Annotated in this window: 46 protein-coding genes (2 of these 46 cut by a window edge); 36 read left to right on the top strand and 10 right to left on the bottom strand. The window is 45.8% G+C overall.

The genetic code is table 11. From position 1 onward, the window contains the following. Positions 1-655 carry the 5' portion of a response regulator transcription factor gene (locus QNO02_RS18625; RefSeq protein ID WP_133385314.1) on the bottom strand. It extends 20 nt beyond the left edge of the window, so the window shows 655 of its 675 coding nt (coding positions 1-655); the start codon lies at positions 653-655; the stop codon falls past the left edge of the window. A gap of 276 nt (positions 656-931) precedes the next feature. Between QNO02_RS18625 and QNO02_RS18620 the strand changes: the two genes are divergently transcribed. The 23 genes from QNO02_RS18620 to QNO02_RS18510 all read left to right on the top strand — a co-directional run bounded on the left by QNO02_RS18620 (position 932) and on the right by QNO02_RS18510 (position 34,217). Continuing rightward, positions 932-2,338, top strand: a complete 1,407-nt coding sequence (locus QNO02_RS18620; RefSeq protein WP_289389637.1) for an N-acetylmuramoyl-L-alanine amidase family protein — start codon at positions 932-934, stop codon at positions 2,336-2,338. A 258-nt stretch (positions 2,339-2,596) separates the two neighbouring features. Further along, positions 2,597-4,006, top strand: a complete 1,410-nt coding sequence (locus tag QNO02_RS18615) for an N-acetylmuramoyl-L-alanine amidase family protein (RefSeq protein ID WP_036607564.1) — start codon at positions 2,597-2,599, stop codon at positions 4,004-4,006. A 35-nt stretch (positions 4,007-4,041) separates the two neighbouring features. After that, on the top strand, positions 4,042-4,722 hold the full coding sequence (locus QNO02_RS18610; protein ID WP_036671957.1) for a GerMN domain-containing protein: 681 nt from the start codon (positions 4,042-4,044) through the stop codon (positions 4,720-4,722). A 72-nt stretch (positions 4,723-4,794) separates the two neighbouring features. Then, a complete protein-coding gene (locus QNO02_RS18605; RefSeq protein ID WP_289389636.1) occupies positions 4,795-7,536 on the top strand; it encodes an S-layer homology domain-containing protein in 2,742 nt (913 codons plus the stop codon). 163 nt (positions 7,537-7,699) lie between these two features. Further along, a complete protein-coding gene (gene nth / locus QNO02_RS18600) occupies positions 7,700-8,395 on the top strand; it encodes an endonuclease III (protein WP_036607558.1) in 696 nt (231 codons plus the stop codon). 23 nt (positions 8,396-8,418) lie between these two features. Beyond that, entirely contained in the window at positions 8,419-8,691 is a 273-nt protein-coding gene (locus QNO02_RS18595) for a hypothetical protein (RefSeq protein WP_017687779.1), read from the top strand. 307 nt (positions 8,692-8,998) lie between these two features. Further along, positions 8,999-12,685, top strand: coding sequence for a dynamin family protein (locus QNO02_RS18590; RefSeq protein WP_289389635.1), 3,687 nt, complete (start codon positions 8,999-9,001; stop codon positions 12,683-12,685). 324 nt (positions 12,686-13,009) lie between these two features. Continuing rightward, a complete protein-coding gene (locus tag QNO02_RS18585; RefSeq protein WP_289389634.1) occupies positions 13,010-14,782 on the top strand; it encodes an ABC transporter ATP-binding protein in 1,773 nt (590 codons plus the stop codon). Continuing rightward, on the top strand, positions 14,779-16,629 hold the full coding sequence (locus QNO02_RS18580; RefSeq protein ID WP_289389633.1) for an ABC transporter ATP-binding protein: 1,851 nt from the start codon (positions 14,779-14,781) through the stop codon (positions 16,627-16,629). Before QNO02_RS18585 ends, QNO02_RS18580 begins: the two co-directional genes overlap by 4 nt. 230 nt (positions 16,630-16,859) lie before the next feature. After that, on the top strand, positions 16,860-18,500 hold the full coding sequence (locus QNO02_RS18575; protein WP_176872594.1) for an AraC family transcriptional regulator: 1,641 nt from the start codon (positions 16,860-16,862) through the stop codon (positions 18,498-18,500). Between the two features lie 131 nt (positions 18,501-18,631). Continuing rightward, entirely contained in the window at positions 18,632-19,621 is a 990-nt protein-coding gene (locus QNO02_RS18570; protein ID WP_289389632.1) for an ABC transporter substrate-binding protein, read from the top strand. Between the two features lie 62 nt (positions 19,622-19,683). Beyond that, complete coding sequence (locus tag QNO02_RS18565) at positions 19,684-20,706, top strand: NAD(P)/FAD-dependent oxidoreductase (RefSeq protein ID WP_091029006.1); 1,023 nt, start codon at positions 19,684-19,686, stop codon at positions 20,704-20,706. Positions 20,707-20,958: 252 nt separating this feature from the next. After that, a complete protein-coding gene (purT, locus tag QNO02_RS18560) occupies positions 20,959-22,146 on the top strand; it encodes a formate-dependent phosphoribosylglycinamide formyltransferase (RefSeq protein ID WP_289389631.1) in 1,188 nt (395 codons plus the stop codon). Next, complete coding sequence (locus QNO02_RS18555; RefSeq protein WP_017687788.1) at positions 22,136-22,594, top strand: GNAT family N-acetyltransferase; 459 nt, start codon at positions 22,136-22,138, stop codon at positions 22,592-22,594. Before purT ends, QNO02_RS18555 begins: the two co-directional genes overlap by 11 nt. Before the next feature lie 315 nt (positions 22,595-22,909). After that, on the top strand, positions 22,910-23,674 hold the full coding sequence (locus tag QNO02_RS18550; RefSeq protein ID WP_289389630.1) for a CAP domain-containing protein: 765 nt from the start codon (positions 22,910-22,912) through the stop codon (positions 23,672-23,674). Between the two features lie 277 nt (positions 23,675-23,951). Then, positions 23,952-24,839 carry a GDSL-type esterase/lipase family protein gene (locus tag QNO02_RS18545; RefSeq protein ID WP_289389629.1) on the top strand — a complete coding sequence of 296 codons (888 nt, stop codon included), beginning with the start codon at positions 23,952-23,954 and terminating at the stop codon, positions 24,837-24,839. Beyond that, positions 24,840-25,805 (top strand): ABC transporter ATP-binding protein, encoded by a 966-nt coding sequence (locus QNO02_RS18540; protein ID WP_091029011.1) that lies wholly within the window; start codon positions 24,840-24,842, stop codon positions 25,803-25,805. Then, positions 25,798-26,787, top strand: a complete 990-nt coding sequence (locus QNO02_RS18535; protein WP_211084733.1) for an ABC transporter permease — start codon at positions 25,798-25,800, stop codon at positions 26,785-26,787. Before QNO02_RS18540 ends, QNO02_RS18535 begins: the two co-directional genes overlap by 8 nt. 76 nt (positions 26,788-26,863) lie before the next feature. Continuing rightward, a complete protein-coding gene (gene parE / locus QNO02_RS18530) occupies positions 26,864-28,843 on the top strand; it encodes a DNA topoisomerase IV subunit B (RefSeq protein WP_249912270.1) in 1,980 nt (659 codons plus the stop codon). 12 nt (positions 28,844-28,855) lie between these two features. Continuing rightward, positions 28,856-31,318, top strand: coding sequence for a DNA gyrase subunit A (gene gyrA, locus QNO02_RS18525; RefSeq protein WP_289389627.1), 2,463 nt, complete (start codon positions 28,856-28,858; stop codon positions 31,316-31,318). Positions 31,319-31,546: 228 nt separating this feature from the next. Further along, a complete protein-coding gene (locus QNO02_RS18520) occupies positions 31,547-31,987 on the top strand; it encodes a MarR family winged helix-turn-helix transcriptional regulator (RefSeq protein WP_036613306.1) in 441 nt (146 codons plus the stop codon). 275 nt (positions 31,988-32,262) lie between these two features. Continuing rightward, the gene (locus QNO02_RS18515; protein ID WP_036613308.1) at positions 32,263-32,709 is read left to right on the top strand and encodes a MarR family winged helix-turn-helix transcriptional regulator; all 447 of its coding nucleotides are present in this window, start codon (positions 32,263-32,265) and stop codon (positions 32,707-32,709) included. Beyond that, complete coding sequence (locus QNO02_RS18510) at positions 32,706-34,217, top strand: DHA2 family efflux MFS transporter permease subunit (RefSeq protein ID WP_091029016.1); 1,512 nt, start codon at positions 32,706-32,708, stop codon at positions 34,215-34,217. The genes QNO02_RS18515 and QNO02_RS18510 overlap by 4 nt, the downstream gene beginning before the upstream one ends. Before the next feature lie 110 nt (positions 34,218-34,327). Here the strand turns inward: QNO02_RS18510 and QNO02_RS18505 are convergent, their stop codons facing one another. The 3 genes from QNO02_RS18505 to QNO02_RS18495 all read right to left on the bottom strand — a co-directional run bounded on the left by QNO02_RS18505 (position 34,328) and on the right by QNO02_RS18495 (position 36,463). Continuing rightward, on the bottom strand, positions 34,328-34,672 hold the full coding sequence (locus tag QNO02_RS18505; RefSeq protein WP_289392820.1) for an MGMT family protein: 345 nt from the start codon (positions 34,670-34,672) through the stop codon (positions 34,328-34,330). Positions 34,673-34,865: 193 nt separating this feature from the next. Further along, a complete protein-coding gene (locus QNO02_RS18500) occupies positions 34,866-35,597 on the bottom strand; it encodes an RluA family pseudouridine synthase (RefSeq protein WP_249912272.1) in 732 nt (243 codons plus the stop codon). 2 nt (positions 35,598-35,599) lie between these two features. Continuing rightward, positions 35,600-36,463 carry a class I SAM-dependent methyltransferase gene (locus QNO02_RS18495; protein ID WP_017687801.1) on the bottom strand — a complete coding sequence of 288 codons (864 nt, stop codon included), beginning with the start codon at positions 36,461-36,463 and terminating at the stop codon, positions 35,600-35,602. A gap of 293 nt (positions 36,464-36,756) precedes the next feature. Here QNO02_RS18495 and QNO02_RS18490 point away from each other — a divergent pair, with 293 nt between their 5' ends. From QNO02_RS18490 to QNO02_RS18480, 3 genes are read left to right on the top strand one after another with little or no spacing between them, the layout of a single operon-like run. Next, the gene (locus QNO02_RS18490) at positions 36,757-37,209 is read left to right on the top strand and encodes a flavodoxin (protein ID WP_017687802.1); all 453 of its coding nucleotides are present in this window, start codon (positions 36,757-36,759) and stop codon (positions 37,207-37,209) included. Between the two features lie 5 nt (positions 37,210-37,214). Then, positions 37,215-38,021, top strand: coding sequence for a hypothetical protein (locus QNO02_RS18485; protein WP_249912273.1), 807 nt, complete (start codon positions 37,215-37,217; stop codon positions 38,019-38,021). 52 nt (positions 38,022-38,073) lie between these two features. Next, the gene (locus tag QNO02_RS18480; protein ID WP_249912274.1) at positions 38,074-38,640 is read left to right on the top strand and encodes a nitroreductase family protein; all 567 of its coding nucleotides are present in this window, start codon (positions 38,074-38,076) and stop codon (positions 38,638-38,640) included. A gap of 20 nt (positions 38,641-38,660) precedes the next feature. Here QNO02_RS18480 and QNO02_RS18475 read toward each other — a convergent pair whose 3' ends face one another. Then, a complete protein-coding gene (locus QNO02_RS18475) occupies positions 38,661-40,118 on the bottom strand; it encodes a 4-hydroxyphenylacetate 3-hydroxylase family protein (RefSeq protein WP_289389626.1) in 1,458 nt (485 codons plus the stop codon). Positions 40,119-40,320: 202 nt separating this feature from the next. Then, entirely contained in the window at positions 40,321-40,473 is a 153-nt protein-coding gene (locus QNO02_RS18470) for a DUF1540 domain-containing protein (protein WP_074095586.1), read from the bottom strand. 432 nt (positions 40,474-40,905) lie between these two features. Here QNO02_RS18470 and QNO02_RS18465 point away from each other — a divergent pair, with 432 nt between their 5' ends. Continuing rightward, on the top strand, positions 40,906-41,718 hold the full coding sequence (locus QNO02_RS18465) for an AAA family ATPase (RefSeq protein WP_289389625.1): 813 nt from the start codon (positions 40,906-40,908) through the stop codon (positions 41,716-41,718). A 105-nt stretch (positions 41,719-41,823) separates the two neighbouring features. Here QNO02_RS18465 and QNO02_RS18460 read toward each other — a convergent pair whose 3' ends face one another. After that, on the bottom strand, positions 41,824-43,290 hold the full coding sequence (locus tag QNO02_RS18460; RefSeq protein ID WP_289389624.1) for a HAMP domain-containing sensor histidine kinase: 1,467 nt from the start codon (positions 43,288-43,290) through the stop codon (positions 41,824-41,826). Continuing rightward, positions 43,275-43,961: a response regulator transcription factor gene (locus QNO02_RS18455; protein ID WP_289389623.1), complete on the bottom strand. Its 687-nt coding sequence runs from the start codon at positions 43,959-43,961 to the stop codon at positions 43,275-43,277. The genes QNO02_RS18460 and QNO02_RS18455 overlap by 16 nt, the downstream gene beginning before the upstream one ends. Positions 43,962-44,153: 192 nt before the next feature. Here QNO02_RS18455 and QNO02_RS18450 point away from each other — a divergent pair, with 192 nt between their 5' ends. From QNO02_RS18450 to QNO02_RS18410, 9 genes are all read left to right on the top strand, one after another. Continuing rightward, the gene (locus tag QNO02_RS18450; protein WP_289389622.1) at positions 44,154-44,870 is read left to right on the top strand and encodes a YceI family protein; all 717 of its coding nucleotides are present in this window, start codon (positions 44,154-44,156) and stop codon (positions 44,868-44,870) included. 257 nt (positions 44,871-45,127) lie between these two features. Next, positions 45,128-49,513: a glycosyl hydrolase 53 family protein gene (locus tag QNO02_RS18445; RefSeq protein ID WP_289389621.1), complete on the top strand. Its 4,386-nt coding sequence runs from the start codon at positions 45,128-45,130 to the stop codon at positions 49,511-49,513. Between the two features lie 268 nt (positions 49,514-49,781). Then, the gene (locus QNO02_RS18440; RefSeq protein WP_289389620.1) at positions 49,782-50,825 is read left to right on the top strand and encodes an SPFH domain-containing protein; all 1,044 of its coding nucleotides are present in this window, start codon (positions 49,782-49,784) and stop codon (positions 50,823-50,825) included. Between the two features lie 71 nt (positions 50,826-50,896). Next, a complete protein-coding gene (locus QNO02_RS18435; protein WP_289392818.1) occupies positions 50,897-51,871 on the top strand; it encodes a diacylglycerol kinase catalytic domain-containing protein in 975 nt (324 codons plus the stop codon). Between the two features lie 83 nt (positions 51,872-51,954). Beyond that, on the top strand, positions 51,955-52,668 hold the full coding sequence (locus tag QNO02_RS18430) for a response regulator transcription factor (protein ID WP_289389619.1): 714 nt from the start codon (positions 51,955-51,957) through the stop codon (positions 52,666-52,668). Continuing rightward, the gene (locus QNO02_RS18425; protein WP_289389618.1) at positions 52,665-53,663 is read left to right on the top strand and encodes a sensor histidine kinase; all 999 of its coding nucleotides are present in this window, start codon (positions 52,665-52,667) and stop codon (positions 53,661-53,663) included. The genes QNO02_RS18430 and QNO02_RS18425 overlap by 4 nt, the downstream gene beginning before the upstream one ends. 189 nt (positions 53,664-53,852) lie before the next feature. Beyond that, positions 53,853-54,623 carry an ABC transporter ATP-binding protein gene (locus tag QNO02_RS18420; RefSeq protein WP_289389617.1) on the top strand — a complete coding sequence of 257 codons (771 nt, stop codon included), beginning with the start codon at positions 53,853-53,855 and terminating at the stop codon, positions 54,621-54,623. Further along, a complete protein-coding gene (locus QNO02_RS18415; protein ID WP_289389616.1) occupies positions 54,598-56,559 on the top strand; it encodes an ABC transporter permease in 1,962 nt (653 codons plus the stop codon). Before QNO02_RS18420 ends, QNO02_RS18415 begins: the two co-directional genes overlap by 26 nt. 142 nt (positions 56,560-56,701) lie before the next feature. Continuing rightward, a complete protein-coding gene (locus QNO02_RS18410) occupies positions 56,702-57,043 on the top strand; it encodes a cupin domain-containing protein (protein WP_133385290.1) in 342 nt (113 codons plus the stop codon). Between the two features lie 270 nt (positions 57,044-57,313). On the opposite strand, the gene QNO02_RS18405 is transcribed toward QNO02_RS18410, so the two are convergent. Continuing rightward, positions 57,314-57,613, bottom strand: coding sequence for a metal-sulfur cluster assembly factor (locus QNO02_RS18405; protein WP_133385996.1), 300 nt, complete (start codon positions 57,611-57,613; stop codon positions 57,314-57,316). Positions 57,614-57,644: 31 nt separating this feature from the next. After that, positions 57,645-57,671, bottom strand: the final stretch of a protein-coding gene (locus QNO02_RS18400) for a hypothetical protein (protein ID WP_289389615.1). 1,206 nt of this gene lie beyond the right edge of the window; 27 of the gene's 1,233 nt are visible here — the last part of the coding sequence; its start codon lies beyond the right edge, outside the window; it ends in the stop codon at positions 57,645-57,647.

The raw sequence follows: 57,671 nt of genomic DNA, 5'->3' as shown, positions 1-57,671 counted from the left end.
AGCCTACTCCCCAAACGGTCTCGATTTGATTATCACAGCCGTATTCCTTTAATTTGTAGCGAATTCGCCGGATATGCTCTGCGATGACGTTACTGTCGCCTTGCTCGTCCATGCCCCAAATCTTTTCGTATATGCGTTCCTTTCCAAACACCATATCAGGATGCGTGGACAGCAATTCGACAATATCAAACTCTTTTTTGGGCAGTGAAATTCGCTTATCCAGGTAGTAGAGCTCCCTGGCCGTATAATCAATGACCAATTCATTGTTAAACCTTACCGAAGATTTAGTTAGGATTCGTTGTTCCCTGCGTATATGTGCTTCGACCCTGGCGCCCAACTCGCGGATGCTGAAGGGTTTCAGGATATAGTCATCACCTCCGGCACGAAAACCTGCTATTTTATCAGCATCTTCGATTCGGGCCGTTAAGAATAAGATGGGGCAAGAGACGTAGTCCCGAATTTTCTCACATAATTGAAGGCCGTTCTGTTCAGGCATGTTGATATCTAACAAAACGAGATCGGGTTGTTGTTCCACTTTCCGCAGCGCTTCCCGGCTATCCTTGGCCGTCATCACGGAATATCCGTTAATTTCAAAATAATCAGTCAGTAGCTTTCGAAGATCTGCTTCATCATCCACGATCAGTATTTTAGGCATCAAGTCTCAATCTCCTGTTTTCAAATATTTGAACTCAGCATAGCAAAAATGGATGAGGAATGTAATTTCCATATGATTTCGGGAACAGGACGAATGGAGAAAGTAACCTTTTTGCCACTCTGTTTCCGACTAAATATGACAACGTTGTAACCGGATAATCAGACAATATCTGATAAACTGATTAGTAGATTATGGAAGGTTACATATTGTCATTGATGTTACGCTGCAGAGAATCAGGTCGGATGTTCAAAAGACAAAAAGAATGGTGGATGAGGTATGAAAAAATGGTCGGCAGCAGTCGTTTTTCTTCTGTTCCTATGTTTATTCCCAGTCATGGCCCATGCGAACACCACTCCCTCGATTGTACTCGACGGTGTAACCATTAACCAGCAGACGGGTGCACCTGCAGAGAATATCGGGAAAACGGTCATGGTTCCAATTCGAATTGTATCCGAGAACCTGGGTTATAAGGTGAAGTGGGAGAAGGAAACTCAGTCAGTCCAGGTTCAAAAAGGAAACAGCATGATCCAAATGACGGCTGGCAAAGATGCAGCTACAGTGAATGGAAACGTGGTGAACTTGGATTCTCCCCCACTGATCAAACAGGGAACTACGCTTGTTCCGTTACGCTTTGTTGGGGAAGGCATGGGTCTGCGTGTTGGCTGGGACAATGGAACCAAGACAGTAAGCCTATTTAGTATTCCTCCCGTAGTTGAAACGGAAAGTGACAGTGACCCCGTCGAGGCACCAGTCCCGGATGGTTTGACAGAACTTCAAGGCATCAGCTTCAGCGGAGATCGCTTGATTGTAGCAACAAACGGTAGTATTAGCCCCAAAGTATCCAGTATTGGTGGGCCAGACCGAATTATTGTTGATCTGCCTTCAGCGACATTCTCTCAGGAATTCATTCAGGGACAAGCCTCTAATCCGGATGGCAGTGGACAGATTCTCGTTACGGATTCATCAATAGTTTCCAAAGTCCGTTATGCCATGTTCAGTGAATCGCCTTCTACCGTGCGTGTCGTTCTGGATCTGAGTCAGACGGCTACAGCCAAATGGTCTGTTGGAGATAACAATGTCTTGCTCGTTGACCTGACAGCCACGAGTGGAGAACCGACAAGCCAACCGGCAGTACCTACGAATGATGGTAAAACGATTGTGGTCATTGATCCGGGACATGGTGGTCGTCAATCGGGTGCAGTGAGTTTGTCAGGAGCTTATGAGAAGGATTTCAATCTGGCTGTAGGGCTGAAGGTACAGGCAATCCTTCAACAATACAAAAATATTCAAACGGTAATTACACGCCAGGATGATACAGAACTTTCGCTCAAACAGCGTGTGGATATTGCTGAATTGAATCAGGCAGATGTTTTTGTATCCATTCATGGAAACAAATTCACTACACCGGTACCAAACGGCATTGAAACGCTCTACAGTCGTAAAGAAAGCAAGACTTTGGCTGACACTCTTCACAAATATGTGTTGCCGGTGACAGGGCTCAAGGATCGTGGGGTTAAAACGGCTAGTCTGCATGTGACGCGTGAAACAACCATGCCTGCTGTGTTACTTGAACTTGGTTTTTTAAGTAACCCTACAGATGAAGCGGTCATGCTCACGGAAGAGTACCAGGACAAATGTGCACAGGCGATTGTGGACGGAATTGTTGAATTTTTGGGACTGTAAATTGAATTGTGCGCAAATATGAAGGTTAGGGTAGTACGTTGTTTAGAGATGTATATTTGATAAATAAGGAAAAAAGAAGACATTAAAATGTAAAAAAAGCTTGATCTGACAACGTTTTTTTTCTGTTATGTTGGAATATATTCGCAACTTTTGAGAGCGAGGGGCGTCTAATAGGTGTCTGGTAATGCCCAAGCGGTCAGTCGGAGTTGGAAAATGACAACATGCGGCAAAAAAATATGAGAATGGTAGGGGTGAAGGATGAAGAAGTTCGGTTTTTTGGTACTGTTATTTGTCTTTGGGCTCGTATTCCCGGGCTATAGTCACGCAGCAACAGACACGAAAATTATCCTAGACGGAAAAGAAATCGTACAGCCATCGGACACAAAAGCGGAAATTATCAACAGCAAGGTGATGGTTCCGATCCGGGTTGTGTCTGAAAATCTTGGATATAGCGTGGAGTGGAAGCAGCAAACGCAAACGGTGACTATTAGCAAAGACAACACTGCCATGCAGATGATTGTTGGACAGAAGACGGCAACGGTGAACGGCAGTAACGTAAACCTGGATGCCCCGCCACTCGTGAAAAATGGTACTACGCTCGTACCTCTTCGATTTATTGGTGAGGAAATGGGTCTTAAGGTGGGTTGGAACAATACCACGAAGACGGTAACATTAGTTACCCAGAATTCAGGTTCCGGAAACGGGACAACCACACCTCCGAACTCTGGCAATGAAGGCGGAGGATCGGATCAAGAAGGTCTTGTACTGGTGAACGGCATCAGCTTCAGCGACAACCGCTTCATGATTGCAACAAGCGGAAGTACGAAGCCGAACGTCTTCACGATGACAGGACCAGATCGAATCGTTATAGACTTGCCGAATACCGCATTTGCTGATTCGTTCAGTGAAGGACAGGCTCTAGACAGCAACCAGAATGGACAACTCGTCGTTAGCGGCTATCCGGATGTGTCGAAGATTCGTTACTCGTTATACAGCAACAGTCCATCTACAATTCGTTTTGTAATAGATCTGTCCAGTTCAAAAGGGTACAGTGTGCAAAATGATTCCGGACTGGTTATGATTAACCTCGACAATCAAAGTGGTACACCTGCTCCTCCGGTTGGTAATAATGGCAAAAAAGTTGTCGTTATCGATGCAGGTCACGGAGATCATGATCCTGGGGCAATCGGTGTAACTGGTAAACGTGAAAAAGACTTCAATCTGGCAATGGCTCTGAAAGTGGAAGCCTTGTTGAAAAAAGAATCCAAAATTGACGTTGTGTTAACGCGCAGCGATGATACATTTTTGGCATTGAAAGAACGTGTGAAGATTGCACAAGACATAAAAGCGGATATCTTCATCTCCATTCATGCTAACAGTGGCCCTGCTGCTGCGAACGGTGTAGAGACATTCTATACACGCTCCAACAGCAAAGCACTTGCTACAGTGATGCACAAGTATCTTTTACAGTCTTCCGGACTGAAAGATCGTGGAGTGAAAACGGCAAGTCTCCATGTGACCCGTGAAACGACAATGCCAGCAGTTCTGCTGGAAGGTGGATTCCTTAGCAATAAGAGCGACGAAGCAGCCCTGTTCACTGAGAGTTTCCAGAACAGTGTTGCCAAAGGGATTGTTGCAGGAATCAAGGAGTATCTGGGAATTAAATAAGGGACAAGCCCTTATGTTGAGGAGGCGGAGTTAGAATGAACAAGAAAATATGGATTGCAGCCTTGCTGGTAACGGTTATGGCAGTTGCTGCTGGATGTGGAAGCAAGCCAACAGCTGCTCCGAATCAGACGCAAGGCGCAGGAACTGAAAACAATGTAACCGAGGTTGAAGGTGAAACAATTACCGAACCGGTAACTGCTGAGCCTGAAGAGAATACAACACCTACAGAATCCACGGAGGAAGGCAGCTCAGAGGAAGCGACTACAACTACTCCGCCAAGCGAAACGTCTACGGAGAAGCCGGCAACTTCCGAAAGTAATGAAAAGAAAACGATCACTGTATTCTATACGGATGAAGAAGAACTGGAGTTGCACAAAGCTTCGGCAGAGATTTCATACGCATCGGATGATGCCAAATATAAAGCTGCCTTTGAATCACTGCAACAGAGCAAAGACGCTAAACTGGTTCCGCTGTGGTCTAAAGAAATTGAATTGAAGTCTGTTCAGTTCAAGGATGGAGCTCTTACGCTGGATATTCATATGCCAGATACGGCGCGTCTTGGAGCAGGTGGAGAATCTTATGCGCTGGATGCTCTAAAACAAACGTTCTTCCAGTTTGATGAAGTAAAATCACTTGATTTACTGGTGGATGGTCAGCAGACTGAGAGTCTGATGGGCCATGTGGATCTTGAACATCCAATGACAAGATCCGAATAGGCTGTACAGCATGCTGTTGTACCGTGAATCCACGGAATATGGGTCGTTTTACATGAGAGAGGGGAATCATAGGTGACTTTTAAATATAACAATCCATCACACTCTAAAAAAGTAGTATCAGCCGTGCTTGCAGGCATGATGGCCCTTAGCGCCGGCGGAGCTGCCATGGCAGCAGAATCAACAGAAACGGGGCAGGGTCAGACTGCTGCAATAACAAATACGGCTGCACCAACTGGTTTGTTCAGTGACATCAAGGTCGGATACTGGGCTGAGAAACATGTGTACAAACTGGCATATCAAGGTATTCTTCTCGGTAACAACGGCCTGTTCCGTCCAGGAGACGCGGTAACACAGCAAGAAGCTGTAACGATGGCAATCCGTTTTATGAATCAAGAGGGCCAGTTGAATACCAACACGGCTGCGGCATTACCGACAAACATGGAAGTGGGAAATTATTTCAAGCCATATGTCGCGCTGGCACTTCAACTGGGGCTAATTGACAAAACGGAAGAATCATCCGTGGATGTATCCAAGACCTCATGGGGTCAAAAGCCGGCTTCACGGGAATGGATTACGAAATTGTTAATCCGTTCATTGGACAAGGATGCTGAAGCGAAGGCACAAAATAATCAATCTACCGGATTTGCTGATAATGCAAGTATTTCCGAAAGTGGTAAAGGTTATGTCAATCTGGCTGTTAGCCTGGATCTGGCCAAAGGTGTGGAAGGCAACAAATTCAATCCAACCGGTTCCGTAACCCGTGCTCAACTGGCTACCTTCTTCAGTCGTGGTGAATCGTTAACGGATACAACGTACCCGAACACATCCACGGGTTATGTGACAGGATTGAAAGATGGGCAGATCACGCTGGTTGTGGACGGTAAAGCCGTTAACTTCGCAGTGAACAGCAGTACGCCTTACTTTACGAAAGACAGTGAAACTCGTGCTTCCGCCACAGATGTGAAGCTATATACGAAAGTTATGGTTGTAGGTTCGGCAGGTGGGGCTTCCTATGTGGAAGTTGTTGATGCTACACCGCAGGTGGAAAGTGTTGAAGGTACATTTGCACGTTCATTGTCTGGTAATAAAATTGGTATCTTTGTGGGCGAGAATTACGAAACGTACAGTTATGATGAGGCAACTGCATTCATCGATCAGAATGGTAATGCAATCAAACTGTCCGATATTACGGCAGATAGCATCATCGAAGTACAGCGTGAGACGTTCTCGGCTGACAAAAAAACAGTCGCTATTCGTGTGAAATCCGGCATTGTTAACAAGAGTGACAATGGCGTAATTGCTGAAGTATCCGCTTCTGGCAAAACGATTAAACTTGTCAATACAGCGGGTGCTACAGAACAGTTTGCGTACAATGACAATCTGCTTATCACATATCAAAACCGTATCATGTCAGTGGCTGATCTCAAAGCCGGCAGTGCCGTGAAATACACCGTAAAGGACAGTGTTTTGCAAACTATCACATTGTCTCAAGGTGTGGAGCAATCTGTGCGCGGAACATTGGTTGAGATCGGTGGCAACCAGTCCACGTTAACGTTCAAACGTGAAGGGGGTTCCCTTGAGGCGAAATTGCTGATTGAAAAGCCGGAAGTCATCATTAATGGCATTCAGGATGCAACGTTGAATGATCTCATCACAGATGCAACGAACGGGGATCAGGTTGAGTTGTCATTAAACGCTGACGATCAGGTTACGCGTATTCAGGTGATTGGACGTCAAATGGAACCTATGAACGGGGTAACGGTTGTATCTTACAACAGCAAAACAAAGGTACTTACCGTACTGGACAACAACAAAAAACCGTTTGTATTTACATTGGACGAAAAAACCAAACTGGACTACAATACGACCAAACCTACACTCGCTGGTCTGGAGTCGATTTTAAATGATGGTCGCAAATTGGATCTGACCTATGTGGGAACACGTGCGTTGTCCGTTAAAGTGATTTACAAGTACGAAGGTACGATCAGCAACATTGACACATCGGGCAGAAAAATCAGTTTGTTGTCTGGTAATCAGACGATTACAGTGCCTTATACTACCTTACCTACGGTTGAGATCTATAACAAATCGGGCGCAAGTCTGGGAGATTTGAAGATTGGTGACAAAGTGACCGTAACGCTTGGAGCAAATCAGGATGTCGTGCAGAAGGTTGCACTGAACACTGTGGCTCAATTCGAAGTGGTTGCCTTGGAAGCAAATAGTCGTATTCGAGTAAAATCCGATCTGCTGACAAGTCAGTTCTACGTGGATCAAGCGGTACTGACAGGAGAGAGTGGTCAGACGATCACGCCTTCACAACTAACAGCAGGCAACCTGATTAATGTAACGTTTGAAGGAGCTACGCCAAAAGCGGTTCAAGTCGTGAAGCGTACGCTGGCTGAAGTTACAGCGGTGGATGCTTCATCTGTAACGCTCAAGCAGTTTAATAACGGCCAGACTGAAACCGTACCTGTTAGCGGTTCTGTTAAAGTCGTAAAATCTGGCTCCACATTAACTTCATTGACTAGTCTTACGGTCGGAGATCGTGTGGAAATGACAAAAGATACGGATAATTCCACACGCTTCAGAGTATTAACTGTCATGAGCAAACAATTCTGGTCTTATGATGGCGTTGGTAACCAGATTTTGGTTAAACGGGAAACGACAGCAGACACGAACTATCGTTTTGCACTCGGATCAAGTGTATTTGTTCACCAGGGTGACAATACTTTAAGCGTGCAATCTCTCAGAGATAATGATAATATTGTATTGTATCTCCTGAACAATGTTATTCTGGAGATTCAAAAACAGTAATCGTTTCTTTTCGAGGATCAAAAGAATGACCGTCTTGATACGGGATCTTTCCCGCATCAAGACGTTTTTTTTGCAAGCTTTTTGAGGTCCCCGCAAAGTACTCGGATGAAGCTTCGAAGTAAGGCTCCGCAGCGTGGAGTCATTTTGTGGGAGGTAGCTCTTCATGAATGCAGCGACAGTTAGACATATACTCGAAACTATGGAAGCAATGTTTCCTGATGCACATTGCGAATTAAATCACAGCAATGCATTTGAATTGACGGTAGCTGTCCTTTTGTCTGCCCAGTGCACCGATGAAACGGTGAACAAGGTAACCGCAGATTTGTTCCAGAAGTACAGAAGCCCAGCAGATTATCTGGCGGTTCCTCTCGAAGAGTTGGAACAGGATATTCGGCGAATCGGTTTGTACCGGAACAAGGCCAAGCATATTCAGAACATGTGCCGAATTTTAATAGAGCAGTATGGCGGTGATGTACCGCAGGAACATGATCAGCTTGTGACGCTACCAGGTGTCGGGCGGAAAACCGCGAATGTAGTTGTTTCCAATGCGTTTGGAGTACCGGCAATTGCGGTAGATACTCATGTTGAACGTGTATCCAAGCGGCTGGCGCTTGCAGGTTGGGATGACTCCGTACTTGAAGTCGAAAAGAAACTAATGAAGCGCGTACCCCGGGACGAGTGGACTTTAACTCACCACCGGTTTATATTTTTTGGACGCTACCATTGCAAGGCACAGAACCCTGCGTGTCATATCTGTCCATTGCTGGACATATGCAGGGAAGGGAAAAAACGTATGAAAACGTCCCAAATCAGGAAAGATAAGGAACGTGTCACCACCCGAAAACGAAAAATAAATTAATGAGCAGAAAAGGATGAATAATCATGAAATGCATTTCCGTGTACACTGACAATTTTGAGGCCTTCTCCGATATCTTTGAACAAATCGTTGAACAGGAAATGGCTGAAAATGAAGAAAAAGAAGTAGAAGGCATCACAGTAAGCCACTCTGGCGACGTGCCTGAACATTATCTGGAGCGTATGTCCGTTAAACCAGAAGTTGTTGTTATGAGAGACAAAGGCAGAGACATTACAATTCTGCAACATGGACAAGTATTTGAAATCTTGCTGCCTTCCATGGAGAACGCAGTTTCATAAGAAGTGATTACACTATGGGTTCTGTTGTATTAATGTCATGAGGATCGTTGTGGTTAAGATGATCGCATCGCATTCATGCAACAGACACTTGGCGTAAGCATTTGCTAAATACCGAGTATAAAACGTATTACAGATAAAACCGACTTGTTCGGTTTTATTTTTTTTAGATTATAGATTTATACGTTCATTTATGTATATTCAATTCCAACCGTTCAAATTCAAACTTGATAATGTTAAAATAAATGTTGTAAAAGAGATAGACGTCGAAACGGATGTCAAATTAGAGGAGCCAGGGGGAAGGCCAGTCATGTCCAGAACAGATTACCCAAAAGAAATGGCCAAACCTCTGCTTCCGCTGCGTGAAGCGATGGAGCAGACAGGGGACCATACGGCTGTACAGGCTTTAACGGATTTAATCAGCAAGGCGGAAATGAAACATCTGACGATTGCGTTCTGTGGTCATTTCTCTGCAGGCAAATCGAGTCTCATCAACAGTTTATGCGGTAAGCGGGTGTTGCCTTCAAGTCCCGTGCCAACAAGTGCAAATGTGGTATCCATACGTAATGGTAAGCCAAGAGCGCTTATTTATACTACTCCAAACGTAAGCGCTGACAATGGAGCAGGAACACTTGAAGTTTCTCCAGAGGAACTGGAGGCGTATTGCAAAAATGGTGGAGCGTACAGCTCGATTGAGGTGTGGGATGATATTCCTTTGCTGAAAGATGATGCTGTCCTGCTGGATACACCAGGTGTGGATTCAACAGATCGCGGACATAGTCTCGCAACCCATTCCGCGCTTCATCTGGCCGATGTGGTCTTCTATGTCATGGACTATAATCATGTTCAGTCCGAGACAAACCTTTCATTTGCCAAGAGTCTGTCGGATTGGGGCAAACCGTTGTTTTTGATCGTGAACCAGATCGACAAGCATCGGGAGCGTGAGCTCTCTTTTGACCAATATACCGAAGGTGTCGAAGCTATATTTGCGGCCTGGGAAGTCAGATATGACGGACTGTTGTTTACTTCCCTCCGCGACAAGCAGCATCGCTACAACCAGTGGGATGTGCTTCCGAAACTTATTGAACACATGATGCAAGAGAAGGAAGCGTTAATTACGCACAGTTTGGCAAGTTCGGCCAGTCATGTAACTGAGCAACACCTGACGAGAGAAGCGGAGAAACGTGAAGACGAAGAGAATTCCCTGCTGGATGAGATTGGTGGCAAGGAAGGAATTGAACGCTTGGAACGAGAGCTGGAGCTTCTTGATCAACAAGCAGCAGACATTCGTACCGGGCCTTCGCGAGTGCGTGAGAAATTCCGGGCAGAGCTGGAACCTCTTCTGGCGAATGCAAATCTTACACCTGCGGATATTCGTACGTCTGCTGCTGCCTATTTGGAGAGCCGCAAACCGGGCTTCAGGGTAGGTTTATTGTTCTCAGGTGGCAAAACCGAGCAGGAGAAACAACGCCGTGTTTCTGAGCTGGTAAGACTGTTACAGGATCAGGCTTCCGGACAAGTTGAGGTACATATTCGTACGATGCTTAGACAGCTGGGTGAATCCCATCAGCTATGGGGAGCGGAGTGGGAGCAAGCGCTTAATACGGAGCTGCCTGCTGTAGATGAAGCACTATTGGAGATGAAACGCAGTGCCAGTGCAGAGGTATCTCCAGAGTATGTGATTCAGTTCAGTAAAGATGTGCGGGGCGAGATTGAGGCCCGCTATCGCAAGTCGGCCATGATGCTGGCCGACCGCATGCTGGAGGCGCTGGGCGCGCGAGGCGAATCCGCGCTCCAGGCGCTGGACGCCAGCCGCGCAGCGCTGCTGGCGCAATCCGCGGCGGCGGCGCGTTACACGGCGCTCCAGCGCAGCGCCGCCGCAGAGGCAGCAGGGCTGCGCAGCCTGCTGCCCGATGCGGGCCCCCTCCCCTCCGGGCTATTGCCGGAGGTGAAGGGCCCGCACGTGCCCGCGGTGCCTGGACCGGGCGAAGCACCCGGTCCGCATGCGGGCACGTCAACGTCTGTGGCTGCGCAGCCACAGACGTCAGAGGCACCGCCAGCGCAGCGCGCAGCCGCAGCGGCAGTGCCTGGGCCATCGGCGGCGGCTGGTGCTGAACGCCGCCGACGCCTGGACGCAGCAGCGGCACGGCTCGAAGCCGCTGCTGCGCTGGTGGAGCCGTACCCCGCCATGGGGTCGGCGGTACGGGATCTGCGTGCACGCGCGGCTTCGCTTGCGGGCGGCACGTTCACTCTGGCGCTGTTCGGAGCATTCAGCGCCGGCAAATCCTCCTTCGCCAACGCGTTGCTGGGCGAAGCTGTACTACCCGTCTCGCCGCATCCAACAACAGCGGCGATTAACCGGATTATGGCTCCTGCCGGGGGCGCGGAGCATGGAACAGCCCGGGTCCGCATGAAGACCCTGGACGCCTTCCAGGAAGACCTCGGCTATTCCTTCCGATTGCTCGGACTGGGTGAGCCTGGAGCAGAGTGGCAGAAGCGAGTACGCTCCCTCTCACCACAGGATGTGCATCCGGCGGGGCGCCCGCATTACAGCTTTTTGCAGGCAGCGGCAGCCGGCTGGGAAGAAACAGCGGACCAGCTAGGGCAGGATGTGCTGGTGGATCTGGACGGTTATCGTAACTTTGTCGCAAACGAGAAAAAGTCCTGTTTTGTAGACAGTATCGATCTCTACTACAGTTGCGATGTAACTGAACAAGGCATTGTATTGGTAGACACACCAGGAGCGGACTCCGTGAATGCTCGTCATACGGGTGTAACCTTCAATTATATGAAGAATGCGGATGCCCTCATTTTTGTAACGTATTACAACCATGCTTTCTCACAAGGTGATCGCCAGTTCCTGAACCAGTTGGGACGTGTCAAAGATAGTTCTGCCATGGATCAGATGTTCTTTGTTGTCAATGCCAGTGACCTGTCTTCCTCTGAGGAAGAGCTGGAGCAGGTTCTCGATCATGTGAGCACCCAACTGCGCAGTAATGGAATTCGGGCACCACGACTCTTCCCGGTATCCAGTATACTGGCGATGGAAGGCAAGATGGCAGGTGATTCGAAGCTGCTGGAGCAATCCGGTTTTATCCGTTTTGAGGAAGAGTTCAACCAATTTGCGGGCAGAGAATTAGCCGATCTTGCCGTAGGTGGCGCTTCCGAAGAGATGGCACGTGTCATTCAGCGGCTGAAGAAGCGTGCGGAGGATGCGGCTCAAGGGGAGGAAGCTTTGCAGCAGCGGCGGGATGAACTGGAGACCATTCAGGGACAGTCACGCCAGCGCATACAGCTACTTGCAGAGCGATCCATGAAGGAAGAATTGTCACAGGAAACAGCAGAATTACTCTTCCATGTGCGGCAGCGACTTGCCTATCGCCTTGGTTTATTCATGGCAGAAGCATTCCATCCATCCGTACTTCGGGAGGATCGGGGCAATCTGAAGACGGCTTTTGCAGCCTGTGGACGTGAACTGTTACGTATGATTGCCATTGAACTGGAGCAGGAACTCCTTGCTACCACCCTCAGACTTGAACAGGCAGGTCAGACCTGGCTGATGAAGCAAGTTACGGATTGTATAGATGAGGTGAGACAGTTATCAGGGGGCGTGGATGTGTCACTGCCACTGAACGAACGCTGGAGTACACCTGTGCTTGAAGAAGTTCGTCTGGAAGAACCGTCAGGATGGAAAAGCTATTTGAATTATTTCCGCAATCCGAAACAGTTCTTCGAAGGAGATGGACGTCAGCGATTACAAGAGGCACTTGATCCTGTCCTCAAACAGATGATCATTGAAGTTCTTCCTGCTGCACAAGACAAGCTGATTCAGTTTTATGACAACCAGCTTTGTCAATCATTGCAACACCAATCGCGTCAGTTGGAAGAACGTTTGGATGAGGCGGTGAGTGGAATTCAAGATACGTTGGAGAGCGGAATTCCGGCCGAGCAATGGACCAGCTTGTCTAACCAACTGGAACAGATTGAACGCAGTTAAAATCGCGGAATAACACGTATTCTCTGGAAGTCTTTGTAAAACAAAATGAATGATACAGCAACACATTGAAAATGTTGCGAAAATCAACCCAAAAAGGCCCCTGCCGAAAAGGCATATAGGGAGCCTTTTTTTGGTACGAACAACCTGAAATAAAGAGAATATTCAAACATTTGATTGAAAGGTGGGTATTTACCTTCGTTAATGCGTCAATAAGCTGAAAGCAGGCAGAATATGGTCTGTTATTCGCTTTGCCGCGAATGGGGTACGGTGATAAACTTCATAAATGTTCATAGTATTTTTGAACGACATAAGAGGAGGAGAAACATGGATGTTCTTAGGCAACTGCAAATCTTTTTTTGGGAAAAGCGAACGTATTTATTTGTATCAATCTTGTTCCTCGCCTTAGCGACCGCACTTGGGTTGGTGTATCCGTACATGCTGAGGATACTGATTGATGACATCATTGTTCCGCGAACTTTTGAAGACGTTCCCATAATTGCCTTGACAGTGTTAGGTGTAGTTATTTTGAAAGCGGGAATGCAGTTTTTACATGGCTTTTTTGGAGGACGCTTGGGTAACTTCCTGGCGTACAGACTTCGTAACGCATGTTATGAAAAGCTTCAATTTTTATCCTTCCGTTATTATGATACGGCCAAGACAGGTGATCTGATGTCCCGCCTCACGGGAGATTTGGAAGCCATCCGTAACTTTATCGGATTTGGTTTCGCCCAGATTCTCAACATGGTTTTGATGGTCGTATTCGGCGCGATCATGATGATGACCATGAGTTGGCAGCTTACACTGTTCACACTCATATGCATCCCATTACTTGCCTTCATTGCGCTGAGATTCGAATCCAAAATTCACCCTGCGTTTCAGGAGATGCGGCTGGCGCTCAGTTCACTGACAACAGCGGTACAGGAGAATATCACTGGCGTACGTACGGTAAAATCCTTTGCACGTGAGCCTTATGAAGTGGAGAAATTCTCTACACGTAATGAACGTTACAAGACAAATCAGATTCATGCTGCAACATTGTGGAGTCGTTATTTTCCGATCATGGAGATTCTTGCTTCGGTGAGTATCGTGCTGTTGCTGGTGATTGGTGGAAGAATGGTTATACAGAAGACGCTGACACTCGGTGAACTCGTTGCCTTTTTCAGTTTGATCTGGTACATAATCGGTCCAATGTGGAACCTTGGGTTCCATATCAACAACTATACGCAATCCAAAGCTTCAGGTGAACGGGTGCTAGAACTGCTCAATACGCCAGTGGACGTGGAAGAAACGCAAGATCCGGTCATTGTGGAGGCAGACCAGGTGAACGGCCATGTGACATTTGAATCCGTTACCTTTGCCTACGGCAACAAAATGCCAGCGGTAACCGATATTAATTTTGATGCTGCACCCGGTTCTGTAATCGGTTTCCTCGGGGGGACAGGGTCAGGTAAATCAACCATCATTCAGCTTCTGATGCGTGCATATAACGTCAACTCGGGTACGATCAAGCTGGATGGCAAAAACATCAAAGATATAGGCATTCGCAGTTTGCGGAGTCAGATCGCTTCTGTTTTCCAGGAAACATTCCTGTTCTCATCCAGTATTCGCAATAATATTTCCTACGGACTTAAGAATGTTACCATGGATGAGATTATCCGTGCAGCCAAGCTGGCCAAGGCTCATGATTTCATTATGGAGTTCCCGGACGGATATGACACGGTGGTTGGTGAACGCGGCATGGGATTATCGGGTGGACAGAAACAGCGGATTGCGATCGCAAGGGCATTGCTGAAAAATCCGAAAATCCTGGTACTTGATGACGCAACAAGCGCCGTGGACATGGAGACAGAACACGAGATTCAATCCGGTTTCCAGGAAGTTATGCGCGGCAGAACGACATTTATTATTGCACACCGTATTTCTTCACTACGACATGCAGATGAGATTCTGGTGCTCGATGAAGGTCGCGTGGTACAACGTGGCAAACATACCGAACTCATTGAAGTGCCTGGACCATATCAGGATGTTTATAAAATTCAATATGCAGATTATATTGCCCGCGGTAAGCGGGAGGCTGGGGAGCAGGTGAATTCATGAGTGCCGAAACGATAGCAGACAGGCGCGAGGCCAAAGGGGCCTCTGAGAAGAAACTGAATGAACGATTTGTGTATCAGGATGATGAAATTATTGAAAAACCGTTTAACTGGAAAGAGTTCGGACGTTTATTTGCATACATGAAACCTTATGCGAAACAACTGTTACCACTTGTTATTCTAATGATGATCTTGGGTACCATTACGAAATTGTCCGTACCGTTTCTGATCAGTCTGGCAATTGACCGGGCCATCGCACCGGCAACAGGGTTGCCAAGTATGACTATGCTGTATCTTATCGCAGGCTCCATATTTATGTTGTATCTCATTCAATGGGCTGCCAATACGTACCGGATCAAACTGACGAACATTATCGGACAGCGCGTTATTTATGATCTTCGCTCGGATCTGTTCAAGCATATCCAGAAGCTGTCCTTTAACTTTTTTGACAAAAGGCCGGCCGGTTCCGTACTGGTACGTGTTACGAATGATATTAACTCCCTTCAGGATCTATTCACGAACGGTGCAGTTAACGTCATGATCGACTGCGTACAGCTGCTCGGGATCATTGTGATCTTGCTGTTGATCAACTGGAAACTGGGCCTTGCCGTAATCATTACGGTGCCAATCATGTTTATCATCTCGACCAAACTGCGGGTGCTGATCCGTCGTGCTTGGCAGGATGTGCGCATGAAGAACTCTCGGATTAACTCCCACTTGAATGAATCCATTCAAGGAATTCGAGTGACTCAGGCCTATACCCAGGAAAAAGAGAACATGAAATACTTTGACAACATGAACCTGTCCAGCAAAAAGTCATGGGATAGAGCATCAGCGATGAACCAGGGCTTTGGACCGCTGATTGAGATTACCGGCGGATTCGGTACATTAATCCTTTTCTGGTTTGGTGCTTATCTGATTCAGGAAGGTCAATTGACTGTGGGATTACTTGTTGCTTTTGCCAACTATGTCGGCAACTTCTGGGACCCAATCAACCGTCTGGGACAGATGTACAATCAGTTGCTGGTTGCGATGGCATCATCGGAGCGTATCTTCGAATTCATGGATGAAAAACCAAGTATTGCAGATAAACCAGGTGCCAAGCCACTTCCTTCTATTAAAGGAGATATCGCATTCGAAAATGTTGTGTTCGAATACGAGAAGGGCAGACAGGCGCTGAAAGGAATCAGCTTCTCGGCGGCTGCGGGACAATCGATTGCACTTGTTGGTCATACGGGCTCAGGTAAAAGTACGATCATCAATCTGATCAGTCGTTTCTATGATATATCTGGCGGACGTCTCACCATTGACGGACAGGATGTGCGGGATGTAACGGTAGAGAGTTTACGCAGCCAGATCAGCATTGTATTACAGGATACCTTCATCTTCTCGGGTACGATTCGTGACAATATCCGATTTGGACGACTGGATGCAACGAATGAAGAGGTGGAGGACGCAGCCAAAGCAGTCAATGCACATGAGTTCATCATGAAGCTGCCTGGCGGATATGATACCGAAGTAGAGGAACGCGGGAACGTATTATCCATGGGACAGCGACAATTGTTATCCTTTGCCCGTGCGCTGCTTGCTGATCCACGCATACTGATTCTGGATGAAGCTACAGCCAGCATTGATACGGAGACAGAACTTAAAATCCAGGAAGCGTTGAAGGTGCTGTTGCAGGGAAGAACGTCCTTTATGGTCGCTCACCGTCTCTCAACCATCCGGAATGCAGATAACATTATCGTCCTGGATCATGGTGAAATTAAAGAAGAGGGTAACCATGAGCAACTTATCCAAAAACAAGGCGTGTATAATGGATTAATAGAAGCTCAATACAGATTTTTGTGATGAAACCTTCGGACGCCTGTGAAGCGTCTGAACACATCTGAACACATCTGAACACATCTGAACTTATAACACTCTGGCGTTCTTTAGCCTGATCTTTCAATAATAAGTGTATCTTATTCATTGAAGACAGGTTAGAGGATAGCCGGAGTGTTTTTTTTATTCATTAGTGTGGTATGTTATATTTTTGAAGAATGAAATCAATACAATCGTTCATGGCTGGAGGGAGATCAATGCAGATGGACAACAACGAAATAAATTCAAAGCATTTGGATCACCTGGATCATATGAATTTTAGGCTCCTTCACGTGAACTATACGAGTGACCCTGCGACGGAGTGGCTTCTGAGGAAACACTTCATTGAAACATACATGTTATTATTTGTAGCCAGTGGACAAGGGTGGTTAAAGATCGATGGCAGTTTCATCGAATTGAAGGCGGGCGGACTGTATGTAGGCTTCCCGGGGCAACTGGTTGAGGCAAATGTGCATTCGTTGGATGAACGAGGCGTGTATCACATGAGTTTTGATGTCATGTACGCACTGGAGCAGGAGGGTGGAACAGCCCTTGATATGATGAAGCAACTTTTACGTAATGAAGTGAATGGCGGGGTCAGCTCATCTTCGCCCGTTGCTGTTGGCGTGATCTGTCAGATGATTTACCACCACACGTTGAAGAAGGATGGTTTGCAAAGGTACTATGGTCAGATTCGTTTTCAGGAACTTTTGTATACCATGTTTTATGACGTGGCCTGTGCCGAAAAGACGGATCTGGCTTCACCAATTGAACATGTCAAAGGCTACATGGAGCAGAATTATTCAAAGAGATTAACCATTGAGGAATTAGCAAATGTGGCACGAATGAGCCCTCGACACTTCATGCGTTTATTCAAGAAAAGGTATGGTTACAGTCCAGTGGACTATTTAACGCTATATCGAATCAAACAAGCCCAGATCTTAATGAGAAATGATCACAGTTATCGACTCAAGGATGTGGCATCGTACGTGGGTTATCAGGATGAGACGTATTTCCGGCGTAAATTCAAACAAATCTCTGGCATTCCACCAGCAGCGTTTATACGTAATAGCAAACAAAAAATTGCTGCACTTCATTCTTTGAGCATTGGTATACTGCTTGCTTTGCAGATCATTCCATGTGCCGCGCCGGCAAGTCATCCGTGGACATACTATTATAGACGTAAATATGAAACGGACAAAGTTATGCCACTAGCAGAGAGTGAGACCACCTGGCTGGAACAGCTTCGATTAGTTAAACCTGATTATATTATTACGATTGGGACGGAGTCTGAGTCTCTGCAAAGTCAGCTACAATCCATTGCTCCAGTGTGTGACCTCCCGTGGGGAAAAGGCGATTGGAGAGAACATTTGAGATATGTTGCAAGCTTTTTGGACAGGTCGGATATTGCAGAGGTATGGCTTCAAAGATATGAAGAGAAGGTAAAGATCATTAAGGATCAGCTTGCAGATTTCATACGAAAAGACAAACTGGTTGTACTCAAAGTTCATGGTGAAGCGTTGCAGATGTTAGGCCCAAGGAGCATTGCTTCCGTTTTTTACGTTGATATGCAAATGGAGGGTCCTGAAGGAGTTGAGACTTATTGGGAACGGGGAACAGCGACCATTAAGGAACTATCTGTTCTCAACGTTGAAAGAATATTACTGATTGTGGGTGATGATGAGACATCCAGGCAGACATGGTCTGCTGTGCGTAAGTCTGAAGAATGGCTTGAGTTGTTAGCAGTACAGGATGGCAGAATGGATATCCTGTTGTCGAGCGTCCTGCTGGACTACACTGCGTTTACCCATGAGCTTATGTTGGATGAAATATTAAAGTTATGGCAAGATCGTCCATAGCAAAAAGTCCGAATAGTCAATATCATGCCTGAACATATTTTATTATACTACTCCTATATCGTAGTGATAATGATAATTATTATTGATTAGACATTGTCATATATTAATGACCTATAGGGGGTACATACAGAATGAGATTCAGATGGTTAACCGTAATATGCACAATGATGTTGATGCTCGTTATTTCGGCTTGTGGTGCAGCAGGCAAAGAAGCATCCTCGAGCAAGGGACAAGAAGCGGGTTCCGCCAATTCTTCAACAACAGAAGCCAGTCAGGTGAAAAAAGTGAACACGGAAATGGGAGAAGTTGAAATTCCGGTGAACCCACAAAAAATAGTTGGTTTGTCCGTTGTATATCCAGAATTTTTATATTCACTTGGCACCGTACCCATTGCTGTACAGAACTACCATGAGGATTTTCCTTCTTACTTGCAAGAGCCATTTGCAAACACGATGAAAATGGGAATAGGAAGAACGCCTAACTTTGAAGCCCTCATGGAGGCAGCTCCGGATTTAATTATCGCTCCTGACTGGTGGTCCAAAAAGGACTATGATCAGCTTACTCTGATAGCACCTACCGTACTTTTGCCACAGCGTGATGATTGGCGCGATGAACTGCGGGATATGGCCAAAGTTTTGGACAAAGAAGAACAGGCAGAAAAGGTGATCCAGGATTTGGTGGATAAGGAGAAGGTAGCTGCTGCCAAATTGGATAAGCTGATTGGTGAGGAGACTGTTCTCTACATTAGAGTGATGGAAAAAGAAATCGTACTTCATGGGGAGAACCTTGACCGAGGAAACTTTGTCCACAAACGATTGGGAATGAATCCACTTCCTAATTTCCCGAAAGATCAAACGGCCATGTCCGTATCCTTGGAAGTACTGCCTGAATACGACGCAGATCATCTGATCGTACAGCTGGATGATGAGACTAATCCGGAAATTAAAAAGAAATTTGAAGAAATGTTATCTTCATCGTTATGGAAAAATCTGAAAGCAGTCAAGCAGGACCACGTCTACATGGTGGGTGGCAAGGAATGGTTCAATCTGGGAATGTCTCCACTTGCCGATGAATATGTCATTGATGATATTGTTGCTGCTTTTGAAGCAAAAAACAAATAAAGCAAACTGGGAATGTTACTTGTATCTCGAATTCATAACTAAATAAACAAGGTGTGTTTAAAATGAATGAAGAAGATATCTATGATGTAACCATCATTGGAGGCGGCCCTGCTGGCATGTATGCGGCTTTTTATGCAGGGATGCGTGATATGAAAGTCAAAATCATTGAAGGGAAGGACCAACTTGGTGGTTTTCTGCATACCTATGCGGAAAAAACAATTTGGGATGTTGGTGGCCTGCCACCTATGAAATGTTCGAAGTTGATCGAATGGCTTGTTCAGCAAGCAAATACGTTTAATCCAACGGTTGTATTGAATTGCCAGGTAGAAAGGTTTTCCCGACTGGATAACGGAATATGGAGTATGTATACCGCTGAAGGGGAGATACACCATACGCGCACGATCATTGTTGCAGTAGGCCGCGGTATCGCAGAGATTCAGAAGCTGGAGCTTCAGGAGCCGATTGAATATGAGCAAGAGAACCTTCATTACACCGTGCAAAATCCAGAACATTTCGCTGGGAAGCGTGTACTCATTTCGGGTGGAGGCAACAGTGCTGTAGACTGGGCAATTGAACTTGCTCAACTTGCTCGCAGTGTAGTTGTAATCCACCGGAATAATGAGTTCCGCGCGATGGAACGAAATGTCAGTGAGATGAACAATATAACGGATGTGAGAACACCATACAGCATCACGCAGCTTCATAATAATGGAAATCGAATCCAGCAGGTTGTGATCACGCATATGAAAAGTCAGGACAATGTAGTGTTGGAGGTGGATGAAGTCGTCATTAGTCATGGATATAAAAGCAATTTAAGTGATCTTGCCAGTTGTGGCTTAGAAATGGACGATGGAATGGTTCTAATGAGCCACCATGCACAGACGAGTCTTCCGGGTGTTTTTGCAGCAGGGGACTGTGCGACCCACGAGAGCAAAGTTAGACTCATTGCAGGTGCCTTCAATGATGCGATCGTGGCAGTTAATAGTGCGAAACAATATATGACGCCAGACGCACCCCAGATGGCTTATGTTTCTTCCCATAATGAAATCTTCAGAGAAAAAAATCGACAAATTCCAAGTCTTTAAACTTGGGATTTGTTTGCGTATTTCGATTCGTTGGAGTATTAAAGTCTGATCTTTTAACATTTCCTTAATTTTGGGAGGAATGGAAGGAGTATCGAATCTGTAAGCGGTAATTGTAAAATTTGATCGAAAAAACACAAAAAATCTTGTAAAATTCACAAGAAAAATAGGGAGTACTCTTGCAATCTTTAACCAAAACCCCGAAAATAGAGAGACAGATATAGAAGATTTCTCTTTGGGAGGATTGGAAAGAACATGTGGGGTGCTCCTTTTACGGCTCAAGCCAAAAAAATGCTGCTACTAGGCAGTGGAGAATTGGGAAAAGAGGTCGTTATTGAGGCCCAACGACTGGGCGTAGAGACGATCGCTGTTGATCGTTATGAGAACGCACCTGCAATGCAGGTCGCGCACCGGTCTTACTGCATCGACATGCTGGATGCCGAAGCTTTGAAACAATTGATCCGTAAAGAAAAACCTCATTACATCGTACCTGAGATTGAAGCTATTGCAACAGAAGCTTTACTGGAGCTTGAGGAAGAGGGATTTTGTGTAGTACCTAATGCCCGAGCTGCACGTTTAACGATGGATCGCGAAGGCATCCGTCGGCTTGCAGCCGAACAATTGAAACTTCCGACAGCTGACTACCTTTTTGCGGACAACCTGGAACAACTTCAGGAAGCCGTACGTGAGCTTGGCACACCTTGTGTCATTAAACCATTGATGAGTTCTTCCGGCAAAGGGCAGAGTGTATGCCGTACACCGGGCGACGTGGAGGATTGCTGGAACATTGCTCTTTCGGGAGCACGTGGCAAATCTGTTCGTGTTATCGTGGAGAGCTTTGTGCAATTTGACAGTGAGATTACATTACTTACCGTTAGGTCTGTATCTGGCACCGTATTCTGTCCTCCGATCGGCCACATTCAGAAGGATGGGGATTATGTCGAATCCTGGCAACCTCATGCAATGACTCCTGAACAATGGGAGCAGGCTTGTCATATTGCCAAATCCGTCACGGATGAACTTGGCGGTTATGGACTGTTTGGAGTGGAATTGTTCCTGACTCCGGATGGTGTTGTGTTCAGCGAGGTATCGCCTCGTCCACATGACACAGGAATGGTTACAATGGTGACGCAAGACAGTTCCGAGTTTGCGCTGCATGTACGTGCAATTCTTGGTTTTCCGGTCACAGGTGTACATCTGTTGACACCGGGAGCTTCAGCAACGCTGAAGGCTAATGATGAAACATCTGACTTTACTGTAGGCGGGATAGAAGAAGCACTGGCTATTCCTCGTACTCAGATTCGTGTATTTGGCAAACCTGAGACCAAAGTAGGACGCCGAATGGCTGTAGCCTTAAGTGCTGGCCAAGATGTGGAAGAAGCTCGTAAAACAGCGGTGAAAGCCGCTAATATGCTGAAAGTGGAGGTAAATCATGTCCAATAATGTTGAGGCCCCTGTACTGATGATCCGAGAGTGTGAGCTGCGAGATGCTGAAGCGGTAACGGGACTGATGCGAGAGGTCAGCTATCCGACAACAACCAATGTCATGAAAGAACGCATTGAATGTTTGGAAACCAATCCAAACGCATGCATGCTTGTTGCCGAAGTGGATGAACAAATTATTGGTGTGATTGGCTTGCAATGTGTGCAAAGTCATGCCTATCCAGAACCTGCCGCACAAATTACTTCCCTGATTGTAGGTCAAGAACATCGTGGTGGTGGGATTGGCCGTCGTCTGATGGCTCGTGCCGAAGATTGGGGCAGACAGCAAGGTGGTAAACAACTGTTTGTCACGGGTGCTAACCGTGAAGTGACTTCAACAACGTACTCTTTTTATGAGCACATTGGTTTTCAGAAGAGAGGCTATCGGTTCAGTAAAGTTCTTCTATAGTATAAAAAAGTTTCTTCTATTGCATGGAAATTCTCATGATATCCTGATCTGCACATTCTGGTGTGGTGAATGATAAATAGATGGTGAAGCGACATTCGACTAGCATTTTTAGTCCGAATGTCTTTTTTTTGTGCTTTTGTCAACGGGGATAGAGCCTTACAGGATAAGCCCTCAGACAAATCTGTAACATTCTAAAAAATGACAAAAAAGTTACTTTTCCATATTTTATAGGTTCACAATCTCCTGTTGAATTGATATACTGCTAGAGTATTAATTACAAAGTTGTAATAACTAATCTTAAGGAGATGAATGAATTTGAAAAAGAAATGGATGAAAACTGTCGTAACGAGTAGTCTGACAGCCGTACTGGCCGTAGGGGTAATGCTTCCTGCATCCGCGTCTGCTGCAGATTCAACATATAAGACTATCACAACGTACAAAATTACAAGTACAGACAGCTTGAAAGCTTATATTGAGAAATGGCTCAAACAAAATGGATACACCGTATCCGAGGGGCATATTGTAGAGAAACCTGCTACGCAGCCTGATCAAACAACGAAACCTGCTGAGCCTACAACTAAGCCTGAGCAACCGACTAAACCAACACAACCAGCTCAAGAAGAAAAACCGGAAACTACACCGGCTAAAGATCCTTCAAACACAGGTAATACAGGTAACAATACAAGTAATAATGGTAGCGAAAGCACACAATCCGACTTTGCTACTCAAGTTGTAAAACTTGTGAACGCTGAGCGTGCTAAAGCAGGTCTGAACGCTCTGTCTTCAGATGCACTTCTGGACAAAGTGGCTGTTGCTAAAGTAAAAGATATGAGCAACAACAACTATTTTGATCACCAGTCACCTACGTATGGTTCTCCGTTTGATATGATGAAACAATTCGGAGTAACTTACAGCTATGCAGGTGAGAACATTGCCCAAGGACAAAAAACACCACAGGAAGTGGTTACAGCTTGGATGAATAGTGAAGGTCACCGTGCCAATATTCTGAGCAAAAACTTTACGCATATCGGTGTAGGTTTCTACAACGGATACTGGGCACAAGAGTTTATCGGTAAATAATCGATTTATAATGAAGAAAGTATGAATTTCTTTTCCACAAGGTTATGCCAGCACACAGTTCAAATCTGTGTATGGTATAACCTTTTTTCCGTAAAATGACATAAGGAAAATGAATTCTGCGAATATAGCGCCAAAATTTGCAAATTAACGACAGAACATTTATGTTATTTAGGAATAGCATCATCAGGGCGTGTCTGAAAACTCCGAAGGAAGCGGATTTTCAGACACGCCTTAATGTAAAGTCATTATAAATTATTAAGCACCCGGATTGGTGTACATGAGCGGAGATGTGATGATGAAAAAGAAAAAAAGCCTTGATTCAGCACCATGGATCTGGAGAACCGTCAGTACAGTATCCATCTTGGCAACCTTGTTGTTGTTATTTGGATTTGGATACGCCATAAAAGACGTGATTTTCCCCGAGGGAGATTCAGCGTTAACTACAGGCCAAGAGGCAACTGCTCCATCTAAGGATAAAGAAGGAGAACCGGCTGTAGTGGAAGATGGCAAGATTCGGATGGCTGTCATCGGCGATTCCCTGGCAAGAGGTACGGGGGATGATGAAGGACTCGGTTTTGTGAGACGTGCAGGGAACCTGCTTAAAGATAAAGGATATGACGTTCAGGTTCTTAATAATCTGGGTGTAAACGGTTTGAGAACAGATGCTTTACTGGAAAAACTCGATGAGCAAGGCGTGCGTTATGTCTTACAACAGTCCAATTTTATTTTGCTCTCGATCGGCGCAAATGATTTGTTCCAGGGAGGACAAGTTCTACAGGGGGAAGATCCGCCAACAGCAGAGCAGCTGGCAGCGGCTTTGCCTGAAACGTCGAAGCGCCTTCAAGAGATATTGAAAAAAGTCAAAGAAATTAATCCCGATGCACAGATTGCGTACATAGGGCTGTACAATCCATTTGGCGATGTGAAGGAACTAGAGAAGCCGGGTAATGCAGTAGTTGCTGCATGGAACGATGCCGCACTGGCTATTTTGAACAATGAGGACAAGATGACACTTGTCCCTACATTCGATTTATTTGAAAATCATCTGGGGGAGTATCTCTCGTCAGATCATTTCCATCCCAACGGACAAGGTTATGAGCAAATTGCAGTTCGGATTACACAGGAATTCCAGGCAGATACACCGGCAGAAGGGAGCGGAAATTAAATGGCAGAGAAGCAGTATGATTCCGTCTTGTCTGTACAGCATCTGAAGAAGCGGATCGGACGCAAGTGGATCATTAAGGACGTTACATTTGACGTAAAACCTGGTGAAATCTTTGGATTTCTCGGTCCCAATGGTGCCGGAAAAACAACAACGATACGGATGCTGGTGGATCTGATCAAACCGACAGAAGGAAAAATTAAAGTCTGTGGTTATGATGTGAATCGGGACCCTGAGCGTGCTTTGAAGTATGTAGGCTCCATTGTTGAAAATCCGGAGGTATATACATATCTGACAGGGTGGGAGAACCTGGAGCATTTTGCCCGCATGCAACCAGGTGTGGACAACGAGCGCATTCAGGAAGTTGTGGATATTGTGCGTCTGGATCAGCGGATCCACGATAAAGTCAGAACATACTCATTGGGCATGCGTCAACGGCTTGGTATTGCACAAGCGCTGCTCGGGCGACCGCGTCTGCTCATTCTGGATGAACCGACGAATGGCCTTGATCCAAAAGGCATTAAGGAACTTCGTGTCTTTATTAAGCAACTTGCCAGTGAAGGTATGGCTGTATTTGTCAGCAGTCACTTGTTAAGTGAGATCCAGCTTCTCTGTGACAGAGTAGCGATTATCAGTGCTGGGCGTGTGCTTGCCGTTGGAGGTGTAAGCGAACTGATAGAAGATCATTCCAAGTTGGCTATATGGCATGTTTCACCACTGGAACAAGGCAAAAAGATGTTACTGGATGCAGGCATTGCTCTGGTAAGTCGACCTGCGGATGTGATGGATGATACCATTGTTGCGGGCCTTGGTCCCAACGCTGTGGTTGCCGAGATGCATGAAGATCGAATCCCTGATCTGGTGCAGCAGATGGTTCAAGCTGGTATACAGGTTGAAGGAGTACAGCGAATTCAGCCTACGCTTGAACAACTATTCTTAAAAATGACAGAAGGTGAATCCATTGAGTAATATCATGCCGCTGATCCGTAATGAAACGATTAAGATGGTGAAGAAAAAACGGCTTTATATTATATTTATTGTACTTGCGGTCCTCGTACCGATGTTTACGTATGCCCAGATGAAATCTGCGGAGAATAATCGCGACAAGTTTGGCGGTGATTGGCGTCTTGAACTGCAACAGGCCATCACAGACAATCAAAATTCGCTCGGTAGCGATCGGGTACCTGAAGAGTACAAGAAATATAGAACAGTATATATCCAGCAGATGCAGTACTATCTTGAAAATGATATCAATCCCAAAGAACCGGGTGGTGTTACCTTTACACGGGAGTTCATGAACAACGCGGTTGGATTGTTTATTCCACTGTTAATCATGGCTATTGCTTCAGATCTTGTTTCAGGTGAACGTACGACAGGTACGATTAAAATGCTTTTAACGCGTCCGGTTAGACGCTGGAAAGTGCTTCTGAGTAAATTAATTACGCTGATTATGTTTGTTTCAATCATAGTGGTATCAGCCTACATTATATGTTATGTCATATCGGGTGCGGTCTTTGGTTACAAAGGCTTCAACATGCCAATCTTCACAGGATTCAAAGTTGTGGGAACAGATGTTGATATGTCGGCAGTGCATGCTGTAGACCAGTGGCTGTATATGCTTATGCAGGCAGGACTGATCTGGTTTGTGAGTGTAATTGTGGCTATGCTTGCATTTATGGTATCCGTACTTGTGCGAAGTACAGCTGCAAGTATCGTTATCATGATGGCCGCTCTGATTGCTGGAACAATCTTGACCAGTATGGCTGCATCCTGGCAGACAGCGAAATATCTGTTCATGGTTAACCTCGAACTTCCTGATTATTTGTCAGGCGGATTACCGCCAATCGAGGGTATGAATTTAGGTTTTTCCCTTATTGTGCTTAGTGTTTGGGGCATTGCTTCACTCATTGTGTCATTCCTTGTCTTTACGAAACGGGATATCTTGAATTAAAATGGACAAGGATAAGAAAACATCTGTTTGCATTTTAGGCATTTTTTTAGTTGCAAGTTAAGAAGGGGGAGCATGAATGGTCGAGCAAATCGATATGTCGGCAGGTTCGACAGGCGGAGGACAGGGGTCTTCAGGCTACGACGCGGACGACATTCAAGTACTTGAAGGGTTGGTAGCGGTACGGAAACGGCCGGGGATGTACATCGGCAGCACCAGCACTTCGGGTCTACATCATTTGGTATGGGAAATTGTCGACAACGCTGTCGACGAACATCTCGCCAAATTCTGCTCCAAAATCGATATCACGCTGCATAAGGACGGTTCTATTACGGTTCAGGATAACGGAAGGGGAATTCCGACAGGTATACATAAAACAGGGATTCCTACTCCCCAGGTCGTGTTTACGATTTTGCACGCAGGCGGAAAGTTCGGTGGATCAGGATACAAAAAATCAGGCGGTTTGCACGGTGTAGGTGCGTCAGTTACAAACGCATTGTCCGAGTGGCTTGAAGTCGAGATTTTCCGTGATGGCAAGATTCATCGTCAGCGATTCGAGTATTGGAAGGACAAAAAAGGGATTGAACATGTCGGTGAACCGGTCTCCGGTCTCGAAGTGTTGGGCAATACCAATCGGACAGGTACAAAAGTTACATTTAAACCGGATATTCGGGTGTTCCAGAACGGCATTCAATTTAATTATGATACATTGGCAGAACGCCTCCAGGAGATTGCTTTTCTGAATTCAGGTCTGAGAATTGTGCTTAAGGACGAACGTTCGGGCAATCAGGATGAATACATGTATGAAGGCGGAGCAAGCCAGTTTGTTGCTTTTCTGAACGAAAATAAAGATGTGTTGCATGATGTTATTCACTTCTATGCGGAGAAGGATGACATTGAAGTCGAAGTGGCAATCCAGTATAACGCGGGTTATACAGAAACACTGGCTTCGTTCGTGAACTCGATCCCTACTCGGGGTGGCGGTACTCATGAGACCGGATTCAGGGCTGCGTATACCCGTGTAATGAATGATTACGCACGGCGTACCAGCATGATTAAGGAAAAAGACAAAAACCTCGAAGGTAATGACCTGCGTGAAGGTATGATGGCCGTCATCAGTGTCAAAATGTCAGATGTTGAGTTCGTGGGTCAGACAAAGGATCAGCTCGGCAGCGCTTCCGCTCGAAGTGCAGTGGATTCGGTCGTGTCCGAGAATATTCAAAGGTTTCTGGAAGAAAACCCGCAGGTAGCTCAAACGTTAATTCGCAAAGCGGTTCAAGCCTCCAGAGCCAGAGAAGCAGCTCGCAAAGCACGTGATGATATGCGTACAGGCAAGAAACGCAGTGAAAGTTCCAACCTGAACGGCAAGCTGACGCCGGCGCAATCAAAGGATTTTACCCGAAATGAGTTGTTTATTGTTGAAGGTGATTCCGCAGGTGGTTCTGCCAAACAGGGCCGTGACTCGAAGATCCAGGCTATTCTGCCGCTCAAGGGAAAACCGCTCAATCCGGAAAAATCGAAGCTGGCCGACATTCTCAAAAATGAAGAATACCGTGCCATTACAGCGGCGATCGGGGCGGGCATAGGAACCGAATTTGCAGTTGAAGACAGCAATTATTCCAAAATTATCATTATGACCGATGCGGATACGGATGGCGCACATATTCAGGTGCTGCTGTTGACCTTCTTTTATCGTTATATGAAGCCTTTAATTGATGCAGGCAAAGTATATATTGCTCAGCCGCCATTGTACAAACTTACTCGTAAGTCTGGTAAGCTCGCGACTGTTCGATATGCATGGACGGATGAAGAACTGGCGAATTATATGAAGGAATTCGGTAATAATGTTGAGCTTCAACGTTATAAAGGTCTTGGTGAGATGAATCCGGATCAACTGTGGGAGACAACAATGAATCCGGAAACTCGTGCGATGCTGAAGGTACAGATTGTTGATGCAGCAAAAGCAGAACGTCGTGTATCTACGCTCATGGGTGATAAGGTTGATCCGCGGAAACGCTGGATTGTAGAGAACGTCGACTTTACAGAGTACGAAGAATAGAAGGTGCTTGGAATGAGTCCATCAGAACAATTTATGCCGGCCTTTCTCGAAGAGGTCGTTGGGGACCGTTTCGGTCGCTACTCCAAATATATTATTCAGGATCGAGCCATTCCGGATGTCCGGGATGGGTTGAAGCCAGTACAACGGCGTATTCTGTACGCCATGTACGATTCAGGTAATACGCCTGACAAGACTTACCGCAAGTCTGCCAAAACCGTTGGGGACGTAATGGGTAATTATCATCCACATGGTGACTCATCCATCTATGAGGGCATGGTGCGGATGGCTCAGCCATGGAAAATGGGCCATATGCTCGTGGACGGTCATGGTAACTGGGGATCACAGGATGATGACCCGGCAGCGGCGATGCGGTATACGGAGGCCCGTTTGTCGCCCATCGCGATGGAGATGCTTCGCGATATCGAGAAACGGACGGTTCTGTTTAAGGATAATTTTGATAATACGGCCAAAGAACCGGTTGTATTGCCATCCCGTTATCCGAACTTGCTGGTTAATGGTGTCAGCGGTATTTCCTCCGGATTTGCAACGGAGATTCCTCCACACAATTTGCGTGAAGTCATTGATGCTTCGATCGCTGTGATGGAGAAACCGTCAATTGAGCTGGACGAGATCATGATGTTTATGAAGGGGCCAGACTTTCCAACAGGCGGATTGATTATGGGCGGTGACGGCATTCTGGATGCCTATCGCACAGGTAAGGGACGGATCTATATCCGGTCCAAAACCGAGATTGAAAACATGCGCGGTGGCAAACAGCAGATCGTCATTACCGAGATCCCTTATCAGGTCGTGAAGTCTCGTCTGGTTACAGCGATGGAGAACATCCGACTTGAGAAGAAGGTTGAAGGTATTGCTGAAGTGCGTGATGAGAGTGGACGAGAAGGTCTGCGCATCGTGGTTGAGTTGAAAAAAGAAGCGGACGCACAAGGTATTTTGGCTTATTTGCTGAAGAAAACCGACCTGCAGGTCACCTATAACTTCAATATGGTTGCGATTGTGAATAAAGCACCACAACAAATGGGATTGAAATCAATTCTGGAGGCTTACATTGCCCACCAGCGGGAAGTTGTTACATTCCGTACCCGGTTTGAGCTGGAGAAAGCGGAAGACCGTGCACATGTGCTGGAGGGCTTGGTTAAAGCTCTTAACATCCTTGATGAGGTCATTGCAGCGATCAAAGCTTCGAAGAACCGGCAGGATGCTCAGAATAACCTGATGTGGATGTTTGGATTCACGGAACGTCAAGCGGATTCCATCCTTACTTTGCAATTGTACCGTTTGACAAATCTGGAGATTAATTCTCTGGAGAAGGAACTTGGTGAGCTGATGAAAAAGATTGCGCAATTACGATCCATTCTGGATAGTGACCGCAAGCTCATCGGAGTCATCCGCAAGGAATTGATGGAGATTCGTGAGAAATACGGCATAGACCGTCGTTCTGCGATCCAGGGTGAAGTGGAAGAACTCAAGGTTAATCTCGAAGTACTTGTGAACGCGGAAGATGTATTTGTTACGTTATCCAAAGAGGGATATGTGAAACGTACAGGCATGCAGTCCTTTACACGTTCTGGTGGTGAACGGAGCGGAAGTGGAGTAAAAGATGGCGATTATATCGCTCAGGTTCTGGAAGTAAACACACTTGAGAACTTGCTTGTCTTTACGAGGAAAGGTCAGTATTTCTTGTTACCTGTTCATCAGGTACCTGAATTCAAGTGGAAAGATCCAGGCACGGCCATTGTGAATGTGATTCCCCTTGCGAAAGATGACCGTATTGCAAGTGTGCTTGCTGTGAAATCCTTTGAAGAGCCAAATCACAGTCTGGTCTTCGTTACGCGAAGAGGACAGGTGAAACGAACGGAGCTGAAGGATTACGTTACCAAGCGTTCCGGTGCAGTTGCGGCTTGTAAAGTGGGCAAGGACGATGAAGTGTTATCTGTACATCTAAGTACAGGCGCTCAAGATATTATGCTGATTACAAAAGAAGCCATGGCGATTCGTTTCCGAGAGGATGAGGTCAATCCAATGGGACGTGTATCCGGTGGTGTTCGTGGTATTCAGTTGAGAGATACAGATGAAGTTGTATCCGCTCTATGGGTAGAAGGAGATGAAGGTGAAGTTGCCGTGTTGTCCGATCTGGGATATGGTAAACGTTCATTACTCCTGGATTATGCTGTCCAGAGCCGTGGAGGCAAGGGGCTTGCCACATTCGAGTTCAAAGAAGGCAAACGTGTGAAACCGAATGGCAGCCGTATTGTTGGAGCGTTTTATTGCAAAGAGCAACGTAAGATCACTGTAATGACCAAGGAAGGCCAAGTGCATCAGATCTCTTCGGAAGGTGTTCCGATTACTGAGCGCAAACATATTGGCAAACTGATTGTTCCTGTGGATAAACAGGACGAGATCGTTGAACTTCTGAGGGACTTCAATGAGAATCAACCAGCATCATCTTTATAAAAACAAACAAACGAGACTTTTCGCGGAACAGCTAATCCTGTCATGCGAAGAGTCTTTTTTTGTTGTTCGAAGGCGGATTAGAAGAGGTCATCCATGCGAAGTTTAACAACCTTCGTCGATTACGGTCGATCGCTAGGAAATTGAAAAAAAGCAGCAGGAATGCGGCTTTGGAGCGCGAAAACTTAAGCAGGTGAAGTGATAACCGGTTGCAGAGAGGAGCGATGGAAGATGTATAATTCCGATTTTGCCAAGTGCTGGTCCAGGTTAACGAAAGATTATAAATTGCATATGGATCAAGAGCTGGCACCCTCATTAACGGAGGCTCAGCTGGCTGTTCTGGAGGTACTCGAAGATCATCAGAAGATGAAACCTTCGGATCTGATTCCTTATCTGTCGACTACGCCAGCTGCCGTAACCATGCTGCTCGATCGGATGGAGAAAAATGATCTGATTCGCAGGAATCGGGATAATCAGGATCGACGCATTGTGTGGGTATCTCTGTCTGAGAAAGGAAGAATGGAGACAGAGCGGGGAATCACCATCCGTAATGAATTCATGAACTCTGTTCTCAGTAACATTTCGATGCACAATCAACAATTGCTGGTATATCTGTTAGGCAAAATGACAACACCGAAGACCAAAGAGCCTGCCTTATCTACTTCGGTATGATACCATGCTGATTCTTCTGAATAACCATAGGAGTGCCTGCTCGTTTCATGCAGGAGCCCTATGGTTATTTTATTTACAAATTACATATGATACACACTGTGTCCAGGTTAGTTGAGTAAAGGCATGGATGTAACACAGTTAGTATGTCCTGATATTATTTTTGTGAATTCATATGTAAAGAGTTGACTATGTAAATATTTTTGTTATAATAAATAATTGTTCCCCTGATATTTCGTGTACGAAATATTATATTCCAAAAGTAAAAGGGTGAAACAATGACTGATACGTATGAAGTATTCTATATTATTAATTCGTTCCGCCAAGTGAATCAAATGCTTTTTCGAGCATTTTGGAATGAAAACAAGGAGATCGAGCTGACTTCGATCCAGTTTATGGTGTTATCCATCCTGAGGGAGCGTCCTTCCATTGGCATCAATGAAGTGGCTGAGCTATGCCATATGGGCAGCAGTTCCATGAGCGCTGTTGTGGAGCGACTGGTCAAAGGCGAGTATATCGTTCGGACACGTTCGGATGCTGACCGCCGATCCGTTAAGCTTCAGATTACGGACAAAGGGGAACAGGCCCAACAGGAAACGCACCATTTGTGGATGGAAAGAGTGTCACCCATTCTGGATATATCGAAGGAAGACCTTGAGCACCTACTTAGAATTCATAGTCAAATGATTGAAAAGTTAGAAGGAAGAGAGATGAACAACATATGAGTACGACTACTGCTGCAGCTCCATCCTCAGCGATGGACAACATCAAGAAAGGCCCTATTGTAGCGGCATTATTAATTGGTGCCTTTGTGGCATTCCTGAACCAAACCCTGATGAACGTAGCGCTTCCTAAAATCATGGAAGACCTCGCGATCAATGCAAACAAAGCCCAATGGTTAACTACGGGTTATATGCTCGTCAACGGTGTTCTGATTCCGGTTACGGCATATCTGATTGCCAAATTCTCAACGCGTCAAATTTTTATTACAGCCATGACTCTATTTACCATAGGTACATTAGTCTGTGGTCTTAGTCCAACCTTCACCATTCTGATGGTAGGTCGTGTCATTCAAGCGGCAGGTGCAGGTATCCTGATGCCTCTGATGACCGTTGTATTCCTGACCATCTTCCCGATTGAGAAACGTGGTCAGGCCATGGGAACCATGGGGATCGCGATGATTCTGGCTCCTGCGATTGGGCCTACACTTTCAGGTTATGTGGTTGAGCATTATTCCTGGAGATTGTTGTTCTACATCATCTTGCCATTCTCTATTATTGCAACGGCAATTGGTATTGCTTTTGTCAAAAACGTAACACGTCAGTCCAGACCTAAACTGGATTATCCAGGCGTTATTTTATCTACACTTGGTTTTGGTAGTTTGCTTTACGGATTTAGTGATGCGGGTACCGATGGATGGGGCAGTGCAATTGTCATTGGATGTCTCGTCGTAGGTGCGATATCCCTGATTCTGTTCGTTATTCGTCAACTGACAACAGATCATCCGCTCCTTGAGTTCCGTATTTTCAAATACAACATGTATACATTAACAACGATTATCAATATGCTCGTGACAATGGCGATGTTTGCAGGTATGATCCTGCTCCCTATTTTCTTGCAAAACATTCGTGGATTCTCACCAATTGAATCAGGACTTCTGATGATGCCTGGTGCGATATTGATGGGGATTATGTCTCCAATTACAGGTCGCATATTTGATAAAGTGGGCGCACGCTGGCTATCGGTTGCAGGTCTTGCCATTACGGCGATTACAACTTGGGGACTGAGTCGCCTGGCAATCGATACTACTTACGGCTACATGATGTTTATATATACGGCTCGTATGTTCGGTATGTCGATGCTGATGATGCCGATCCAGACAGCAGGTCTGAATCAACTGCCTCAGCGTCTGAACGCGCATGGTACAGCGATGTCCAACACATTGCGTACTGTTGCCGGTGCGATCGGTACAGCCATTCTCGTTACCATCATGAGTAGCAAGCTCAAAACACATCTGGCGGATGCAGTGGCTGCGGGCCAAGTTGACCCTAATAATAAGACAGCGATGTTAGCTGCTACCGCAGATGCAACAATTTACGGTGTTAACTATGCATTCATCGTGGCTACCGGAATGACCGTGGTTGCTTTGATCATGGCGTTCTTTATTCGGAAAACAAAACCAGCTGTTGAGCCTGTTACTGTAGAACAGGAAAAAGCGACGGCTACAGCATAACGAATATCAGATAAAAACCAAAAAGAGAACTCTAGCAGTTGAAATGGGGTAACCCTAACTGCCTGAGTTCTCTTTTTTTTGGTGTGCGCAATATGAGGAGAGTAATCTTATTATTCGGGCTGGATCGTTGGATCGAGAATAAATACAGGATCCGGCTCATGACCGAACTGTTTGAGGTTAATGGTTCCGTTCAGCTGAAACTCCACACCTTCGCTAATCAGTTCTGTTTCCTGCATCATGCGCGAGTGTTCGTCCGGTATGGAGATTTCGCCTTTTGCGTTGACGACACGGTGCCAGGGCAGACGTTCCTTACGGCTCATCGAGTGCAGAATACGAACGACTTGTCTCGCAGCTCTTGGACTTCCGGCATGGGCTGCAATCTGACCGTACGTCATGACTTTACCTTCAGGAATCGCCGCGATGATCGCAACGACTTGTTTGGTAAACGGGGTCATCATGATGTCTCCTCTCTGTATCTTAGGTATATAGCTGAAAATATGAAAAAACGTGTCGTTCAGATACAGAATCTGAACGACACGTGATATGGACAGATCTAACCTGATCCTATGCATTTATAGAGGTTGTTCGATAAAAATGCTTGTGATCCCATCTTCTCGTTACTGAAAACCAGTCTTTTTGAACACGTATTTATAGAGGTTGTCCAAAAGCTTTTTGGTACACAGCAGCTGGCCATTCTGCCCAGGGGAATTCTCTTGCAGGCAAAGATTGCAGAATAACTTCTTCCTTAGTAACTGGATGAGGAAAAGCAGCAATCGCCGACCATAGAGCGATCTGTTGCCCGGGTTTATTCACGCTTGCACCGTACTTCTGATCCCCGTACAGAGGGCAGCCAATTTCTTTCATTTGCACCCGAATCTGATGAGATCTGCCGGTGTGCAGTTCGATATGAACGAGGCTATATCGGTCTGTCTCTCCAATGACCTGATAATCCAGAACGGCATCCTTACCGCCAACCGTACCTTTAGGTACAACAGTAACGGTATTTGTACGTGCATCTTTCAGGAGTGTGTGTTTTAACGTTCCCTGCTGTGCAGGCAACTTGCCGTGTACAACAGCCGCATATATTTTACGGAAATGGCGTCCCCGCACAGTCTCGGACAATCTCGAAGCTGCTTTAGAAGTCTTGGCAAAAATCATTGCCCCTCCAACAGGACGATCAAGTCGGTGTACTAACCCGAGATAAACATTGCCAGGTTTGTTGTATCGTTCTTTCAGATCCTGCTTCAGCAATGTAAGTAAATCCGGATCACCTGATGAATCTTCCTGGGTAGGTACATTGACCGGTTTCGTAATGCCTAACAGATGGTTGTCTTCGAACAGAATCGGAATTGCATCGTGATCATGCCGATGTTCTGACATGATTAAGACTCCCAACGGCCCAGAATACCACAAGGCAGATCAAGACCACTGCGTGTGATTGGCAGACCAATTTCACCTGCAGTAATGTCACCACCGTACTGAGCAGACATCGTCATGGTCAACATGTTGCGCAGAACCGTAGAGGAAATGCCCGTAGTGTAGGAGTTAACCAGCATGAATAATGGATTATCCGACAAGATCGTCATACATGACTTCAAGAAAGGATATAGGTTCTCTTCCAGTTTCCATGTCTCTCCATTAGGGCCTCGGCCATAAGAAGGAGGGTCCATAATAATGGCGTCGTAACGATTTCCACGACGTTGTTCCCGTTGTACAAATTTGAATACATCATCTGTAATAAAACGAACAGGGCGATCAGCCAGTCCGGATAATTGAACATTTTCCTTGGCCCATTGAACCATGCCTTTAGCAGCATCCACATGCACAACAGAAGCGCCTGCGTAAGCAGCAGCTACCGTTGCTCCGCCTGTATAGGCAAACAGGTTCAAGACAGAAATAGGGCGTCCTGCATTGGAGATTTTATCCATCATCCAGCTCCAGTTGGCGGCTTGTTCAGGGAACAGGCCAGTGTGCTTAAAGCTGGTAGGTTTAATGTGGAATTTCAGGTTTTCGTATCCGATCGTCCAGCGCTCGGGAATGGGCTTTTTCATATCCCAGTTACCGCCACCGGAAGAGCTGCGATGATAGTGACCGTGCACTTGCCGCCATTCATTGGTTTCTTGCTCAAGGGGCCAAATAATCTGTGGATCGGGTCTGCGTAAAATCACATCTCCCCAACGCTCCAGTTTCTCGCCGCCTCCTGTATCGATTACTTCATAGTCCTTCCAATTCTTAGCTACGTACATAATGATTTATCCATCCTTCAAAAGTCATTTGGATACTATTGTACAACAAAAAAGGGCTTGTACGCCAGTTGGGGGACGGGATCATTGGAGGAAGGTATTACATCTGACCTTAAAAGGGTGAGGTATTTTAGCTGTGTTGAAATCCAAGGTGTGCCATATACTGAAAAACAAAGATAACCAAAAATTTAATTTGACAATGATAATCATTATCACATATGATTTTGTTAATCCAAAATTCATTCTTTCTTCATAGAGAGAATATAACATGATCAATTAAAGTGAGGGAAAAATAGATGGCTAAATTGTTAGTGGCTTATGCGAGCATGACAGGAAATACAGAAGAAATTGCAGAACTGATTGTGGAAGGAATTACACAGGGAGGCCACGAGGCAGACCTGAAATCCGTAACGGATTGTAATGCATCTGATGTATTGGACTATGACGGATTCATGATCGGTGTGTACACCTGGGGAGACGGGGAGTTGCCAGATGAATTCCTTGATTTCTATGAGGAGCTGGATGAGCTGGACCTGAGTGGTAAGAGAGCTGCGGTGTTTGGTAGTGGTGACACCTCGTATGAGCAGTTCTGCGGTGCAGTTGATCTCGCGGCTGCCAAGCTGCAAGAGCGTGGGGCGGAGGTATCTCCAGAGATGTTGAAAATTGAATACAGTCCGCTTGAGCAGGAGAAGGAAACATGCCGTGACTTTGGCAAACGCTTCGCTGCTGCCGGATTACAGGTATCCTAAAGATCATGTTAAGACATAATGTTCAGGCAGCGATGCCAGTCGGAAGGAATGATCTTCCTGAACGTCTGCTTGAAGATTACAGATTGGAAGAAATGCTGCGTAGCCCACACCGATTCATCCGCCCTGAACCAGTGTCTGAGCAGCGTCTTCCACTGCAATGGAGGCACCGTGTACAATATGCGGTGAGCCATGCGGTCAATGCCTTTTATAGTCTCGACCCCGATGTTCGCAAAGAGGTACCCGTACAGTATTTACTTGAGAAATGGTGGCCCAGAAAGACCGATGGTTTCGAATCTGTTCTCCATTACTGGGATGTGAAGAACAAGATTACGGATGAATTGTCACTCGCCATTGCAATGAACGATGATCTGAAACATCCAGCCATTCTTTTTGAACAGTGGAGAACGGAGTTACCTTCATTATCCATGCATTTATCGATGATATTTCAGGCGGCCTGGCAACCAGAAGGCTGGGATTCGCTGCTTATTCAGAAATATATGGTTGTCCACGATCCAAACGTAGTTGAAGCATTTCAGCATATGGTCAGTGTATTCTGCTGGGAGGCCTTCGGAAAATTACCGGGTATGATCGAGATATACTGCTTGTTGGAAGGACGCAAAATTAGGTACATCCCTGGACGCCAGTCTCTGATACGTTCCATGGACTACATTCGCTTGATACGTGACAGTATGCCGCAAGCTGAAGTGGTGGAGTCAGAACAGTTTACGACGCGTGATAAGGCGCGCATACACGAAGAGGTAGATCGCTGGAAAACGGAAGCCGTTGAACCGAAGAAAACATGGTTGATGTGAAGGCGATTGAAGGATAACGATATATCATGCAGATAGAGGAGGGGAAGTTGCCATGTCTACCGGTCTAAGTCAAGATATAAGCAGCGGCAAGAGACGTGCAGGAACTTGCGAATTCAGTCCGTTGCCAGTACCCCAGTCGGTTATACGAAAGTTGCTTGATGAAGCAGATCCTTCATTATATGTGATGAGTTCAGAACCTTGGAGGTTTATGTTGTTTGCAGGCGAAGGGCGACAGCTATATCTGGAAGCGGTCAGACAGAGCTATCCACCCCATCTGGCTGATCGCTACGGCGATTGGGCTACATATCAATACACGGAAGCAATCCCTACCCATCTGGTTGTCGTGGCGCCTAGAAATGCCCGTGAGGATGATCTTCTGCCGGCCAAAGCCTGGAGCAAACGTTTTAGTATTCTGGCTGCGGAACAGGGTTTGAATGCTGTCTGGAAGATCAATGATTATCAACAACATCCTGTGTTTATGAATTTGATGGGACTGACAAGTGAAGAGAAGGTGCTGGGGGTCTTCCATATCGGTTACGGAGACCAGCCTGCATTGCGGGATATAGATGCAAGCAGACCAGCCTCTGAACTGATGACGGTCTATGACCATCTGGTATAAAAAATGATTCATTAGTTCTCTTATTTGCTGGTGTTGGACAGAAAATCACGAACGAGCTGACGATTCGTCTGATCTTTGTTGTAGACGGAGAACAATCGATTGGACACCGTAAGGACATTGCCAAAAAAGAATCGTTCGAATTGGGTCTGCCTGCCCCCGAATGATCCAGCCCCAAGCTCCCAGATCAGGCGAAACAGAGCGTTGCGTTCGTGAGAAGCCATATCGTTCCCTTTCAGATATATATTCAGTGACGGAGCGATATCGGATTGAAACTCTTCTTCCTGAGGGATCATAATCACCCCGCTCGAACCCAAGAGTTGCAGAATTTCAATCATCTCAGGATAAAGTTTCGGAAAAAGGAGATTGGCTGCCATTAATGGTTTGGGTGCAGGTAATACAAATCCTCGTCCGTCTGGTATTGCACCTGCCTCCGCGGCCAAGGCCAATGCTTTTAACGATTCAAGACCTGCGAACACACGTGCAGATTTCTCTATAACATGTGCTTCCGTATTCAGATCCAGTGTATCCGTGAGAAGCTGGATTGTACCGAGAACAAATTCCGTCTTGGCAATATAACGACACAATACCTGATGACCTGCGTGAATATGAAAGTTGCTACCACTGAAGAGACGTGAGGACATTTCCTCACTTCCTGCAAAAAATATTCGTTCATGCGGAACAAGCACCCGGTCAAAGATGACGATATTGTCCATTTCTTCATATCTGGAACTCAGAGGATAGTTGGTGTGAGATTCGGCTGCGTAAGTATCCCTGCATACCAGACTGATTCCTGGCAGATCATTGGGGACAGCAAAAGAGAATGCAAATGGATTTTCGTCATCAAATGGGGCAGGAGAAGGTGACGGATAGACAAAAATCTCATCCGAAGTGGCAGCTTGTGTAGCCATCATAAATGCTCCGCTAACAATGAGGCCTTCCTCAGTGCGATCTACGACCTTTGCGGCAATAGCATCCTCAGTGGCATCCAATTGCCCTGAGATTTTGCTGGCATATGGCTGAATGAAGGCATGGGATAGCGTAATATCATGATCACGGCAGTAGGCATAATAATTCTTGAGATTTTCTGCATATTGGGGAGATAATTCGTTCAGGAGATCGGCACCTGTGTAAAAGGACATTATGGCTGTATTCATGTAATCGGGTGAGCGACCAAGAAAGCCATGATGGACATTTGCCCAGATATTCATCCCTTCCCGGCGTTTACGGAGGTCATCGGCACTCGTTGGAGGCAGGAAGGATATGCCCACAGGTTTGCCGTCTGCCGGGGAGGCATACGTCATCTTTTCCGCAAATTGAGGATCAGATTGCAGATCATACATGTACATCTGAGTTTCCATTAAACCAGCAAATGCTACATGTTCAGAGCGTTTTCCAGTAATAAGTTTACCTTTGTACCAGCAAGGGACGGACTGGGCATCAATTCGTTCGCGATACTGTGAGCCACTTTTAACAGGCATTATTATTCACCTCTTGGTTCTAATCGTTCATGGGCAGACTGACTTCTTACGTAGTGTACGTAGGTGATCTGTCCAATGTGCATTTAAGAGGTGAGAAGCATTTTTACAGAATAGGGCTTGATAATAATTATCATTCTTGTTACAATAGACAAAGAAAAAAGGAACCGGTAAGGGCTCCTTTATGTGCATTACATGAAATTACTTATTTTACTTCAAAAGTCTTACAGTCTGTTTCAGCAGACTGACTTGCTTCTTTGGAACTGTGACTCACGATGTAGATCGAAGAAGCGTTACATTTGTTCTCTTGAGCCCAGTGACGACAGGAATTAACTTCACACAATACGTCTTTTGCCATGATTGATAACCTCACTTTAATTGGATTACATTCGTTGGTATAAAGAAACCAGATACAACAAGTTGCCGCTTGCGGATCTGGAAAATTTTTGCTCTCACGAAATTTAGAGGGCTTTTTTGCGTTATACACAACGATGCATAATTAGAATAGCAAATTTTATTGAAGCTTGCAACCAAATGACTTCCTTCTGTGGCAAAATAGTGTACGTGCTGTGGTTATATTTGCAAAAAGACAGTAGTATGTTATTATTTAATAGTAATAATTACGATTAAAGGTCTAAGTGGTTCTATATAAATTGAACTAAACATTTACACGATAACAGCGATCGGAAGGTTGTTCTGTCATCGAAGTGGTCAGTGTAAATATTCATTAGTTCAACTTATATAACTTGAATCACGGACTGACACTATAAATGAAGGAGCATATGTATACATGAGCAAAATAAACCATATGAACCGGATTCCCCGAGCAAAAGGGATCGATATGGCTTCTTTTTATACGCCGAAAGAGTGTAGGCGTAAAGCCCAGCATATTGTATTTTCCGCAGAAAATGAGCGTATCATTAACGAATTCATAACCATTCTGGGCATGAAAGAGAGGTTCAGAGAGCATGATGTATCAATCCCCAACAAAATGGTCATGTTCGGGCCTCCCGGCACGGGAAAAACATTAACGGCATCACATCTGGCGGAGCGTCTTGATCTGCCATTGGTTCTTGTGAGATTAGATGCGATCATACATAGCCATCTTGGGGAGACGGGGAGTAACGTACGCAAGTTATTCGAATATGCACGAATGAATCCCTGTGTGTTATTTCTGGATGAATTTGATGCCATAGGCCGGACACGTGAGAGCAATGATGAAGTGAAAGAGATGGCTCGTGTCGTCAATACGTTATTGCAGTGTCTGGACGAATTTGATGGGGACAGCATACTGGTGGCTGCAACGAATCTGGAGACCCAACTGGATCATGCCATCTGGCGGCGTTTTGATACGAAGATGACCTATGGTATGCCTGATGATTCAAGTCGCAGATTGTATATCAGCAAGTTGGTGGGAGCATTTGAACAGGAGACCCGGCTGGAAGATTACATATGTGAACGCTTGGCAGGGTGCAGTTATGCGGATATAGAGCAGATCGTTTTGAAAGCAAAGCGGAAAGCGATCATTGCCAGTAGTACACTTCATAAGCAACTGATCTCGGATGCTTACGATGAATACAAGCCACGTGTCTTAGAGTGTTGACTGCTTCTATTTTGGATAGTTTAGATAAAGCAACAAGGAACAACGCTGAAATAGCCCAGTCTCCTGAATGGAATCCTGGGCTATTTGCCATGTTAGCATGTTGCGTTACACTTTAACGGCTGCTCCGTATGCTTTTTCTGTATTCATGGCTTCTTGCGTTGCAGTCCAGCGTGGCAGACTTAATCTGAACATGCTCCCTTCCGGGCTACTAGAGACAAGTGTCAGTTCACCGCCCTGTTCCTGAGCGAGTAGCCGGCTATATGTTAATCCTAGACCCAGGCCGCGGTTACGACGTTTTTTGAGTTCTCCACGATAGAACCGTTCGAAGATTTTGGGTTGTTCTTCAGCTGCGATGCCTGTGCCGTTGTCCTTGACATCAACGTACAGCATCTGTTCTTCTGTACTTAGATAAATATCGAAGACAGCTTTCTGTTCAGGAGCTGTGGCATGAAGTGCGTTATTGAGCAAATTGACAATGATCTGCTGAATGCGGAGAGCATCCCCCATGGTAAAGAAGTTAATTGGAGGTGCGTGCAGCTGAACCTCTGGCATTTTGTCCTCATACGCTATCTTCCACTGATAGATGATCTCACCGACCAACAGCTTCAGATCCGTCCGTTCCTTGCGAACGGCAACACTTCCTGCAGCCATGGCGTTATAGTCAAGCAAATCTGCGACCATTCGCTCCATGCGTTCAGATTCCTTCAAAGCGATATCCAAAAATTCTTTTCCTTCCTGTGGACTCACGACATCGTCACGTACTGCCATAACGAGCCCCTTGATGGAAGTTACCGGTGTCTTGAGTTCATGACTTACCCCTGCCAGCGAAAGTGTACGCCATTCTTCGAGTTGTTGGAGACGAGTCGCCATATCGCGGAATGAATTTACAAGTTCATTGATCTCACGTTCTCGTGTATTCAAGTCAAGGCTCACATCATAATTGCCACCTCGAATCTGCTCAGCGGCATAGGCGACCTGACGAATAGGTCTGGATAACTTATTGGACAGGAGATAGATTGTAAACCATCCACAGAGGATTAGTCCTCCGAGGATTAGAGCTACGAGCCATATGGTCTCTGGACCAAATGTAATGGATTGTTTGGACTGCATGACCCACACTTTACCCAAGGTTTGATCGCCCTCGGATATGTTGACCGTTACACCTGCATATTTGTTGTTTCGCGGTTCAAGATAGTCGTCTGACAGTCGATAATGCACATCTTTTTGCTCCATTTTAGGCTGGGAAAAGATTAATTGATTGTTATTGTCCAAGATCATGACACAAAAATAATGATCTGTATTAAATAGTTTCTCTCGCTTGGTTACCAGTCTGTCAAGATCGGGTGGAACCCGAAGCATATTATTTTCACTGGTCACATGATCGGCAATCTCCAGACCAAGCAGTTCTGCGGTTTTGAGGCTTTTCTCAATTGAAGTTGTTCGAATCCAGTAGAGTGCCCCTGCCGCAATAATCGTGAAACCAATGCACAAAATGAGAAAATATCGCAGTGTCCAGTGTGACAGAATGGATATCGTCCGTTTGTTTTTTTTCTGTTTCAGTTGGCGATCCAAAATTGATACCCCATTCCTCGCAACGTCCGAATTTCTCCCGTCTCTGCAGACCAGTGGGAGAGGGCTTGACGTAGTCGTTTAATCGATAGATCCACAGCACGGTCACTGCCATCATAGTCCATCCCCCATACCTGTTCAATAAGGTGATCCCTGGTAAACGTACGATTCGGATAATCGGACAGGAAGAACAGCAACGACAGGTCACGAGGTGTGAGTGCAACCTCTGCACCGTTCAGCAGCACCTGCTTGGCAGCAAGATCAATGACGAGATTTCCAAAGGAACGCTTCTCTTCGCCACCAGAGGTCCAATGTGGATTACGGCGCAACACCGCATTAACTCTGGCGACCACTTCTTCCGGTACAAAAGGTTTGCTCATATAATCGTCAGCACCGGCATTTAGTCCGTTGAGGCGGTCTGAAATGTCATCCAGTGCAGTTAGCATGATCACGGGACAAGCACTTTTTTCACGAATAATCCGCAGCAGATCCCATCCATCCATTCCTGGCAGCATCACATCAAGTAATACCAGGGAAGGCGTTACGGCATCAAAAAGGGTAAGTGCAGTCGGTCCATCTGCTGCATGATGAACTTCAAATTCTGCTTTTCTCAGATAAGCAGCCAGTACTCGTGCAATAGCTTGCTCATCCTCGACGATAAGTATGGATTTCAAGAAAAGCGTTCTCCTTTCGCTGAGTAAACTTGTACTGATTTTACATGAGCTAGAGCGTAAAGCCAATCCTGTATTACGGATTTGAAAAAAATATGGGACTTGTCTTATCTTGACTTCTTCCTGACACATTCGATTGATATGATTCACTCCAACAAGCAACTTAAACAATAATATACTGGAGGAAACATACAGATGAACAAGAAAGCAAAAGCATGGCTTATTACAGGTGTGGCGGCGGTTGCTGTAATCGGTGGCGGTGGTTACTATCTCGCAAATAGCTACTTGGGGAACAACGTGGAGATTGAACAGGTGCTTCCTGCCAGCACAGCAACTTCCACAACAACTGTAGATAGCACAGGAACGGCTGTAGCCAATGAAACTGCAGGAGCAGAGCAACTGAACGGAGACTGGAACATCAGCGAAGGTTCCAAAGTATACTTCTCCGTAACCACTTCACAGGAGACGGTTAATTTTGTGGACGAGCAGGTAAAAGGGAATTGGACAATTAATGTAGATGATGCTTCTCAGATGAAGGCAGAAGGACAGATCGAGATGGACGGCATTGATTCCGGGAATGGACAGCGTGATGGTCACGTGAAGCAAGCGGATTTCTTCGACATTGCTACGTATCCACAGGCAACTTTTACAGCGACTTCATTTGAAGGGGTACCTGCGGAATGGCCTGTCGGTCAAACGGTTGATATCAAAATGAATGGTACGATTACGGTTAAAGGTATTGAAAAAGAAGTAACTTTTGACGCAAAAGCTGCTTATGAGAATAATGCAGTATTGTTGTCGGCAACATCCATGGTAACATTCGAAGATTTCGGAATGGAAAATCCACACTCCGTTGTGCTCTCAACTGAAAATGATATCCAGGTACAACTTGAATTGAAACTTTCCAAATAAGTGTAACAATGATCATATACCTGAAAATCTGTTCTATTCTGCCTTACGGTAGACGGACAGATTTTTTTGTTTCTTTTGCAAAATAGTGTGATTAATATAGCTCAAATGTAACTGTCACAGGATCATATTGTTAAAATAACTGCTGTTTCCTTTGGATTATGCCGTGTCGCCTATCACTATTAAGCGCTTACAATGAGGAGGATTCATAACATTCATTGATCCATGCACAATCAAACACAAAAAGGGGGAGATCAAGAGTGAACAAAAGGTACATAAGCGGGTGTCTGGTATTACTGATGCTGTTCTGTGATCTGGGGTTAATGGTTCGTCCAGCGGCTGCAGAAGATGCAAAAGTGAACGTGGCACTTAACAAGGCGGTTACGGTAAGTGAGCAAGATCTATTGTATGAGGGACAAAAAGAAAAGGCGGTGGATGGTGATGTGAATACTCACTGGAGTGCGAGCTCACCTTCTTCTGAAAGCAATCCTCATTGGTTGACCATAGACCTAGGTGCGCCATATGAGCTTTCCGGAGCGGAGTTGACTTGGAAGGACAAAGATCAAGTTATAAAATATTTGATTGAAGTATCTGATGATGGTAACAACTGGTCAACTGTTGTGGACCAAACGACTAACGAAATAAAACAGACTGTCGCCAGTGAAGAATTCCAGACCAGTACATCTGTCCAGTATGTGAAGGTAACGATTCCGTATTATGCGGGAGCAACTTGGTGGCCCGGGATATCCGAGTTTAAAGTCTGGGGAGAAGAGGAAAAAATTGATCCAGCAACCATTACCGGATACGATGCTGTGCAGGTCAAAACAGTGGCTGGGGTTGCTCCTGTTCTGCCGACAAAAGTGACAGCGCAGTATCTAAACGACAAATCTGGTTCGGTTCCAGTGGAATGGGATAGTATTGACCCTTCAGAGTACGCACATGCGGGCAGCTTTACCGTGACAGGTGCAGTATATGGTGCGCCTCCAGAGCCTCAGCTTAAAGCTACGGTGATCGTTGAGGGATATCGTGAAGACTATGTTAGAGGTGTCGATATTTCCACGTTGACTGCCATTGAGGACAAAGGCGGAAAATACGTGGACAGCAACGGTACAGAGCGTGATTTGCTTGATATTCTCAAGGATCGCGGTGTCAATTATGTGCGTCTTCGTCTGTGGAATGATCCACAGAAATCAGGGGGGTACAATGATAAGGAAGATGTCATTCGTTTGGCCAAGCGAGTGAAGCAAAAAGGTATGAAGATCCTGCTTGATTTCCATTACTCGGACGAGTGGGCGCACCCGGGTCAGCAGCTTCGTCCCAAAGCTTGGGAAGGTCTTTCCCCCGAAGAGTTGAAGCAGGCCGTATACGACTATACGGTTGAAGTTGTAAGTGAGATGAAAGCCGAAGACGCTATGCCTGATATGGTACAGATCGGTAACGAGATTAACAGTGGTGTGTTGAACGGCTTGAGCAGTGACGTGGATTTCGAGCAAAATGTTGCATTGCTAAAAAGCGGAGTTGATGGTGTACGTGCAGTAGAAGGAGAGATCACCGATAACGCGGATAAGGTGAAGATTATGATCCATCTGGCTGAAGGCGGCAAGGCGGATACGTTCAAATGGTACTTTGGAGAGTTACGTAAAGGCGGACTGGACTATGACATTATCGGACTGTCGTATTACCCGTTCTGGCATGGGACGTTTGCGGATGTACAGAAAACGATGAATGAAGTGTCAGCCGAGTTTGGCAAAGATGTCATTATCGCTGAAACGTCCTATCCGTTTTCCTACAAAAACGGGGATGCACACGGTAATATCATCGGATCGGATGAAGCGCTTCATGTAGGGGGAGCAGACTTTCCCGCAACCGTTCAAGGTCAATATGATGCCATCGCCGGCATTATGGACATGATTGCGAACGTGCCGAATAATCATGGTGCAGGTTTCTTCTACTGGGAACCGGCGTGGATTCCGGCCGGTGTAGGCTGGATTGCATCCGAAGGGAATGCATGGGAGAACCAAGCGATGTTTGATTACGATGAATTTCCGGCCAACGGCGGGCATTCGTATGAAGGCAGAGCGTTATGGTCCCTTGATGTGTACAAACGTGGATTGGGTCTTCTGCCCGCAGACCGCCAGCAACTGGATGCGGCACTTACACGAGCCAGATCATTGGTACAGACTGATTTTACTCCGGAAAGCTGGGGGACTCTGGCTCCGGCAATCTCGGCAGCGAATGATGTATACCAACAGGCATACACGCCGGGCGGGGTAACTCAAGCAGATACAGATGCAGCGACAACAGCATTGGAACGTGTGATGCAGCTGATGCAGGTTATCGCCCCGCAGCTTGACGAGCTCAGAGCTAAAATAGCGGAAGCGCGTACGTATCAGCAGACTGACTGGTCTGCGGCCACTTGGGCGGTATTGACCAAAGCGCTGGAAGGCGCTAAGCAGGTCTTGAATGATCCAAGAGCAACACAGACGGATGCAAATACAACGGTTAAACGTTTGCATGATGCCATTCAAGGTCTATCCAATGTGGACAAAACACAACTGCACCAGTACATTCAACAAATGCAGCAGCAGATTAAATCTTCCTATACACGCCGGAGCTGGTCTGTATTGGAACAGTCTTTGCAGGCAGCGATCCAGGTCCGAGATAACAATGCTGTTGTCCAGTCTGAGGTAAATTCAGCACTAAGTACGTTGAAACAAGCCTTTGCTGATCTGGTCTCTCTGGAGGCTTTAACAACGGGCAAAACGGCAACGGCTTCAAGCAGTGCAGGGACTGGAGGCAATCAAGCCAACTCTCCTGAAGGTGCAATTGACAACAATCCAAACACTTCATGGGGAACAGACCAGAGTAAGGATAGCTGGTGGCAAGTGGATTTGGGTCAGGTTGCTAACCTCCGCAAAATCGAAATGTCGATGTGGAGTGGCGGCATCAAATATACGATCGAAGTGTCCAACGATAACAAAAATTTTGTGAAAGTAGTGGACACCACAAGTGATGTTGTTGTATCAACTGCACCTAGCCATGTACTTCCAGAAGGCACGGAGGGACGTTATATTCGAGTAACAATTAAAACAGGTCCCACATGGGTAGGATTCATGGAATTTGAAGCTTACGGTACGTTCCCGGCGGACAAATCTGCACTGCAAGCTACTGTAGATACCGCTGAGAAATTAAAGCAAATCGAATACACGACTTCAAGCTGGAATGTGTTCAGTAAGGCGCTTTCTGAAGCGAAGGCATTCATTCTGGATGTTGAATCTTCAACGCAAGATGTGAGCAATGCGGATCGTGCGTTACAAGATGCTGTGAGTAAACTTGTACGTCAAGATGTAACACCTGGCCCTGGCCAGCCATCCCAACCAAGTGAACCATCACAACCGTCCAACCCGGGAACAGCCCCTTCAACGGGGAATCCGGCTGTAACAACACCGACTGAACCTGGTAATCCGCCAGCGAAGGGTCTAATAACGGTAAAAGGAACAGCAACCGGGGATGACAAGTATTCTATTCGTCCGGATGCATCTCAATTAACTCAGGCACTGCAATCCATGGATGCAGGAAATCGTACGTTGAAACTGCTTGCAGATGTACCCGACACAGCCAAGACAGTCACATTCCAGTTGGCTGTAAGTCAACTGGCAGCATGGATTCGTTCCGAGGAAGTGAAATCCATGGATGTAGTCGTAGGACAAACTACCGTTCGTGTTCCTCTAAAATCACTCCCGCTAACTATTGCGGAGACTGCGGGAACGTTCGACATCGTAGTGGCAAAAGGATCGACAGATACACTGTCCACATCGCAAAAAGCAGCGATCGGTAATCATGCGATTGTTGATGTAAGTTTGTTAATGAACAATAAGCCATTGCAATGGACAAACAGAGCGGTTGAGGTTGCTCTATCCAATGTGGAGCAACCTAAAAAGAATGATGTAGTTATGGTTGTACATTCCGTATCTCCAAGTGGTGAAATGAAACCTGTTACGTATTCCAAGTACGATGACAAGACAAAGACGATGGCGTTCAAACCGCTGGAATCGGGCAGTTATGTCATTGCAGAAGTTGAAGTACCATTACATGATCTGCAAAATCACAATTGGGCTCTCCAAGAAGTGCAGAACCTATACGGTAAGGGAATTATTACGGGGATGAGTGCAACACGTTTTGTCCCACAAGGTGAACTGACCAGAGCACAATTTTTGCAAATGATTATTAAAGGTATTGGTGATGTACGCCAGCCCGATCCATCTATCTCAATCCCAACAGATGTGAAGGAAGGACAGTGGTATGCCGATTCAGTACGACTTGGCATTGAAATGAACATTATTCAAGGCCGGGCGGATGGAAGCTTTGGAGCGAATGAACGTATTTCGCGAGAAGATATGGCCGTTATGCTGAACAGAGCACTGCAGGTTGTGCAACGTGATCAGGATGCGAACAATGCTGCACAAGGAAATACTTTATTTGTAGACAACGCCGAGATCGCCGGGTATGCAAAAGAAGCTGTAGCTTCGATGCAACAACTTGGACTGCTGAACGGCATGCCTGATGGCACGTTTGCTCCGAAAGAAACAGCGAACCGTGCACAGGGTGCTGTTGCAATCGCGAGACTGATGGAACAACTGTATTAGAGATATTTCAAAAAGTCCGCTTTTGATTACGAAGAATGTCTGGTGGCATCATCAGTACGCATGAATAGAAAATAACAAAGCAGGTAAAGAGATCGGATCATGGGATTCGGTCTCTTTATTTTGCGAAAAAAAAGAGAGGATCGGACTTTACCGCTCTCTCTAAATAGGCATATGAACAATTTGTTAATGTCGTATTGACAATATCATTTTCTTTTGTTATCATTTCGATAATATCATAACGACAATATTAAGAAATGGGGAATGAGCCATGTTTGGATTCCGATTTGCGAAATTTCAACCCAGTGAGTATGTCATGAAAGTGAAAAATGGTGAGATACAACGTCAAGGTGTCGGATTGTCCTTTTATTATTATGAGCCGACCACATCGGTAGTGGTTCTACCCGTATCCTCGGTGGATGTACCATTCATGTTCGAAGAGATTACAGCGGACTATCAGACGGTTACTGTGCAAGGGCAGCTAAGCTATCGCATAGTGGATTATTTGAAAATAACCCAGAGTCTGAATTACACGTACAATTTGCGCAAGAATCGGTATATTTCCGACGACCCCGGCAAGCTGGACCAACGGGTGATCACCACAGCAAAAGTACTAACCAAGAAACATCTGGAGCAAATGCCGCTGAAGGAGGCCATTCAATCCAGTGAACGGCTGGCAAGCAGCATGAAACGTGAAGTTGTGCAAAGTGAAGAGTTGGAGAAACTGGGCGTTGAGCTGATGAGTCTATCCATTCTGGCCATTCTGCCTAATAAAGAGACGATGCGTGCATTGGAAGCACAAGCGCGTGAAGAGATTTTGCGTCAAGCAGATGAAGCGCTCTATGTGCGTCGCAATGCATCGATTGAACAAGAACGCAGAGTGAAAGAGAACGAACTGAACACCGAAATTGCCGTGGAGACAAAGAAACAGCAAATTAGGGAGACCCAGTTGCAGGCAGAACGCTCGGTAAAACAGAAACAAAATGAGATGGAGCAGGAGCAGCTTCAGTTCAATACAGCGATGGAGGAACGTAAGCAGCAACTGATTGAGTTAACCATTGCCAATCACAATGCGGAAGCGGATGCCAAAGCGTATGAGATTGCTGCCGTGATGAATTCATTGCAAAATGTACAGCCAAATGTACTGCAAGCGATGGCAAACATGGGCATGAATTCCGATAAGCTGATCGCACTTGCGTTCCAGGAACTGGCTGAAAATGCAGGCAAGATCGGACAGCTTAATATCTCGCCGGATCTGTTGCAGGGATTAATGTCTCCCGCGCCGGGCAGAGATCAGGAAGGTCGAGCGAGATGAGATTAGGAAGAAGAGAGCAAGCAGAGCAGGCAGGGAAATCTGTACGTCAGCAGCCTGCGGCAGATGATCGAATGAGCGAACATAAACTGATTCTGGTGAAACGCCGGACCAGACTGGAAGAGCTGGTGGTTCGATATAACACGGTACAGCAAGCACAGTTCTATATTGAACGTCTGGGCGCAGATTTCAGTGATTATATGGAGGAAGACCGTCGTTATCGGCTATCTGTACAGCAGGCGCAGCAGCAACTGGGACAATTGGGTCGTGTACAGACCATTGATCGGGAACATGTACCCAATTTTATCTTTGGAGAGCAGGATATCGTGGTTGTGGTTGGACAGGATGGGCTTGTAGCCAATACTCTCAAGTATGTAACCGAGCAACCGCTCATTGGTGTGAATCCGGACCCGATGCGTTGGGATGGGGTATTATTACCTTTTACCGTGGAGGATCTGAGCTTTATTGTCCCTGATGTCATTCGTAGGCAACGAACCTTGAAAGAAGTCACTCTCGCTAAAGTTGAACTCAATGATGGGCAGTATCTATATGGTGTGAACGATCTGTTCATTGGTCGGAAGACGCATGTATCGGCCCGTTATGAAGTGCGTTTGGGTTCATCCGCAGAACAACAATCTTCCAGTGGTATCATTGTCTCCACAGGCATGGGATCGACTGGCTGGTTCAAAAGTGTGCTGGCGGGAGCTACCGGCATTGTAAGATCGGCGGCATGGCAGAACATGAATTCCGAAGTTGAGGTCGCTACAGCATCCGCATCCATTCATGGAAGCAGGCAGGAGTTGAATCATTTTAACTGGGATGCGCCGTACTTATATTTTTCAGTACGTGAACCGTTCCCGAGCCGGACGACAGCAGCCAATCTGGTGTTTGGACAGATTCATTCAAAGCAACCATTGCACATTGTATCCCAGATGCCAGAGGATGGTGTTATATTCAGCGATGGGGTTGAGCAGGACTTTCTTGAGTTTAACTCAGGGGTAGAAGCTATTATTGGGTTGGCAGAGAAGAGGGGGCGTCTCGTAGTCTGACCCTTTATTTCCAAGCCGTTTCCGACTAGAATGGGTAACTAGATGTGATACATTGACGTCAGGAAACGGAAAGAGGGTTAACGATGCAGTCAATATTGTTGGTTGAAGATGATGCCAAGCTTGCAGGATTGCTGGCGGCTTATCTGACCCGAAATGGATTCCAGGTACAGGTCACAGATGATTTCCGTCATGTATTGGATGAATTTGTGAAGATGGAACCGGACCTTGTGCTGATGGATGTGAATTTGCCTCAATATGATGGATACTACTGGTGCAGGCAGATACGCACACATTCCATATGTCCTATTTTATTCATATCGGCTCGTGATAGTGGTATGGATCAGATTATGGCATTGGAACATGGAGCGGATGATTATATTACAAAACCTTTTCAATATGAAGTCGTTCTTGCCAAAGTCCGCAGTCAGCTGCGCAGAGCCTATGGTTCTTACGCTGCTGTGCAGCAGGAAGTGAAGGTGAAGAACGGTCCCATGATCCTTTATCCTGAGCGATTCGTATTGGAATATGATGAACGCTTAACAGAACTGACACAGAAGGAAGCCGTACTGGTAGAAGCGCTGATGGCGAAGGCAGGGCGAGTGGTCAGCCGGGAAAAATTACTTGAACAGATGTGGGAAGATCAACATTTTATTGATGATAATACGTTGAATGTATATATTACGCGTGTTCGTCGAAAGTTGAAGGAATTGGGTGCAGAAGAGATTTTGGAAACGGTTCGCGGAGCGGGTTATCGCGTATTGAATCTGGGTTCATCCGCACAAGGGAAAGGGAAATGAAACTTTTCCTGAAAGACCACCAGATGTTAGTTGGATTTTATGTGCTGCAGATGCTGCTGGTTCCGTGTGTGTATTGGCTCTCTGGTGAAGATCGCCCGATGAAAATTGTCCTCTATGGCATGCTGATCAGTACCGTGGTGCTGATGGTCTATCTGATCATACGTTACTTCCAGCTACGAGCATATTATCATCTCCTTGAACAACCACGTAAACGGGTAAACGAGCCCTTTCAGACGCTTGGAAATTCGGTTGTGGCGGAGGCCGTCCAGGAATTGTTACATGAATTGGAGCGTAATCGGCAGAACGAGATAGGTCAGTTACGTACTAGCAAGGAGCAGCAGGTGGTATTCATGAATCGCTGGGTTCATCAGATGAAGACACCGTTGTCTATTATTCAACTGACCTTGGAAGATGTGGAAGATGAGACAGCTGGCAGCATTCAGGATGAGCTGGATAAAATGCGCAAAGGACTTGAAATGGTCTTGCATTCATCCCGGCTTGAACAGTTTGAAGGGGATTTTCGTGTGGAGCTGTTGTCTATTCAAGAAGTGCTTCGAAGCAGCATTGCAGAGAACCGACGTTTGTTTATACGCAGAGGCATTACGCCGGATATCCGTATAGAGGAAGACCTTCAGATATACAGTGACTCCAAGTGGCTACGGTTCATGTTTACCCAGATTTTGACCAATGCCGTGAACTATTCCGATAGCAAATCAGGCAAAAAAGTGATCATTACCGGCTATAAACAGGAAGAGCGTACGATCTTGGACATTCAGGATGAGGGAATCGGCATCTCGTCCGAGGATATTCATCGCGTGTTCAATCCCTATTTTACAGGTGAACGGGGCAGGCAATACCACGAATCTACGGGAATGGGATTATATCTGGTCCGTGAGATCAGTGCCCGACTGGATAATCGTGTGGAGTTGTTTTCGGAGCCGAATGAGGGAACATTGGTCAGATTCAGCTGGGTTCAATCGAAATATCCGAAGTGAAGAGCGCTTTGCCCATGGGCGAGGTGCTTTTTTTAATGCATAGGAGTGTGATAGAGGAGGCAGGGGAACAGAACCTTAAACGCGCTGTAAGGGAAGTTTAAGGTAATTCGATAGCACCGTTACGGGAGGTCCGTTAGGATAAGAATAGAAATAACGTATATAGAATGAAAGATTCGGAGGGGAATACACATGGAAATGTTACAAGTATCGGCACTGAGCAAAGTATATCAGGGTAAAGTGCAAACTCAAGCCCTTAGTGATATTCATCTGACAATCAAACAAGGGGAGTTTGTGGGCATTATGGGCCCGTCCGGCAGTGGCAAAACCACATTGTTAAACATGGTCTCGACCATTGATGAACCCAGCTCAGGCAAGGTGCTGATTAATGGCATGAACCCGTTTGATATGAAAAAGAAGGAACTTGCCATGTTCCGGCGTCGGGAACTCGGATTTGTCTTTCAGGATTTCAATCTGTTGGACACGCTGACGGTTGCTGAGAATATTGTACTCCCATTGACACTGGACAAGGTCAAACTGAAGGAGATGGAGAGCAGACTTCATCGTATTACAACCAAGCTTGGGATTGATCACATTTTGGATAAACGAGTCTACGAAATTTCGGGCGGACAGCGACAACGAACAGCCATTGCGAGATCCATGATTAATATGCCTTCGATTGTACTGGCGGATGAACCCACCGGCGCCCTGGATTCTACGTCATCCCAAGCGGTCATGGAGTCACTTGAACAGATTAACCAGCAGGAGAAAACGACCATTATGTTGGTCACACATGACCCACTTGCGGCAAGTTATTGTAACCGCATCGTGTTCATCAAGGACGGAAAACTGGCAGCCGAGGTGCACCGCGGAGATAATCGACAGACGTTTTTCCAGCGGATCATTGATACTTTATCCTTCTGGGGAGGGAATTCACATGAGCTTTCCTCAGTTCGCGTTTAACAATATTCGCCGGAATGGGCGAGCGTATATTGCTTTTTTTCTTAGCAGTGTGTTTATGGTCATGATTTTCTTCGCTTATGCGGTGTTCATCTATCATCCGTATGTGAAAGAGTTGCCGATGGGTGACACAACTGCTACGGGGATGCAGGTGGCTTCGATCATTGTATATGTGTTTGCATTTTTCTTTGTCATGTATTCTATCAGTGCTTTTCTCAAATCACGGAACAAAGAGTTTGGTATTCTGACCATACTTGGTGCAGAGCCCGCACAGATTCGGAAATTGGTCATTTTGGAAAACATGTTGATCGGCTGTTTGTCCATTATTGTTGGTATAGGCGGGGGCATGTTGTTGTCGAAGCTGTTTCTGATGTTAACTACTCGTTTTATTGGCATGGATGATCTGCCCTTTTATTTTCCGATCAAAGCCATTCTGATTACAGTAGGAGCCTTTTTGATATTATTCTTCTGCATTTCACTCTTCACATTACTCTTTATCGGGAACAAGCGGACGTTAGAGCTCTTGACGGGTACCAGCAAACCTAAAAAAGAACCCAAAGCTTCGTGGTTCTTCTCACTTCTGGGATTGGCATTACTTACAGTCGGCTTTGTGGCAATCCGCAGCGAGTTGAATGGTGGGACGATCATGCTTGCAGCAGTGACAGGCATAGCCGGGACGTATTTTTTCTATTCACAGCTTTCCGTACTCATCATTCGTTTATTGAAGCGTAATCGTAAAACGGTATGGCATGGTACACGTCTGTTATGGATCTCAGAGATGAGTTACAAAATGAAGGATAATGCTCGCATGCTCTTTATGGTGACTGTAGTCATTGCGATTGCTTCGATGAGTGCGGTGGTGATTTTGTCACTGGATCAGGAGAACCGGGAGCAGTTTACCAATAACGATTTTCCAGTCAAATACAATGTGTACACTCCTTCGGATCAAATGGATATGAGCTATATTGATTCGACACTTGAAGCAGCAGGCTTGAATTATCAGCAAGTGTATCTGGAGTACTTTTGGTCTGATGCGGATCAGAGTGCTGTCTCGGTTATGCCGCTCAGTCATTACAACCGATTCAATGCGATCCAAGGAAAAAAGACGTTCCAATTGGATTCAGACTCAGTATTGTTCGTAGATTCCCGTAATGAGAAGGATCAGGCTCAGATCGATCGCAACAGGTTTCGCAATTATGCGGAAGGAGACACCATGACTCTGAATCTGGAAGCTGGTCCGATGCAAGCAAGAGTTACAGCTACGGATGTTGAGACACGGTTTGCAACCTTGATCTATTCAACTGCTGTGGTTGTCCTCCCGGATGAGAAGTTTGAAGAGATCACACAACAGCTCCAAGGAAATAGATTATCTGGCAAAGTTCTGTATCAGATTCCGGCATGGGGTCATGCTGTACCTGACCGACACTCCTCGGAAGCCATGGTTAGCGATCAGCTTCTGTCGTCCGCAGATACCATTCGAAGCGATAATGCTTTTTCTGATGAGAATTACTCCGGCTTTCTGACCACTCGATATGGAGATTTTGAGAGATACAGACAGGGTACAGCACTCTTTACCTTTCTGGGCATATTTATCGGATTAATCTTCTCCATCTCTTCCGCAAGCTTTCTGTATTTCAGACTGCATACCGATCTTGAAGCAGATGGGAAAATGGTGCATTCTCTTTCGAAAATGGGTCTCAGTTTCGACGAGATGAAACGATCATCCACCGTTCAGATTGCCATTCTGTTCTTCTTACCAATTGGGGTAGCTATCATTGAAACGTTGGTCGTGGTTAAGCCGTTCCTGTCTGAATTCGGTATTACGAATTATACGGTTCCGGTGTTGACTGTATTTGGTGCGTTTCTCCTTGCACAGACATTTTATTTCTTTGTTATCCGTTCCAGATATATATCTTCTCTGCGCAAAATGATGGTGTAATTATTCAACAAACGAATGATGATATGGATCGACCATGATCTGTTCATGGCCCGCATTTTCTTGATTAAGATCAAGGAAACGCGGGCTTTCTTGCGTTAAGATGAATGCATCAATAGATGATATTATCGAGGAGGACGATTATATGAGTATTACGTCATTGCAAGAAGTCAAAGCATTTAGTGAGGACCGTTTTACAAAAAGGGTTTTATTCCAACAAGGTGGTGGGGTGACCTTTGTCCTTCATTTTCTGCCAGGTCAGCAGCTTCCCGTTCATAAACATCCGGGCACAGACGTTATTTTACTGGTGGTTGAAGGCACAGGCACACTTATTCTGGATGGAAAAGAACAAGTGGTGAAACAAGAGGATGTGATCCATTGCGGCGGTGAGGTGGAGTTTGCATTCCATAATACAGGAGATCAGGAAGTTCGTTTGTTCGTGGTGTTAAACAAAGTGCCAGCAGCATCCTATGCAAAGGACATCTAAGATCTAATATCAAGGAATCTATAAAATGATTCACTGATCGGCACTAATATAAGGGAAACTCTATTCTGGAGTTTCCTTATTTATTTTTATTCAAGAATACTCTCCTGCAACAATCGTCCTTCTAGCAATCTCCGGGGTGTATATCAAGTATATGTTCCCATACATAGCAAAATAAAAAGCATACTTGGGTCTGAGAACATCAGATCTGAAGTACGCTTTTTCGTATTCCACCAGCAGCTTGTTCATTCATCCGGTCTACCGTCATTCTGCCTAGAAGTATCCCAGCATTTCCTTGGCTTCATTCGACATCAGCTGTGGAGACCATTGGGGCTCCCACACGACTTGAACATCAATATCGGTCTTATTTGTATTTTCCTGCAAAACCCATTTCACCGCACCAACAATCGTATCGTGCAGCGGGCAACCTGGTGTAGTCAGCGTCATTCGTACATGAACCCGTTCAGGCTCTTCCCTTACTTCATACACCAGACCCAGGTCAACGATATTGACACCTAATTCAGGGTCATACACTTCCTTGAGACATTCTAGCAAATGCGTGGTTTGTTTCATCATGTTCACTCTCCAGTCCACCTTATTTATGTTAACGTCTGAATACCAGAGCAATATT

It is taken from the genome of Paenibacillus sp. PK1-4R (assembly GCF_030369595.1).
Classification (GTDB): domain Bacteria; phylum Bacillota; class Bacilli; order Paenibacillales; family Paenibacillaceae; genus Paenibacillus.
This window is presented reverse-complemented; position numbering and strand designations above follow the sequence as displayed.

Excerpts from the sequence above, each read along its gene's own strand:
- QNO02_RS18510 (WP_091029016.1), top strand. The coding sequence starts at position 32,706 with ATGAGTACGACTACTGCTGCAGCTCCATCCTCAGCGATGGACAACATC.
- nth (WP_036607558.1), top strand. The coding sequence starts at position 7,700 with ATGAATGCAGCGACAGTTAGACATATACTCGAAACTATGGAAGCAATG.
- QNO02_RS18450 (WP_289389622.1), top strand. The coding sequence starts at position 44,154 with ATGAACAAGAAAGCAAAAGCATGGCTTATTACAGGTGTGGCGGCGGTT.
- QNO02_RS18415 (WP_289389616.1), top strand. The coding sequence starts at position 54,598 with ATGAGCTTTCCTCAGTTCGCGTTTAACAATATTCGCCGGAATGGGCGA.
- QNO02_RS18495 (WP_017687801.1), bottom strand. The coding sequence starts at position 36,463 with ATGTACGTAGCTAAGAATTGGAAGGACTATGAAGTAATCGATACAGGA.
- QNO02_RS18585 (WP_289389634.1), top strand. The coding sequence starts at position 13,010 with ATGGATGTTCTTAGGCAACTGCAAATCTTTTTTTGGGAAAAGCGAACG.
- QNO02_RS18570 (WP_289389632.1), top strand. The coding sequence starts at position 18,632 with ATGAGATTCAGATGGTTAACCGTAATATGCACAATGATGTTGATGCTC.
- QNO02_RS18565 (WP_091029006.1), top strand. The coding sequence starts at position 19,684 with ATGAATGAAGAAGATATCTATGATGTAACCATCATTGGAGGCGGCCCT.
- QNO02_RS18575 (WP_176872594.1), top strand. The coding sequence starts at position 16,860 with ATGCAGATGGACAACAACGAAATAAATTCAAAGCATTTGGATCACCTG.
- QNO02_RS18515 (WP_036613308.1), top strand. The coding sequence starts at position 32,263 with ATGACTGATACGTATGAAGTATTCTATATTATTAATTCGTTCCGCCAA.
- QNO02_RS18420 (WP_289389617.1), top strand. The coding sequence starts at position 53,853 with ATGGAAATGTTACAAGTATCGGCACTGAGCAAAGTATATCAGGGTAAA.
- gyrA (WP_289389627.1), top strand. The coding sequence starts at position 28,856 with ATGAGTCCATCAGAACAATTTATGCCGGCCTTTCTCGAAGAGGTCGTT.
- QNO02_RS18540 (WP_091029011.1), top strand. The coding sequence starts at position 24,840 with ATGGCAGAGAAGCAGTATGATTCCGTCTTGTCTGTACAGCATCTGAAG.
- QNO02_RS18615 (WP_036607564.1), top strand. The coding sequence starts at position 2,597 with ATGAAGAAGTTCGGTTTTTTGGTACTGTTATTTGTCTTTGGGCTCGTA.
- QNO02_RS18545 (WP_289389629.1), top strand. The coding sequence starts at position 23,952 with ATGAGCGGAGATGTGATGATGAAAAAGAAAAAAAGCCTTGATTCAGCA.
- parE (WP_249912270.1), top strand. The coding sequence starts at position 26,864 with ATGGTCGAGCAAATCGATATGTCGGCAGGTTCGACAGGCGGAGGACAG.
- QNO02_RS18480 (WP_249912274.1), top strand. The coding sequence starts at position 38,074 with ATGTCTACCGGTCTAAGTCAAGATATAAGCAGCGGCAAGAGACGTGCA.
- QNO02_RS18505 (WP_289392820.1), bottom strand. The coding sequence starts at position 34,672 with ATGACCCCGTTTACCAAACAAGTCGTTGCGATCATCGCGGCGATTCCT.
- QNO02_RS18470 (WP_074095586.1), bottom strand. The coding sequence starts at position 40,473 with ATGGCAAAAGACGTATTGTGTGAAGTTAATTCCTGTCGTCACTGGGCT.
- QNO02_RS18475 (WP_289389626.1), bottom strand. The coding sequence starts at position 40,118 with ATGCCTGTTAAAAGTGGCTCACAGTATCGCGAACGAATTGATGCCCAG.
- QNO02_RS18405 (WP_133385996.1), bottom strand. The coding sequence starts at position 57,613 with ATGAAACAAACCACGCATTTGCTAGAATGTCTCAAGGAAGTGTATGAC.
- QNO02_RS18520 (WP_036613306.1), top strand. The coding sequence starts at position 31,547 with ATGTATAATTCCGATTTTGCCAAGTGCTGGTCCAGGTTAACGAAAGAT.
- QNO02_RS18430 (WP_289389619.1), top strand. The coding sequence starts at position 51,955 with ATGCAGTCAATATTGTTGGTTGAAGATGATGCCAAGCTTGCAGGATTG.
- QNO02_RS18555 (WP_017687788.1), top strand. The coding sequence starts at position 22,136 with ATGTCCAATAATGTTGAGGCCCCTGTACTGATGATCCGAGAGTGTGAG.
- QNO02_RS18440 (WP_289389620.1), top strand. The coding sequence starts at position 49,782 with ATGTTTGGATTCCGATTTGCGAAATTTCAACCCAGTGAGTATGTCATG.
- QNO02_RS18580 (WP_289389633.1), top strand. The coding sequence starts at position 14,779 with ATGAGTGCCGAAACGATAGCAGACAGGCGCGAGGCCAAAGGGGCCTCT.
- QNO02_RS18500 (WP_249912272.1), bottom strand. The coding sequence starts at position 35,597 with ATGTCAGAACATCGGCATGATCACGATGCAATTCCGATTCTGTTCGAA.
- QNO02_RS18490 (WP_017687802.1), top strand. The coding sequence starts at position 36,757 with ATGGCTAAATTGTTAGTGGCTTATGCGAGCATGACAGGAAATACAGAA.
- QNO02_RS18595 (WP_017687779.1), top strand. The coding sequence starts at position 8,419 with ATGAAATGCATTTCCGTGTACACTGACAATTTTGAGGCCTTCTCCGAT.
- QNO02_RS18435 (WP_289392818.1), top strand. The coding sequence starts at position 50,897 with ATGAGCGAACATAAACTGATTCTGGTGAAACGCCGGACCAGACTGGAA.
- QNO02_RS18410 (WP_133385290.1), top strand. The coding sequence starts at position 56,702 with ATGAGTATTACGTCATTGCAAGAAGTCAAAGCATTTAGTGAGGACCGT.
- QNO02_RS18485 (WP_249912273.1), top strand. The coding sequence starts at position 37,215 with ATGTTAAGACATAATGTTCAGGCAGCGATGCCAGTCGGAAGGAATGAT.
- QNO02_RS18610 (WP_036671957.1), top strand. The coding sequence starts at position 4,042 with ATGAACAAGAAAATATGGATTGCAGCCTTGCTGGTAACGGTTATGGCA.
- QNO02_RS18620 (WP_289389637.1), top strand. The coding sequence starts at position 932 with ATGAAAAAATGGTCGGCAGCAGTCGTTTTTCTTCTGTTCCTATGTTTA.
- QNO02_RS18465 (WP_289389625.1), top strand. The coding sequence starts at position 40,906 with ATGAGCAAAATAAACCATATGAACCGGATTCCCCGAGCAAAAGGGATC.
- QNO02_RS18590 (WP_289389635.1), top strand. The coding sequence starts at position 8,999 with ATGTCCAGAACAGATTACCCAAAAGAAATGGCCAAACCTCTGCTTCCG.
- purT (WP_289389631.1), top strand. The coding sequence starts at position 20,959 with ATGTGGGGTGCTCCTTTTACGGCTCAAGCCAAAAAAATGCTGCTACTA.
- QNO02_RS18425 (WP_289389618.1), top strand. The coding sequence starts at position 52,665 with ATGAAACTTTTCCTGAAAGACCACCAGATGTTAGTTGGATTTTATGTG.